This window comes from Flavobacterium daemonense (assembly GCF_007341385.1).
Lineage (GTDB): Bacteria > Bacteroidota > Bacteroidia > Flavobacteriales > Flavobacteriaceae > Flavobacterium > Flavobacterium daemonense.
The window spans coordinates 230,687-288,357 of the sequence record NZ_VJYD01000003.1 but is presented as its reverse complement, the minus strand read 5'-3'; the positions used below and the strand labels follow the sequence as shown (position 1 = coordinate 288,357).

The 57,671-nt window shown below is 33.3% G+C and carries 56 protein-coding genes and 1 tRNA gene (2 of these 57 running past the window's edge); 17 read left to right on the top strand and 40 right to left on the bottom strand.

The window, feature by feature from the left end; translation table 11 throughout:
• Positions 1-1,126 carry the 3' portion of a S9 family peptidase gene (locus FND99_RS05730; RefSeq protein ID WP_144337017.1) on the top strand. 776 nt of this gene lie to the left of the window's left edge, so the window shows 1,126 of its 1,902 coding nt (coding positions 777-1,902); its start codon lies off the left edge, out of view; its stop codon occupies positions 1,124-1,126.
• Between the two features lie 181 nt (positions 1,127-1,307).
• Positions 1,308-3,746, top strand: a complete 2,439-nt coding sequence (locus FND99_RS05725; protein ID WP_144337016.1) for a hybrid sensor histidine kinase/response regulator — start codon at positions 1,308-1,310, stop codon at positions 3,744-3,746.
• On the opposite strand, the gene FND99_RS05720 is transcribed toward FND99_RS05725, so the two are convergent.
• From FND99_RS05720 to pdxA, 13 genes are all read right to left on the bottom strand, one after another.
• Positions 3,743-5,092, bottom strand: coding sequence for a sigma-54-dependent transcriptional regulator (locus tag FND99_RS05720; RefSeq protein WP_144337015.1), 1,350 nt, complete (start codon positions 5,090-5,092; stop codon positions 3,743-3,745). The genes FND99_RS05725 and FND99_RS05720 overlap by 4 nt on opposite strands.
• 147 nt (positions 5,093-5,239) lie before the next feature.
• Positions 5,240-5,536 (bottom strand): hypothetical protein, encoded by a 297-nt coding sequence (locus tag FND99_RS05715; RefSeq protein WP_144337014.1) that lies wholly within the window; start codon positions 5,534-5,536, stop codon positions 5,240-5,242.
• 6 nt (positions 5,537-5,542) lie between these two features.
• The gene (locus FND99_RS05710; protein WP_144337013.1) at positions 5,543-5,839 is read right to left on the bottom strand and encodes a hypothetical protein; all 297 of its coding nucleotides are present in this window, start codon (positions 5,837-5,839) and stop codon (positions 5,543-5,545) included.
• 24 nt (positions 5,840-5,863) lie between these two features.
• Positions 5,864-6,154: a hypothetical protein gene (locus tag FND99_RS05705; protein WP_144337012.1), complete on the bottom strand. Its 291-nt coding sequence runs from the start codon at positions 6,152-6,154 to the stop codon at positions 5,864-5,866.
• A 26-nt stretch (positions 6,155-6,180) separates the two neighbouring features.
• Entirely contained in the window at positions 6,181-6,477 is a 297-nt protein-coding gene (locus FND99_RS05700; protein WP_144337011.1) for a hypothetical protein, read from the bottom strand.
• A 50-nt stretch (positions 6,478-6,527) separates the two neighbouring features.
• Entirely contained in the window at positions 6,528-6,824 is a 297-nt protein-coding gene (locus FND99_RS05695; RefSeq protein ID WP_144337010.1) for a hypothetical protein, read from the bottom strand.
• Between the two features lie 44 nt (positions 6,825-6,868).
• A complete protein-coding gene (locus FND99_RS05690; RefSeq protein ID WP_144337009.1) occupies positions 6,869-7,165 on the bottom strand; it encodes a hypothetical protein in 297 nt (98 codons plus the stop codon).
• 291 nt (positions 7,166-7,456) lie between these two features.
• Entirely contained in the window at positions 7,457-8,803 is a 1,347-nt protein-coding gene (gene accC, locus FND99_RS05685; protein ID WP_144337008.1) for an acetyl-CoA carboxylase biotin carboxylase subunit, read from the bottom strand.
• A gap of 106 nt (positions 8,804-8,909) precedes the next feature.
• A complete protein-coding gene (gene accB, locus FND99_RS05680; protein ID WP_144337007.1) occupies positions 8,910-9,395 on the bottom strand; it encodes an acetyl-CoA carboxylase biotin carboxyl carrier protein in 486 nt (161 codons plus the stop codon).
• Between the two features lie 23 nt (positions 9,396-9,418).
• On the bottom strand, positions 9,419-10,417 hold the full coding sequence (locus tag FND99_RS05675) for a beta-ketoacyl-ACP synthase III (RefSeq protein ID WP_144337006.1): 999 nt from the start codon (positions 10,415-10,417) through the stop codon (positions 9,419-9,421).
• A 173-nt stretch (positions 10,418-10,590) separates the two neighbouring features.
• Positions 10,591-10,785 carry a 50S ribosomal protein L32 gene (gene rpmF / locus FND99_RS05670; RefSeq protein ID WP_008465217.1) on the bottom strand — a complete coding sequence of 65 codons (195 nt, stop codon included), beginning with the start codon at positions 10,783-10,785 and terminating at the stop codon, positions 10,591-10,593.
• A 9-nt stretch (positions 10,786-10,794) separates the two neighbouring features.
• Positions 10,795-11,346, bottom strand: coding sequence for a YceD family protein (locus tag FND99_RS05665; protein WP_144337005.1), 552 nt, complete (start codon positions 11,344-11,346; stop codon positions 10,795-10,797).
• A 105-nt stretch (positions 11,347-11,451) separates the two neighbouring features.
• Entirely contained in the window at positions 11,452-12,501 is a 1,050-nt protein-coding gene (gene pdxA / locus FND99_RS05660) for a 4-hydroxythreonine-4-phosphate dehydrogenase PdxA (RefSeq protein ID WP_144337004.1), read from the bottom strand.
• A gap of 57 nt (positions 12,502-12,558) precedes the next feature.
• Between pdxA and FND99_RS05655 the strand changes: the two genes are divergently transcribed.
• A complete protein-coding gene (locus FND99_RS05655; protein ID WP_144337003.1) occupies positions 12,559-13,149 on the top strand; it encodes a riboflavin synthase in 591 nt (196 codons plus the stop codon).
• Positions 13,150-13,181: 32 nt separating this feature from the next.
• Here FND99_RS05655 and FND99_RS05650 read toward each other — a convergent pair whose 3' ends face one another.
• Positions 13,182-13,433, bottom strand: a complete 252-nt coding sequence (locus FND99_RS05650) for a hypothetical protein (RefSeq protein WP_144337002.1) — start codon at positions 13,431-13,433, stop codon at positions 13,182-13,184.
• A gap of 359 nt (positions 13,434-13,792) precedes the next feature.
• Between FND99_RS05650 and FND99_RS05645 the strand changes: the two genes are divergently transcribed.
• The 7 genes from FND99_RS05645 to FND99_RS05615 all read left to right on the top strand — a co-directional run bounded on the left by FND99_RS05645 (position 13,793) and on the right by FND99_RS05615 (position 18,105).
• Positions 13,793-15,025, top strand: a complete 1,233-nt coding sequence (locus tag FND99_RS05645; RefSeq protein WP_144337001.1) for a site-specific integrase — start codon at positions 13,793-13,795, stop codon at positions 15,023-15,025.
• A complete protein-coding gene (locus tag FND99_RS05640) occupies positions 15,025-15,693 on the top strand; it encodes a hypothetical protein (protein ID WP_144337000.1) in 669 nt (222 codons plus the stop codon). The genes FND99_RS05645 and FND99_RS05640 overlap by 1 nt, the downstream gene beginning before the upstream one ends.
• A 59-nt stretch (positions 15,694-15,752) precedes the next feature.
• Complete coding sequence (locus FND99_RS05635; protein ID WP_211356620.1) at positions 15,753-16,163, top strand: hypothetical protein; 411 nt, start codon at positions 15,753-15,755, stop codon at positions 16,161-16,163.
• A 171-nt stretch (positions 16,164-16,334) separates the two neighbouring features.
• Positions 16,335-16,631 (top strand): helix-turn-helix domain-containing protein, encoded by a 297-nt coding sequence (locus FND99_RS05630; RefSeq protein ID WP_162615539.1) that lies wholly within the window; start codon positions 16,335-16,337, stop codon positions 16,629-16,631.
• A complete protein-coding gene (locus FND99_RS05625) occupies positions 16,621-16,833 on the top strand; it encodes a hypothetical protein (protein ID WP_144336998.1) in 213 nt (70 codons plus the stop codon). Before FND99_RS05630 ends, FND99_RS05625 begins: the two co-directional genes overlap by 11 nt.
• A gap of 101 nt (positions 16,834-16,934) precedes the next feature.
• The gene (locus FND99_RS05620; protein ID WP_144336997.1) at positions 16,935-17,789 is read left to right on the top strand and encodes a rolling circle replication-associated protein; all 855 of its coding nucleotides are present in this window, start codon (positions 16,935-16,937) and stop codon (positions 17,787-17,789) included.
• Positions 17,790-17,805: 16 nt separating this feature from the next.
• Entirely contained in the window at positions 17,806-18,105 is a 300-nt protein-coding gene (locus tag FND99_RS05615; RefSeq protein WP_144336996.1) for a hypothetical protein, read from the top strand.
• Positions 18,106-18,177: 72 nt separating this feature from the next.
• Here FND99_RS05615 and FND99_RS05610 read toward each other — a convergent pair whose 3' ends face one another.
• The 5 genes from FND99_RS05610 to FND99_RS05590 form a co-directional block, all read right to left on the bottom strand.
• Entirely contained in the window at positions 18,178-19,104 is a 927-nt protein-coding gene (locus FND99_RS05610; RefSeq protein WP_144336995.1) for a hypothetical protein, read from the bottom strand.
• Between the two features lie 504 nt (positions 19,105-19,608).
• Positions 19,609-19,682 (bottom strand) — tRNA-Ile (locus tag FND99_RS05605).
• A 146-nt stretch (positions 19,683-19,828) separates the two neighbouring features.
• Positions 19,829-20,233, bottom strand: coding sequence for a methylmalonyl-CoA epimerase (mce, locus tag FND99_RS05600; RefSeq protein ID WP_144336994.1), 405 nt, complete (start codon positions 20,231-20,233; stop codon positions 19,829-19,831).
• A gap of 10 nt (positions 20,234-20,243) precedes the next feature.
• Positions 20,244-22,601, bottom strand: a complete 2,358-nt coding sequence (locus FND99_RS05595; RefSeq protein ID WP_144336993.1) for a hypothetical protein — start codon at positions 22,599-22,601, stop codon at positions 20,244-20,246.
• Positions 22,561-23,466, bottom strand: a complete 906-nt coding sequence (locus FND99_RS05590) for a hypothetical protein (protein ID WP_246074178.1) — start codon at positions 23,464-23,466, stop codon at positions 22,561-22,563. The genes FND99_RS05595 and FND99_RS05590 overlap by 41 nt, the downstream gene beginning before the upstream one ends.
• Positions 23,467-23,915: 449 nt before the next feature.
• Between FND99_RS05590 and FND99_RS05585 the strand changes: the two genes are divergently transcribed.
• Together FND99_RS05585 and FND99_RS05580 are read left to right on the top strand one after the other, a co-directional pair.
• On the top strand, positions 23,916-25,604 hold the full coding sequence (locus tag FND99_RS05585; RefSeq protein ID WP_144337107.1) for an Ig-like domain-containing protein: 1,689 nt from the start codon (positions 23,916-23,918) through the stop codon (positions 25,602-25,604).
• 16 nt (positions 25,605-25,620) lie between these two features.
• Complete coding sequence (locus FND99_RS05580; protein ID WP_144336991.1) at positions 25,621-26,058, top strand: cytochrome c oxidase assembly factor Coa1 family protein; 438 nt, start codon at positions 25,621-25,623, stop codon at positions 26,056-26,058.
• 10 nt (positions 26,059-26,068) lie between these two features.
• Here FND99_RS05580 and FND99_RS05575 read toward each other — a convergent pair whose 3' ends face one another.
• From FND99_RS05575 to FND99_RS05555, 5 genes are all read right to left on the bottom strand, one after another.
• Positions 26,069-26,836 (bottom strand): nitrilase family protein, encoded by a 768-nt coding sequence (locus tag FND99_RS05575; RefSeq protein WP_144336990.1) that lies wholly within the window; start codon positions 26,834-26,836, stop codon positions 26,069-26,071.
• Positions 26,837-26,879: 43 nt separating this feature from the next.
• On the bottom strand, positions 26,880-27,656 hold the full coding sequence (locus FND99_RS05570; protein WP_144336989.1) for a DeoR/GlpR family DNA-binding transcription regulator: 777 nt from the start codon (positions 27,654-27,656) through the stop codon (positions 26,880-26,882).
• A gap of 284 nt (positions 27,657-27,940) precedes the next feature.
• Complete coding sequence (locus FND99_RS05565) at positions 27,941-28,687, bottom strand: succinate dehydrogenase/fumarate reductase iron-sulfur subunit (RefSeq protein WP_115887506.1); 747 nt, start codon at positions 28,685-28,687, stop codon at positions 27,941-27,943.
• 94 nt (positions 28,688-28,781) lie between these two features.
• Entirely contained in the window at positions 28,782-30,782 is a 2,001-nt protein-coding gene (locus tag FND99_RS05560; protein WP_144336988.1) for a fumarate reductase/succinate dehydrogenase flavoprotein subunit, read from the bottom strand.
• Between the two features lie 11 nt (positions 30,783-30,793).
• A complete protein-coding gene (locus tag FND99_RS05555; protein ID WP_144336987.1) occupies positions 30,794-31,459 on the bottom strand; it encodes a succinate dehydrogenase cytochrome b subunit in 666 nt (221 codons plus the stop codon).
• Positions 31,460-31,794: 335 nt separating this feature from the next.
• On the opposite strand from FND99_RS05555, the gene FND99_RS05550 reads away from it, so the two are divergent.
• Positions 31,795-33,156 carry a hydroxymethylglutaryl-CoA synthase family protein gene (locus FND99_RS05550; RefSeq protein WP_144336986.1) on the top strand — a complete coding sequence of 454 codons (1,362 nt, stop codon included), beginning with the start codon at positions 31,795-31,797 and terminating at the stop codon, positions 33,154-33,156.
• A gap of 293 nt (positions 33,157-33,449) precedes the next feature.
• Here FND99_RS05550 and FND99_RS05545 read toward each other — a convergent pair whose 3' ends face one another.
• The 5 genes from FND99_RS05545 to FND99_RS05525 all read right to left on the bottom strand — a co-directional run bounded on the left by FND99_RS05545 (position 33,450) and on the right by FND99_RS05525 (position 35,432).
• Positions 33,450-33,632 carry a hypothetical protein gene (locus FND99_RS05545; protein ID WP_144336985.1) on the bottom strand — a complete coding sequence of 61 codons (183 nt, stop codon included), beginning with the start codon at positions 33,630-33,632 and terminating at the stop codon, positions 33,450-33,452.
• A 79-nt stretch (positions 33,633-33,711) separates the two neighbouring features.
• Positions 33,712-34,083, bottom strand: a complete 372-nt coding sequence (locus FND99_RS05540; RefSeq protein ID WP_144336984.1) for a hypothetical protein — start codon at positions 34,081-34,083, stop codon at positions 33,712-33,714.
• 11 nt (positions 34,084-34,094) lie between these two features.
• Complete coding sequence (locus FND99_RS05535) at positions 34,095-34,544, bottom strand: GNAT family N-acetyltransferase (protein WP_144336983.1); 450 nt, start codon at positions 34,542-34,544, stop codon at positions 34,095-34,097.
• A gap of 125 nt (positions 34,545-34,669) precedes the next feature.
• On the bottom strand, positions 34,670-35,107 hold the full coding sequence (locus FND99_RS05530; protein WP_144336982.1) for a GNAT family N-acetyltransferase: 438 nt from the start codon (positions 35,105-35,107) through the stop codon (positions 34,670-34,672).
• Positions 35,108-35,132: 25 nt separating this feature from the next.
• Positions 35,133-35,432, bottom strand: a complete 300-nt coding sequence (locus tag FND99_RS05525) for a hypothetical protein (RefSeq protein WP_144336981.1) — start codon at positions 35,430-35,432, stop codon at positions 35,133-35,135.
• Positions 35,433-35,921: 489 nt separating this feature from the next.
• Between FND99_RS05525 and FND99_RS05520 the strand changes: the two genes are divergently transcribed.
• Together FND99_RS05520 and FND99_RS05515 are read left to right on the top strand one after the other, a co-directional pair.
• Positions 35,922-37,214, top strand: a complete 1,293-nt coding sequence (locus tag FND99_RS05520; protein ID WP_144336980.1) for an aminopeptidase P family protein — start codon at positions 35,922-35,924, stop codon at positions 37,212-37,214.
• A gap of 7 nt (positions 37,215-37,221) precedes the next feature.
• Entirely contained in the window at positions 37,222-38,121 is a 900-nt protein-coding gene (locus tag FND99_RS05515; protein WP_246074177.1) for an alpha/beta fold hydrolase, read from the top strand.
• 56 nt (positions 38,122-38,177) lie between these two features.
• On the opposite strand, the gene FND99_RS05510 is transcribed toward FND99_RS05515, so the two are convergent.
• A complete protein-coding gene (locus tag FND99_RS05510) occupies positions 38,178-38,696 on the bottom strand; it encodes a ferritin (RefSeq protein ID WP_144336978.1) in 519 nt (172 codons plus the stop codon).
• Positions 38,697-38,785: 89 nt separating this feature from the next.
• Positions 38,786-39,142 (bottom strand): hypothetical protein, encoded by a 357-nt coding sequence (locus FND99_RS05505; protein WP_042565526.1) that lies wholly within the window; start codon positions 39,140-39,142, stop codon positions 38,786-38,788.
• A 374-nt stretch (positions 39,143-39,516) separates the two neighbouring features.
• Between FND99_RS05505 and FND99_RS05500 the strand changes: the two genes are divergently transcribed.
• Together FND99_RS05500 and FND99_RS05495 are read left to right on the top strand one after the other, a co-directional pair.
• A complete protein-coding gene (locus tag FND99_RS05500; RefSeq protein ID WP_144336977.1) occupies positions 39,517-40,320 on the top strand; it encodes a TIGR00266 family protein in 804 nt (267 codons plus the stop codon).
• Between the two features lie 163 nt (positions 40,321-40,483).
• A complete protein-coding gene (locus FND99_RS05495; RefSeq protein ID WP_144336976.1) occupies positions 40,484-41,260 on the top strand; it encodes an alpha/beta fold hydrolase in 777 nt (258 codons plus the stop codon).
• A 971-nt stretch (positions 41,261-42,231) separates the two neighbouring features.
• Here the strand turns inward: FND99_RS05495 and FND99_RS05490 are convergent.
• The 9 genes from FND99_RS05490 to FND99_RS05450 form a co-directional block, all read right to left on the bottom strand.
• The gene (locus FND99_RS05490) at positions 42,232-44,997 is read right to left on the bottom strand and encodes a PD-(D/E)XK nuclease family protein (RefSeq protein WP_144336975.1); all 2,766 of its coding nucleotides are present in this window, start codon (positions 44,995-44,997) and stop codon (positions 42,232-42,234) included.
• A gap of 63 nt (positions 44,998-45,060) precedes the next feature.
• Positions 45,061-46,512 (bottom strand): OmpA family protein, encoded by a 1,452-nt coding sequence (locus FND99_RS05485; RefSeq protein ID WP_144336974.1) that lies wholly within the window; start codon positions 46,510-46,512, stop codon positions 45,061-45,063.
• A 113-nt stretch (positions 46,513-46,625) separates the two neighbouring features.
• Positions 46,626-47,819, bottom strand: coding sequence for a glycine C-acetyltransferase (gene kbl / locus FND99_RS05480; RefSeq protein WP_144336973.1), 1,194 nt, complete (start codon positions 47,817-47,819; stop codon positions 46,626-46,628).
• Between the two features lie 80 nt (positions 47,820-47,899).
• A complete protein-coding gene (locus tag FND99_RS05475; RefSeq protein ID WP_144336972.1) occupies positions 47,900-51,058 on the bottom strand; it encodes a UvrD-helicase domain-containing protein in 3,159 nt (1,052 codons plus the stop codon).
• 142 nt (positions 51,059-51,200) lie between these two features.
• Positions 51,201-51,800, bottom strand: coding sequence for a lipoprotein signal peptidase (locus tag FND99_RS05470; protein ID WP_144336971.1), 600 nt, complete (start codon positions 51,798-51,800; stop codon positions 51,201-51,203).
• A 229-nt stretch (positions 51,801-52,029) separates the two neighbouring features.
• Positions 52,030-52,410: a TraR/DksA family transcriptional regulator gene (locus tag FND99_RS05465; RefSeq protein ID WP_012022792.1), complete on the bottom strand. Its 381-nt coding sequence runs from the start codon at positions 52,408-52,410 to the stop codon at positions 52,030-52,032.
• Positions 52,411-52,416: 6 nt separating this feature from the next.
• Positions 52,417-55,818 carry an isoleucine--tRNA ligase gene (ileS, locus tag FND99_RS05460; RefSeq protein WP_144336970.1) on the bottom strand — a complete coding sequence of 1,134 codons (3,402 nt, stop codon included), beginning with the start codon at positions 55,816-55,818 and terminating at the stop codon, positions 52,417-52,419.
• A 130-nt stretch (positions 55,819-55,948) separates the two neighbouring features.
• Positions 55,949-56,662 carry a DNA repair protein RecO gene (gene recO, locus FND99_RS05455; RefSeq protein ID WP_144336969.1) on the bottom strand — a complete coding sequence of 238 codons (714 nt, stop codon included), beginning with the start codon at positions 56,660-56,662 and terminating at the stop codon, positions 55,949-55,951.
• 46 nt (positions 56,663-56,708) lie between these two features.
• Positions 56,709-57,671 carry the 3' portion of a hypothetical protein gene (locus tag FND99_RS05450; protein WP_144336968.1) on the bottom strand. Its footprint extends 3 nt past the window's final position, so only the last 963 of its 966 coding nucleotides appear in the window; its start codon lies off the right edge, out of view; the stop codon is at positions 56,709-56,711.

The window sequence follows — 57,671 nt, the reverse complement described above, 5'->3', positions numbered from 1 at the left end:
AATCAAAACCAACTTAACTGCAAATTGGGACGGAACTGTAGATCATTTTATCTGGAGCAAAGACGGTAAAAATGTCTTTTTTGTAGCTGCTGTTGATGGTACAAAACAACTTTTTACAGTTAATTTTCCAGGCTTGACAAAAATGGCAATAAACGTTCGCCAAATTACAAATGGTGATTTTGATGTGAATGATTTAGTTGGTTTTGTTGGTGATGACATCATCGTTACAAGAACAGATATGAATCATGCGGCTGAAATTTTTTCTTATAATTTGAAGAAAAACACTTGGAAACAAATTTCAAATGTAAATACAGATACGTATAAAACTTTAGCATTAAGCAAAACAGAGAGACGTTATGTTACTACAACAGACGGTAAAAAAATGTTGGTTTGGGTAATTTTGCCTCCAAATTTTGATGCTTCAAAAAAATACCCAACGTTATTGTATTGCCAAGGCGGACCACAAAGTGCCTTGACACAATCGTATTCTTACCGTTGGAATTTCTCTTTAATGGCTGCTAAAGGCTATGTAGTAGTAGCGCCAAATCGTCGTGGAATGCCTGGACATGGTGTTGAATGGAATGAAAAAATCAGTAAAGATTGGGGTGGGCAAGTTATGGACGATTATCTTTCTGCAATCGATGATGTTGCAAAAGAAAGCTATGTTGACAAAAGCCGTTTAGGATGCGTTGGAGCAAGCTACGGCGGATATTCAGTATTTTATTTAGCTGGAATTCACAACAACCGATTCAAAACTTTTATTGCTCATGATGGTGTTTTCAATACTGTTAGTATGTTGGGAACAACTGAAGAAGTTTTCTTCAACAACTGGGATTTTGGTGGAGCATATTGGGAAAAAGACAATGCTGTTGCACAAAAATCGTACACGACTTTCAATCCTGCAACTTTGGTGCAAAACTGGAACCGTCCAATTTTGATTTTCCAAGGAGGAAAAGATTTCCGTGTGCCAATTGGACAAGGACAAGAAGCTTTCCAAGCTGCGCAATTAAGAGGAATCAAAAGCCGATTTGTTTATTTCCCTGATGAAAATCACTGGGTTTTAAAACCGCAAAATGCACAAGTTTGGCAAGGTGAATTTTTTAAATGGTTGAGCGAAACATTATAAAATTCGTTTTTTAAAGCATTTAATAGCCACAGATTTTTATATAATCTGTGGCTATTTTGTTTTTGAAACCTTTGAATTATGTAACACTTTAAGCTCGATTTCTCTTTTTAAAACAGATTTTTTTAAATAAATTGCAGTGAATTCGAATTTAAAAACTTCTCAATCCCAACAAAAACAATCTATGGAGAGCAAAAAAAGTTACACCGCCATCAAAGTGCTCTTTAGTTATGTTGCGCTATTGGCGCTTGTGGTGACTGTAGGTTGGTTTTTATATTCTGAAAATGTTGTTTATAATAAATTAGAAGATAAAATTGCACTCGAAAAAAACAAGATTTTAAGAGTCAGCAAATTATTTTCGAATGTTTATAAAACCGAAAGTTTAGCCCGAAAAACAATTCAGACCAACTCCGAAAAAGATTTTAAAAGTTATGTGATTGAAAGTGATTCGCTGCGCGCCAGAATCGACACTTTAAAGCAAATTGTTACTACAGATTATCAAAAAGTGCTTTTGGACAGCGTCACTTATTTACTTTCAGAAAAAACAAAAAACATACAACAGCTCAAAACGATAAAAAACAAAGCCGATGATGAAGTTTCGGTCAATTCGGCTATTGATGAAATTACAAAAATGGAGTTCAAACTCCGAAAATTAGAACTTCAGGATTTTACTAAAAACCCGAATCAGCTTGGCGCTTACCAAAAAAATGTCCTTCAAAAATACGTTGATTACCTCAACCAAAACATTCCTGACGACAGCACGAATACTTTGAGCAAAAAAGCATCGGATTCGATTTTGGCCAATTCCAAAAAACTCTTAAGCACCGTAAAACTAAAAGCCGAAAAGAAAAGAGAATCTTTAAATTTTGAAGAAAACAAACTGCTGAAAAATGAAATCGCCATTTCAGAACAACTTCGAAAAGTGCTCCGAATTATTGAACGCGAAATCATCATCAACTCCATAAAAAACAATTCACTAAAAGAAAAATCACTTAAAAAAGTCAACGAAATTGTAACGGCATCGGCAATTGCCGGATTAATTTTGACCCTATTTTTCTCAGTTTTAATTGTGAGCGATTATTCAAAATCACAGTTGTACAAAAAACAACTTGAGATTGCGAATTTCAAGACAAAAAACCTGCTGAAAAGCCGTGAACAATTGATTTCGACGGTTAGTCATGATTTAAAAACGCCTTTAAGCACTATTGTGGGCTATTCAGAACTTTTAAGCAATTCTGATGTCAACACGAAACAGTCTTATTTCATTGACAATATCAAAAACTCATCTGAATATATTACGCAGTTAGTTCAGGATTTGCTGGATTTTTCGCAAATAGAAGCAGGAAAAATTACAATTGAAAAAGTACCTTTTTCGTTGCCACAAATAATTGATGAAGTCGCTAAAAGCATTCAGACCGTGTACAAACAAAAAAATATTGATTTAATCATTAATGTTGATGAAAAGCTAAAATCGAAAATTGTTGGCGATCCTTTCCGACTAAAACAGATTTTAAGCAACATTATCGGAAATGCTTATAAATTCACTGAAGAAGGTTATATAAAAATCAGCGCTTACTTGGCAGAAAACAATGATTTCTTTGTCATAACGATAGAAGATACCGGAATTGGTATTGAAAAAGGAAATCAGAAATTTGTTTTTGAAGAATTTGCGCAAGCAAACGAAGGCATCGAAAAGAAATATGGCGGAACAGGTTTAGGATTATCAATATGCCAAAAAATAATTTCGATTTTAGGCGGAACATTGCAATTAGAAAGTGTTTTTGGACAAGGAAGCACTTTCGAAATTCAGCTTCCACTTTTATTTGACACGAGTACAAACACGGTCGATGAGATTAAAAAAACCATTTCGACGAAAAGCCAATCACAAACATTTATTGTTATTGATGACGACATTAATCTTCTGAATTTAACAAGTGGTGTTTTAAGACAGGAAAAACATCAGGTTTTATCATTCAACAGTGCTGGAAAAGCGCTCGAAGCGATTCAGAAAACCAATTTTGATTTCGTCATTACCGATATTCAAATGCCAGAAATGGATGGATTTGAGTTTTTGAAAAAACTTAAAAACACATCGGTTTATAAAAATCAACCCGTAATTGCCTTAACCGGTCGAACTGATCTTGATACAAATGTTTATGCGGATGCCGGTTTCACGACTGTCATAAAAAAACCATATTCGCCAAGAATACTGCTGGAAACTATCCAGTTGATTTTAGAAAATGATCATCTGCCAAAAGTTGACGCAACCGAAACAGCAAAAAGTGCATCTGAAAAACTTTATTCACTTGAAACCTTAAAAGAATTTTTGGCAAATGATAAAAATGCTTTAAACGAGGTTTTAAAATCATTTATCGAAAGCACTAATGAAAACTTGGTTCATCTTGAAGTTGCTGTTGCACAAAAAAATGCAGCAGAAATAAATTCAATTGCGCATCGCATCGCACCCATGTTCAAGCAAATCGACGCTAGCGAAATTGCCCGAATTCTAACCGTTTTAGAAAAAAATGAATTTGAGATTGCTGAAGTAAAAACCATATTCAAAAACTTAAAAGCAAAAATCGCTTCGCTTTTTGAAATCTTGAATAACGAAATTACAACTTAATCGATGTTGTAATGCTTCAATTTATTGTAAAGCGTCTTTCTGGTAATTTTAAGCAATTTTGCCGCTTCAGACTTATTATTCTGTGTTTTTGAAAGCGCATGCATAATAGTTTCTTTTTCATTCTCTGATAATGAAAAATTCATCGAATTATCGGAAGGATTTTGTTTTTGAATCTGAAAAAATTCAGCAGGCAAAACTTCGCTTTCAATATAACTGCCACGCGTTAAAAGTGTCGCACGCTTTACGCAGTTTTGAAGTTCGCGTAAATTCCCTGGCCAATTGTATTTTTGAAAAATAGCAACAACTTCTGGAGAGAATCCGACTATATCTTTATTTAATTGCTGATTGGCTTTTTCGAGGAAATAATCGGCAAAAACCATCAAATCCTCTTCCCTATCTTTTAATGAAGGTGACAAAATAGAGAATTCATTGATTCTATGGTATAAATCTTCTCTAAAATCGCCGTTTTTTACTGCTTCGCGCAAATCTTCATTTGTAGCCGTTATAATTCGGATATCAACGTTTATTTCTTTATTGCTTCCAACAGGTTTTATCTTTCGCTCTTGAAGCGCTCTTAACAACTGAATTTGATTTTCATACGAAAGATTACCAATTTCATCCAGAAAAAGAGTTCCGCCATTCGCAGCTTCAAAATAACCCATTTTATCACTGATTGCGCCTGTGAAAGAACCTTTTAAATGTCCAAAAAATTCACTTGCCGCCAATTCTTTCGGAATTGCTCCGCAGTCAACCGCAATAAAATTATTGTTTTTTCGAGTGCTTTGCTGATGAATGCTTTTTGCAATAATTTCTTTTCCTGTGCCGCTTTCGCCAATGATCAAAACCGACATATCAGTTGGACTTACTAGCTGAATATGATCCAATAATTTTCTTGAAGCAACAGAAATTCCTTTTACAAATTCGTTTTCACCTGAAACCTGTTTTTTTGCAGGCTTTTTTTCTTTCGAAGCCACTTCTTCAACATCCTTATTTTGAAGCGCATTTGTGATAACTAATAAAACCTCATCAGGATTAAAAGGTTTCGAAATATAATCTGCTGCGCCGTTTTTTATCGCTTTTACGGCCGTATTCACATCAGAGTACCCCGTCATCAAAACAACTGGAATGTTAGGATACGCATTTTTAATTTCAGTCATAAGTCCGATACCATCAGAATCTGGCAAACGAAGATCTGTCAAAATCAAATCAAATGATTCGTTTTTGATTGCTGATCTGGCTTCGGCTGCAGAGAAGGCTACGGTAACTTCGTATGCTTTTTTTATTAGAAACTTTTCTAATAATTTACAAAACGAAATATCATCTTCTATCAATAATATTTTTGACATCTGTTTTTAGGGTCTTTTTTGCTAAAATAATACTATTAAACTTGTATTTTCACAAAATTATGCAAAAAAAAAGAGATTGCTACAAGCAATCTCTTTTTCACCAAAAACATAAATCTAATTCACCTAATTATATTTATAATATATTTATTATATTTTCAGCCAATTGCCATTGACATCTGAGTAAACAGTAGCCTTCTGATCTTTAACTGATATTTCTAATTTGTATTCTTTTTTATCGTTTACAAATGCTTTTTCCAATTTTGCATTTGGATAAGCAGTTTGCAGAGCAGTTTTTACAGCCGCCGGAACAGCATCTGCAGTAATTTCTGTGTATTCTGTTTGAACAAAAACGGACGTGTTAAGTTTGGTTGGAATAGTCTCCGCATTTGCAGGAATAGACAAACTTGCCAGAATAACAGCTCCTGTGATGGCTAACTTTTTCATAATGCTCTATTTTTTAATGATGTTCCCAGAAGCATCCGTAAAAAAAGTATACTTTTTCTCTCCGCTCGCTATGACGAGTTTATATTCGTTCTTAGCGTTTTTGTACGCTTTTTCAAGTTTTGTACCAGCAAAAGATTTCTCGATAGTCGATTTAACTGCCGCCGGAACAGCATCTGTAGAAATCTCCGTATATTCATCTTGAATAGTTACTGATTTAACCATTTCGGTTTTTGCAACACTAGTTGCAGCATTGATTGACAAACTTCCAAAAACGACAGCTGCCGATAAGATTAACTTTTTCATAGTGGGGATAGTTTTAAGTTATTTTTATTTTTTAAGAATATTTCCTTGCGCGTCAGTGTAAACTACTGACTTTACATCTCTAACGATAATTTCGATTTTATATTCTTTTTTATCGTTAACGTATGCTTTTTCAAGTTTTACACCAGGATAAGCATTGTCTAAAGCTGTTTTGATAGCTGCCGGAACAGCATCAACTTCTTTATACTCATCTTGAAATTTTACAGATTCTTTCGCTGGATTAATTGCAGCGGTCGGTGTGGCTTGTAGTGACAGCCCTCCTAATAGGATTGCTGCCGATAAGATTATCTTTTTCATAATGATAGTTTTTTTTAGTTAGCGAATTATTTTTTAACCCAAGATCCATCGGCGTTCGCATATAGAGAACCTACTTTGTCACCAACTGTAACTTCTAATTTATATTGAGACGTTGCATTTTTGTATGCTTTGGACAAGATTGCATCTGGATATGCTTTTTTAAGCGCGTTTGTAACTGCAGAAGGAACTTCTTCTACTTTGATCTCAGTATATTCGTCTTGAATTGAAATTGTTTTTACGATTGTATTCTTGATTGGAGAAGTTGAAGCAAATGTTGTTAAACTTCCCAAAACGATTGCGGCTGATAAAAATAAATTTTTCATAATAGTGTATTTTAATAGTAAATAGTTAATTTGATTGGAACAAAAAAGGTTTATTTTTTAACCCAAGTCCCGTCTGCATTTGCATAAACAGAGCCTACTTTATCACCTACAGTAACGTCAAGTTTATATTGCGAAGCAGCATTTTTGTATGCTTTTGAAAGCACTGCATCTGGATAAGCTTTTTTAAGTGCGGCTGTAACTGCAGCAGGAACTTCTTCTAATTTGATTTCTGTATATTCATCTTGAACAGAAATAGTTTTTACGATTGTACTTTTAATTGGAGAAGTTGAAGCAAATGATGTTAAACTTCCCAAAACGATTGCGGCTGATAAGAATAAATTTTTCATAGTGTGTATATATAGAGTTAATTAATTTTATTTAAGCACTTGGCTTATTTTTGAATCCAAGTTCCATCGGCGTTAGCAAAAAGATTTCCCACTTTTTCACCAACTGTAACATCTAGTTTGTATTCTGATTTTGCGTTTTTATATGCTTTACTAAGTACTGCATTTGGAAACGATTTTTTCAAAGCGTCAGTAACTGCAGTTGGCAATTCTTCTAATTTGATTTCAGTATATTCATCCTGAATTGAATTTGTTTTTATAATAGAATCTCCAACTGAAGAATTTGCTGCGAATGAAGTCAAACTTCCCAAAACAATAGCGGCTGATAATAATATCTTTTTCATAATGTAAATTTTAGTTTTGTTCGTAGTTGTTTACGCTTTAGATAATGAAATTATTATGCCGTAATGCAAAAACATAGTTCAATCGTCCATAACCCCCTATTTTTAAAGAGATTTAGAACATTGTGCCAAAATTTATCAATTGCAAAAAGTGTGTAATTCTTTAATCGAATGTGTAATTTTTACACACTTTAAGTGTTTCCTTTTGTATAAAAACAAAAAACCCGATGCGTTTTTACGCATCGGGTTTCTATTAAAATTAAAAAAGGCTGCCGAAATCGGCAGCCTTAAAAATTATTCTTGACTATTCATTTTGAAAGTATCCATAAACGCAGTTGTATAATCTCCTGCAATATATTTTGGATCATCCATTAATTGTCTGTGGAAAGGTATTGTAGTTTTCACACCTTCGATAACGAATTCATCCAAAGCTCTACGCATTTTGCTGATAGCTTCTTCACGAGATTGTGCAGTCGTAATCAACTTAGCAATCATTGAATCGTAATTTGGTGGAATGCTGTAACCAGAATAAACGTGAGTGTCTAAACGAACTCCGTGTCCTCCTGGCATATGAAGCGTAGTAATTTTTCCTGGTGAAGGACGAAAATCATTATAAGGATCTTCAGCATTAATACGAACTTCAATAGCGTGTAATTGTGGAAGGTAGTTTTTTCCTGAAATTGGAATTCCGGCAGCAACCATAATTTGTTCACGGATCAAATCATAATCAATAACTTGCTCTGTGATTGGGTGCTCCACCTGAATACGAGTATTCATCTCCATGAAGTAGAAGTTTCTGTGTTTATCAACCAAGAATTCTACAGTTCCAGCTCCTTCGTATTTAATGAATTCGGCAGCTTTTACAGCAGCTTCACCCATTCTTGCACGAAGATCATCTGTCATGAAAGGAGAAGGTGTTTCTTCAGTCAATTTTTGGTGACGACGCTGTACAGAACAGTCTCTTTCAGAAAGGTGACATGCTTTTCCGTAAGAATCTCCAACAACTTGAATTTCGATATGACGTGGTTCTTCAATAAGTTTCTCCATGTACATTCCGTCATTTCCAAAAGCCGCAGCAGCTTCTTGACGTGCGCTTTCCCAAGCTTTCAAAAGCTCATCTTCTTTCCAGATGGCACGCATTCCTTTTCCACCACCACCAGCAGTAGCTTTCATCATCACTGGGTAGCCAATTTCTTTAGCTACTTTTTGTGCATGCTCATAAGATTCTAATAATCCATCTGAACCTGGCACACAAGGAACTCCTGCTGCTTTCATTGTAGCTTTTGCAGAAGCTTTATCTCCCATTCTGTCGATCATTTCTGGAGCCGCACCAATAAATTTGATTCCGTGCTCTTGGCAAATTTTTGAGAATTTAGCATTTTCAGAAAGGAAACCGTATCCTGGGTGTATTGCATCTGCATTTGTAATTTCTGCAGCAGCAATAATATTTGACATTTTTAAGTACGATAAGTTACTTGGAGGGGGACCAATACAAACCGCTTCATCAGCAAACTTAACATGTAAGCTTTCCGCATCGGCTGTAGAGTAAACTGCAACAGTTTTAATTCCCATTTCCTTACATGTACGAATTACACGAAGTGCAATTTCTCCTCTATTCGCAATTAATATTTTTTTAAACATCTTATTTTAATTAGATAATTAGACAATTTGATAATTAGATAATTTTAGATGTCTGATATTAATTCTGCAGATCATCTAAAATCTAAAATCTAAAATCTAAATTTATTTATGATGGATCAACTAAGAATAAAGGTTGGTCAAATTCTACAGGAGACATATCGTCAACAAGAATTTTTACAATTTTACCTGAAACTTCTGATTCGATTTCGTTGAATAATTTCATTGCTTCAATTACACAAAGAACATCTCCTTTTGCGATAGTGCTTCCTACTTCAGTAAAAACTGGTTTGTCTGGAGATGGTTTTCTATAGAATGTTCCAATGATTGGAGATTTTATAGTAACATATTTAGAATCGTTAGCAGCTGGTGCTTCTGGAGTTACATTTACAACAACTGGAGCAGCAACTTGTGGAGCAGCAGCTTGAGGCAATGCCGCTTGAGCTGGCAATTGCTGTACATAAGTAGCCTCAGTTACATTTGTTTCCAAAGTTGTTCTAATAGTGATTTTTACATCATCCATTTCTAACTTTACTTCAGCAACTCCCGAATTTGCTACAAATTTGATTAGGTTTTGAATTTCTTTTAAATCCATAATGATTCGTTTTTAGTTTTGATTTATTTTGTGTCGTAAGCCCATTTTAGGTAAATAGATCCCCAAGTGAATCCACCGCCAAAAGCGGCAAAAATAATATTATCTCCCTTTTTGAATAGGTGTTCAAAGTCATTTATTACTAACGGCAATGTTGCTGAAGTCGTATTACCATATTTTTCAATATTCATTAATACTTTTGAATCTTCAAGGTTCATTCTGCCTGCAGTAGCATCAATAATACGTTTGTTTGCTTGATGTGGCACTAGCCAATCTACATCTTCATTAGTCAAATTGTTTCTTTTTACGATCAATTCGCTAGCGTCTGCCATGTTAGTTACGGCATATTTAAAAACGGTTTTTCCGTCCTGAATAATATTATGTTGTCTGTTTGCAACAGTTTCTGCTGTAGTTGGAATTAAAGAACCTCCGGCAGAAATTTTTAGAAAATCGCGTCCTACACCATCACTTCTCAAGTATTCATCCTGCAAACCTAAGCCTTCATAATTTGGTTCAAACAAAACTGCTCCTGCTCCATCTCCAAAAATAATACAAGTAGATCTGTCTGTGTAATCTACAATTGAAGACATTTTATCAGCTCCAATCAATAAAACTTTTTTGTAACGTCCTGACTGAACATAAGCTGCCGCAGTTGACATTCCGTACAAGAAACTTGAACATGCTGCCTGCAAATCGTAAGCAAATGCATTAGTAGCTCCAATTTCTGTTGCAACATAAACTCCTGTAGAGGCTACTGGCATATCTGCTGTAGCTGTTGCCATTATAATCATATCAATCTCTAAAGGATCGATTTTTGCTTTCGCTATTAAATCTTGTGCTGCTTTTATTGCAAGAAACGAGGTTCCTTTATCAGCATCTTTTAGAATTCTTCTTTCTTTAATTCCGGTACGAGTGGTAATCCATTCGTCATTGGTATCGACCATAGTTTCCAGTACTTTGTTCGAAAGAACAAAATCTGGAACATAAGCTCCAACAGCGGTAATTGCGGCTGTGATTGTACTCATTATATTCTATTATTTCCTTCCAAATACGGTGTATTTGAAAAATTTTTAAAAGACTTGAAAATTACAAAAAAAAACGAAATTAATTTGTAGATAATTTCTTTAAAAAAGAAAGTTATAACCAACAAAAAAAACTCTCACTATGTGAGAGTTCTAGTATAATTTACAAAAACGTATTAAGCAACCGCTTCAGATTTATCGATAACAACTTGTCCTCTGTAATACATTTTACCTTCATGCCAGTAAGCTCTGTGGTATAAATGTGCTTCTCCAGTAATTGGACATGTAGCGATTTGAGCTACAGTAGCTTTATAATGTGTTCTTCTCTTATCTCTTCTTGTTTTCGAGGTTTTTCTCTTAGGATGTGCCATTTTACTATATTATTTATCCGTTAATAGTTTCTTTAATTTTTCCCAACGCGGGTCAATATCTTCTTCTTGTTTACTCTCTTCCTTTTTGTCTTTGACTGTTTTTACTTTTAATTCATCTAATTTTTTCAAAGCTTCGCTTTCTAAGCTTCCGTCTTTTACTCCTGGATGAACTCGTTTTAGCGGCACCGAAAGAGCAATCATTTCATAAATGTATTGTGCAACATTTACTTCAAACTCTCCATGTGGCAAAATCAGCAGCTCTTCGTTGTCGTCATTAAACTCCTCACCGAAACGAACAATCAGTTTCATTTTCCCTTTTATAGGAAGATCAAACTCTTCGCCAGTTAGATCACAAGGTACATTTACGGTCCCTTTGTGTTTAAAATCCAACTCAAGCATTGTGCTTTTTTTATCTAAAACCAAATTTACTTTGATATCCGAACTTTGAAATTCGTTATACTCAAAGTCCTCAAAGAACTTATTATTTACCTGATACTCAAAATGGTGTTTTCCTAGTTTTAATCCTACGAAAGGAATTAAAAATTCTTTTGTTTTGCTCATTTCAACATCAATTTGAACAATCCGCATCTGTAAACAGATATCTGAATTGGGGTGCAAAGATATAAAATTATTATAAAACTAATAATCTTATTGACCTTTTTTTGTTTATAACTGTTTTTCTTTTATTTTTAGAGGTTTTTGGCTAATCTCCTCATACTGATTACGCGAGCGAAAAATATCGATCGCAAGATAAACTGCCTCCTTAAACGAATTGAAATCTGCCATATCTTTTCCCGCAATGTCATATGCAGTGCCATGATCTGGCGAAGTTCTTACTTTATTTAAACCGGCTGTATAATTTACCCCTTTGCCAAAAGACAATGTTTTAAAAGGAATTAATCCCTGATCATGATACGTTGCTACAATAGCATCATATTTCTCATATTGACCGCTTCCAAAAAAACCATCAGCTGGAAATGGCCCAAAAACCATTGTGCCGGCATCAAAAATTTTCTTCAAAGTTGGTTTTAAAATCAAATCATCTTCTTTTCCAATAACACCGCCATCACCTGCATGTGGATTTAACCCCAATACAGCAATTTTTGGCTTTACAATACTAAAATCCTGAATTAGTGATTTTCTGATTGTTTCAATTTTTCTTGTAATTAATTCTTCCGTCAAATGTGAAGACACTTCATTTATCGGAACATGATCTGTCAAAAGTCCTACTCTCAAATTATCCTGCACCATCATCATCAAGGCATCACCTTCTAATTCTTTATCCAAATAATCAGTGTGCCCCGGAAATTTAAAATCCTCTGACTGAATATTATATTTATTAATTGGAGCCGTAACCAAAACATCAATCAAACCTTCTTTCAATGCTTTAGTGGCCGCTACAAAAGATTTAATAGCATACTCTCCAATTTTCTCATCATTTTTTCCAAAGTTAATATCAACTCCTTCTTTCCAAAGATTGAAAACATTAACTTTTCCAGGCAAAACCTGTTCTAATTTATCTACACCATGAAACTGAACCGAAGATGTAAAGCTTTTTTTTACAAAAGACAATATTTTAGCATTTGCAAAAATAACCGGCGTACACATCTCCAGCATACGAGAATCCTCGAATGTTTTCAGTATAACTTCGCTTCCAATACCGTTTAAATCTCCTACTGAAATTCCAACAATTATATTTTCTGCTTTTTTGTTCATGAGCTCAGCTTATTTATTACTAATTTTGATGTGCAAATTTAGTAAAATAAAACAACAATGTTCACAGGAATTATAGAAACCCTAGGAAGGGTTCATAAAATAGAGAAAGATCAAAACAATCTTCACATCACAATTGATTCGTCTATTACTAATGAATTAAAAATTGACCAAAGCGTGTCGCACAACGGAATTTGCTTGACCGTTGTTGCCATCAAAGATTCATTTTATACCGTAACTGCAATTGACGAAACGATTTTAAAAACCAATATCGGAGAATGGAAAGAAGGCGATATCGTCAATTTAGAACGCGGCATGAAACTTGGCGACCGTCTTGACGGTCATATTGTACAAGGTCATGTAGACCAAACCGGAACCTGTGTAAAAATTGAAGAAGCAAACGGAAGCTGGAATTACACTTTTGAATACGACAAAAACCTTAGCAACATTACTATAGAAAAAGGTTCTATTACCGTAAACGGAGTTAGCCTTACGGTTGTGAATTCAAAAACTGATCAATTCAGCGTTTCAATTATACCGTATACATTTGACAACACCAATTTTAAAAATTTCAAAGTAGGAACAAAAATAAACCTTGAATTTGATGTTGTCGGAAAATACATCTCTCGATTATACGCTATCAACAAATAAGAAAACATTCTTAAAACAAAAAAAGATTCAATTTATATTGAATCTTTTTTTATGAAATCATATTTGCGAATTGCGTATAGACCAAATAATAAGGCACAAGTCCCTAAAAGAAATAAATTTTGATCAATAGCTCCTGGCGGCGGCGGCGGCGGCGCACTAGCTGTTTGCGCAGTACCTCGAGCTGCTTGCGCAGGCGGTTCAGGAAGATCAGGATTTGCTAAAAGAACTGAAGTACTCATTAGGGTAAAACAAAACGCAAAAAAAATAGTTTTTTTAATCTTCATAAGTTTAAACTTGCCACTGACAAGCGATATTAAATTAGACTTGGGGTCTTTATGAAATTTCGTACAAACCCTTGAATTTAAAGAGTTTCACCCGACAAATGTAGAAGAATTTTGGAAAAATGCAACTGTTAAAACAAAAAAAAAAGCTTCATAAAAAATTATGAAGCTTTTTTCTTATTGTGGTCCCACCTGCACCACTGATAACTTTATCGTTTTTTATCCTATTTTACCGTATTTACTGGTCTTAAAGCTTATAATTACTGATATTTCGATAAAATAAAATTTGAGCAAAAAAGACTAAAATAAAAAAATTCGTCCCCTCATTCGTCCCCTATCAATTTTTGTATATATTTGTTTATATGGCAAAAGCAAAATTTATACTCAAAGAACCTAGCTCCAAAAATAACACTTTGGTCTATTTAATTTATAACTATCAGTACTCAAGATTTAAATACTCTACTGGTGAAAGCATAAATCCTAAATTTTGGAATCCAACAAGCCAGCGAGCCAAAGAAACAAAGCAGTTTAAAGAATATCCTGAATTCAATACTAGGCTTGATAAAATTGAAAGCGCAATTAAAAACGTTTTTCGTAGACTATTGAATGATGGCATTCAGCCAACAAATATTTTACTAAAAAAGGAAATTGAAAACGAATTAAGCGACCACCGTTTAAAACCTAAAAAGAAAAGCTTCCTAACTTTTGTCGAAAATTATATCGAAGAAAGCAAATTGAACAAAAGAGAGGGCACAATAAAAGTTTACAATACTACTTTCAAATATCTAAAAGAGTATTCATCTAAGTACAAAACTATTGATTTCGAAAATGTCACTTTAGAATTTTATAATCATTATACGGCATTTCTTGCGCAAGAACACAAATTGTCTGCTAATACTGTTGGTAAGCATATAAAGACTATAAAATCTTTTATGAATGAAGCTACGGAGAGAGGAATAAACGAAAATCTAGAATTTAGAAAAAAGAAATTTAAAACTATTCGTGAAGAAGCTGACACGGTATATTTAAGCATCAAAGAACTTCAACAATTTGAAAAACTAAATCTATCAGCAACACCAAAATTAGATAAAGTAAGGGATTTGTTTTTGATTGGCTGTTATACTGGTTTAAGGTTTTCTGACTTTACGCAGATACAACCCGAAAATATAAATAGTGATAACACAATGCTTTTCATTAGAACTTTAAAAACTAGTGAACGTGTCGCAATTCCGTTACACAAAACAGTTAGAAAGATTTTAAAAAAGTATAAAAATAAACTTCCTGTAGCTTACACGAATCAAGTAATGAACAGCTATTTAAAAGATGTTGCAAGCTTAGCAAAAATAAAAGAACTAGTAGAAACTACTATCACTCGTGGCGGAAAAGTAGAAAAATCTGTATTGCCAAAATTCAAACTTATCTCAACACATACCGCTAGAAGAAGTTTTGCAACTAATTTATATATTGCAGACATTCCAGCGATTTCAATAATGAAAATTACAGGACATAAAACAGAGCGTTCTTTTATGCAATACATAAGAATCACCCAGGAACAAAATGCAGACAAATTACTAACTCATCCATTTTTTAACTAATGACTATAATTACATATTTAGAACTTCAACAAAAGTTCGATTCAGCAACAGAAAAAAGTTTAAATAAAAAAAAGTCAATTGAATTTGAGATTAAAGCAATTGAGGATTATGTAGATAACATCCCTTATATTTCATTTAGAGGGAAGTCGCAGGCTTCTGGAATAAATAAATCTCCTAAAATTTTCAGTTTTGAGAACGTTTATTTTGATAGAATAATTTTTAACGAAGCTTTTTATGAATACTTAAATAATGGCAAAGTAATCTCTATTATTCAGAAACAAAATGACAATAATGAATCAATTAAAATCAAACAAAAATCTGTAGAACAATCAATTGAACTTTTCAAATACTATGAATGGCTCAATGAGCTTTTAACAGCCACAAACAAAATTGTAAAAAATAACGACCTCACACTTAATCAAAAATTAATCACTCTCCATTATTTAGGATTGGATACTAGAGGAAATGACAATGACAAATGTGCAGAAATCCTCGGTGAATTTTTAGGGTATGGTGCTGAAAACATTAGAAAATCTTTTTCACATCTATACGCCGGAAAAAATAAAGTAAGAACTAAAACCAATTTCGAAAAAGTGATACAATTATTTGAAAACAAAGGATTAGAACAAATTTCCAATAGAATCAAAAAAGATCTAAAAGAATTATAGAACAAGGTTATGACAGGACAACAATCTTAACTATAACAATAACCAAAACATACCAAGCCATGAAAAAGATTATAGTAGTTTTAATTTGTACACTAGCCACAACGAATTTACTTGCGCAAGTTCAAGCAAAAAAAGGTACGCTCAATGATGATAAAACAGAAAAACAAGATTATACAAATACTGTTTACAAACTTTTTCCAACACAGAATATATGGACATTCATCAAATTGAACACAAAAAATGGACAAATGTGGCAAGTTCAATTTGACACAAAGGCTCAAAATCGCTTTGAAACAAACTTAAATTCAATTTCTCTAGTGACAATCGAAAATGAAATAAGTGGCAGATTTACCCTTTATCCAACCCAAAACACTTGGACTTTCATTTTGCTTGACCAAATTAACGGGAAAACATGGCAAGTTCAATGGTCTATTGAAGCGAAAGATAGACTTATTATCCCAATAGAATAAAAAGGCAAAACTCCCTAATACATAAAAGCTACTATAAAAGATTTAAGCAATTAGCTCAATAAAAAATTGCTTTAAACTAAACGTTGTGGTTACCCCACGACTTACCCCTCGCTACACTTCATAACATCTTTGCGTCATTAAAAACTTAAATACAGTAAAATAATGACAAAAATGATGTTTACCACAATCGAGCTTCCTGAGCTTAAAAAAATTGTAGAAGAAGCAATTTTAAATCAGTTAAAACATTTTGTTCCTGTTGTTGAACAAAAGAACCCACAACTACTTACAAGAAAACAAACTGCTGATTTTCTTTGTATCTCATTACCCACACTTCACGACTGGACTAAAACAGGAATTATTCAAGCACATCGAATAGGAAATCGTGTGCTTTACAAATTTGAAGAAATCAATAATTCTTTAAGTCAAATCAACACTTCAACAATGAAAGGAGGTCGTTATGGAAACTAAGAAAAACGACTACTCTGTTATTGTCTTTTTTGAAAACGAGCCTAAACCTAAAAAATGGAATTACGTTCATAAACTGAATGGCTTTTCGATGTTTCTAAATAAAGAGCATTCAAACTGGGTGTATATGAATATTTACGAACGTAGAACAGGCAAATATTTAAAACGCTTTCATAAAGGCAATTTTATACCGCCATTTATTTAAACCCTACTTTTTTTTTAACCTTTAAAAATAAGAACCTTTAATTAACAACTTTTAATAAATAACCTTTTAATGGTTTTAATTAATGTACAACGATTCAGATTATGATAGTCAAAAATACATACGGAACAAGTGTTGCTTTTTCAGTTCGGGAATTTGGTATAATTCCAAAAGAAGAGTTTACAGGCTCGGCATTACAACGCAAAAAGCAACCGCCAAAAGAAAAAACTGAGAAAGAAGCAACAGCAAGCAAACCAAAAGCCGAAAAGACCAAAGAAATAAAACTTCGTTTTTTATCAAAACGCTCAAAGCAAAAAATTAGAAAGAAGCTCATTTGCTTTGCAAGATGTCACAAAAAACTAAGTTTCGTAACGCTTACATTTTTAAACAAAGTTACAGACGAACAAGCAGTAAACATTTTACGCAAGTTTATTGACAACGTAAAAAAGCGAAGCGTGAATTTTCAATATCTGTGGGTTGCGGAACGACAAACAAAAAATGACATGTTCAATGGAAATATTCACTTTCACATGATTACCAACAAATATTGGAAAATTGAAAAATGGTGGAATTACTGGCTTGGCTTGCAAAAGAAAAATGGAGTAATTCCGAGAGACGAGAATTACAAACCATCTTCTGCTTTTGATGTTCGAGAATTAAATTCAAATAATATCAGGTCAATCGCTTCTTATGTGACAAAATACGTTACAAAGAACAATGATAAATTCAAATGCCAAGTTTGGAATTGTTCAAGACAAGTTTCAGAACTATACACTGATTTTTACACAGATTCTAGTTATGTAGAAGAATTTAAAAAATTAGATGCTGTCTTAAAAGAATTTGAAGTAAAAGACCACAGCAATAGACTTATTATAAATGTAAAAATGATAAATCTAAACAGACAAACATTACCACTATACAAAAGATTGGATGATAAAAACAAAGCGATAACTAACTAAACTAAAAAAAAAAAATATGATTTCAAATAATACAAAACTAAAAGAACTACCAAAAGACATAAAATTCGCAACATATAATTCAGGCAACGAAGACATAATTGTTGGAGAGTATTTATTAGCATTATTAATTTATAACGGACAATCACTTAGCGATATTCTAGAAAAAACTAATGAAATTGAAAATAAAAAAGAAAGAAAAAATGTCAAGCAAATTATTAAAGATATCGTTTTTAATTTCATCAATCTTAATCCCGCATTTGCTGAAATCTTAAAGCAAAACAGAAAACAACAGATTAATGATCAAATTGAACTATAATCCTTCAGTAAATAGCAGACAAAATAAAAGCAGGCTTTGCCTGCTTTTAAATTTAAATCTTAATAAAAGAAATTAACTAACCTGCGAAATATCATCGTCTGCTTTGTAAACGATATTCATTATTTCTAAATCAGTTAACGGTCTTAAGCGATTATTCAAATGGTCAGTTTTATAATCAACCAAAAGCTTTCCGTACTTAATACCCCAATTAGTCAAAGACTCTTTAGAAAGCGGATATTCTGCTTTCACATCTTTCAACAGAATCTCCCCATCTTTCCCACTCGGACTAACATCCTCCATCATTGAAGCATCATGTTTTATAAAATGTCTTACTGCATATCTATAAAAACAAGCAACATTACTTCCAGCACCACTTTCCAAACGAACTATTTCCTTTGGAACAAAAATAATTGGTTTACCATGGAAAATTGGCAATTCACAGTCCTTTCGAATCCATTTTAATTTTTCTTTATCAAAAATATCATCTTGTTTAACCGTAGTCATCAATATACCATTTAACCTACATTGCTCTTGTGTATATTCTATAAGCACCGATTTAACAATTTTTGTAGTGATATCTGAAATCCTATCCGAACTAATGTCCTCAATAAACAATTCAACATCTGAAAAATGGCTTAGAACTCCACTTTGAACGGCTTTGTTCCTTGTAATAGCATCAATTATTTTTGCTTTTAATTTACTTGCAACAGAGTTACCTGAGCTTTTACTAAAAGAATAGCCTAAACGAGTTTCACGAGGCTCTTTCAAACCAGATAAAATAGAATAAATCTTCTTAACATCCTTTGAACGAATTCTTTTTACAAGTTCTCCCCAAAAAGCTTCAATATAGAGTTGCATTTTTTTCATCTCTAAATCCTCAGAAGCCTCAATAAGCCTCGGATCTATAAAAAGCAAATTATCTCTATCTAAAACAATGTCAACAAAATTTAGATTAGGCTGTTGACTGCCTAAGTTGTAATAATCCGATATGTTATTCATCGTACTTTTAATTTATAATTTAAAATTTTCAAAAAAAAACCAATGCCAATAATAACCACTCATGCAGTTATTTATAAGGCGTTACGAAAGTTTTAAATTTTATTTACGACGGATATTTTTAAATTATTACACTTTTTAACATTGTTATTAACAAATAACGTATATATTTGCGCCAGATATCGGGAAAATATCGCACTTAATCGATGACTAACAATCTAGTTTTGGTCTGAAGTAAGATTGTAAGCCTCAAAACAAATAAAAAAACTAAAATTCGACAAATCATTAGTTTTTTTCCCACAAATATTATGCCAAAATGTCAAAAGTGACATTTTGGCTTTTTTTATTCCTTTTTTAATTATTTAGACTGCCTTCATTATGTCATTTTATAAGTAAGATGACATAAAATCTCTTAGTGACAAAAAATTATTCGTCCCCTCATTCGTCCCCTAGAAATAAAAAAGCCTTACAAACGCAATGTTTATAAGGCTTTTTAAGTGTTCTCTGTGGTCCCACCTGGGCTCGAACCAGGGACCACCTGATTATGAGTCAGGTGCTCTAACCAGCTGAGCTATAGGACCGGTTTGAGGATGCAATATTACTACTATTTTTCGTTCACTCCAAATATTTTAAGACATCATTTGTATTTAATTCTGTTTTGAAGTATCGCATTTAAAAAACGAGATTGATTTTCAATGCCTTATTTGAAAATAAAAATTTCATTTTTTTATTGGATTTCCTGACAAAGCTCTACTAAAACTCCATTCGTATTCTTTGGATGCAGGAAAATCACCAGTTTATTGTCTGCTCCTTTCTTCGGAACTTCATTTATCAGCACAAAACCTTCACTTTTTAAGCGTTCAATTTCGGCGTAAATATCTGCAACATCAAAAGCAATATGATGAATTCCTTCCCCCTTTTTTTCTAAAAATTTCGCAATCGGACTTTCTGGATTTGTTGCCACCAAAAGTTCAATTTTGTTGTTTCCTGTCTGAAAAAAAGAAGTCAAAACGCCTTCACTTTCCACCGCTTCCATCTTATAGGACGAAACTCCGAGCATTTTTTCGAACAATACATTAGCATCATCCATATTTTTTACCGCAATTCCGATATGTTCAATTTTATTTACCATTTTTTTAATTTTATTGATTCACGTAGGTCTTAAAATAGCCACATTCGGCAATCACATCCTGATAATATTTTGTATCCGAATAGTCTTTTCGTAAGGCTTTAAAAGAATTCCAAGCTATAAAATTAATTTTATCATCTTGAATTTCCCAATAATTATTAATGTCGTTGTATTTTTTATTGTAGTACTCATTTCGCTCGCATTTTGAAATCAGATACAAACATTTGGCTTTTTGCTCTTTAGTCGAAGCCGCTTCAAATGCTTTTTGGTAATACATTTTTGAAACCGAATTATTCGTAATCATTTCTTTCATTGAATTTCTAAATGAATACGGACTCGAACCATAACCCACAATATCTATTTCATAAAAAGTTCTTCCGTTTCCAAAATGAGAAATGTTATAAAATGCATTCCCCAACAACAAACTATTGGTATAAACATCTTCTTTTTGAGCTAATTTATCTTGCATTTCTTTAATTGTAACCAAGAAATCCATTTGCGTATATTTCTTTTTTTGATACGCCGCATGTTCGCAGTCGTGACAGTCTTTTATGTTTCCGTTAAACGGATTCCCTGCAAACTTATAATATTGAACCGAATCAGTCTTTTTCATGAACTCAATAGCTTCCGGAATCTTATTTTTGAAAGTTGACTGAACCGCCTGAAAATTATTAATGTCTTTTAATTTCAAACTGTAAATTCCTGCTCCAATTTTCTCGATTTCGGTTTTGTTTGATTTCTCCAAAAAAGCTTTCATTTCCAACAAAACTTTTTCGTTATCGTAAAATGAATTTCCGTCGTTCCAATAACTGTAACGTGATTCGCCAAAAATCTCAGACATTACTAAATCCCCTTTTTCACGATAAAGAGTCGACAAATAACTTCTGCTCCATGAAGAGGCATTTTGATAACGAAACTCCTGCCCTTTGTAATTTTTCGGAAGTTCATAATACAGCCAATTCAAATCAGCTAGAATTGTCTTTTCGTTTTTGTCCGTCAGTTTATCAATTTTGCTCAAATTATTTACAAATCGCAATAAACGAAGTTGCATCCCTGCCAATTCGGTTTTAGGAAGTGTTTTTGCAGCTTTGTCAAAATTCTTATCCGCATTGGCATAATCGCCTTTTAGCGTTTGCAAGTAACCAAGTGACAAATCCCAAAGATAAGGCCTGTCAGTATTCCCTGCTGCTGCAATTTTCGCAATTAAATCCAATGCTTTTTGATCAACCTTGGCTTGATTTTCCGTTTTGTTTTCTGCTATTGTTAGTTTCTTTTGAGGCTGATTTTCCCCTCCATCTTTCTGAAAAGAATTATTAATAGATTGCTCCAATTTATTTACCAGCCTCGTTGCGAGATAATTCAAATGTTCGCTCTTTGGATTTAATTCATAAATTTTTTCAATTGCTTGTTTTTCATCTTTATAATATCCGTGAATTGCCCAAAGCGCCGCTTTTTCATCATTGTTTTTTGCCATTAAAAGTGCCTTATTCCAATCGGAATCATTCTTTGGACTAAAACTGTACGCCGTAACCACTCTCAATTCCGGACATTTATCAAAAACTTTCGCGTATAAATAATTCGAAACAGCGTATTTTTTTTGTTTGCAATTAATTCCCGCAACGTAGGAAAGCGCTCTGTAATACAATATGTTTTTAGGAACTGAAGCCTCCGTTTTATTAAAAAAATCAATTGCTTTTTGTTTGTCATTACTATAAAAACGAGCTTTCATGGTAAGAAACCAATAGCGGTTTTTCAAAAACGGATCAGATAAAGTATTGTACACATTTTCGATTGACTGAATCATTTTGGCGTCTTTGAACGTTTTAGCCACAACAGGATCATATCCCCAATAATCATCGGCAATTGAAACGGTTTCTATTTTTTGTGCCAAATACAAAAACTCAACAAAACTCTTTACTTTTTCATCTTTCAAATTAAGTTTTTTGCCCCATTTTTGACACGTTTTATTTTCTTTTTTGTTCTTATAAAAAAGATGAAGGTCGGCAATTTCTTCTTTGTTTTTAATCACCTTTTTATCATCTGAATAATATCTGGGCTTTTCGTCTCCAATTAAAAAATAATTGACAGAAGTCGTATCAGCTTTTCCTTTTAGGTAAGAAGCCCAATCTTCTTTGATGTTTTTATTGAATCGGGAATTATGTTCCGTATCAAAACCAATTCCGTAAAAAATCGAATTAGACAAAAACAACGGCGAGTATGATTTGTCCGCAAAAGTTTCGGGCGTAAAATTCGAATTATACCCAAAAAAATCCCAGTCGTCTCCGCCCGCACACGCATAAATCACTCCGTAAACAGAAAGGAGGCCAATACTAAAAACAAGAAACAGTTTGCTTGAAAATATTCTTTTCATAATTTTTTAAATTGAATTCGTCTAAATCGTAAAATATAATTTCTTTTGGTGGCTGCTTGGAATTTTCACTTAAATCTTCAGCCATTTCTCTTGAATTTTCTGCTGAAACCTTTTCCATTTTCAGCAGATCATTTTCTTCATAATAAACACCGTTTTTATAATTTGAATGTTTTACTCTGAAAAATATTGGACTAATCTGTTCGAAGTTTTTATCCTTTTTTAATTCTTCAAAATTCATTTTCGATCGCAGTCCCAAAACGTTTTGATTTCGGATATGAATCGCCCAAGAATAAATAGGAAATGCATAATTGAGCCGAAGCGGATACTTTTTCAAACTTTCAAGATAGCGTTGCGAAATGTCTCGGCTATAAATCGAATTGAGAGAATCTGGCGCAATACTTCCCATATTATAAAACATCAAAACACCCGAATCAACATTTGGAATTTTAGTTTTCTTAAAATACTTGACTTGATGAAGTCGTATTGTTGCCGAAAGTTTTTTATGCGAAAGCTTTTTAACCTGTTCAATAAATTTAAGATAATTGTCTTTGCTTTTTAGCGACCAGTCGCAGTCAATTTGGATTTCGGTGCAATTGATTTTATTTTTTTGATTGATTTCTGTAATCAAGTGAATTGTTTTTTCAGCCAAATCCTTAACGTCTAGTTTTGTCTCGAGCATTACTTTATTCTGAATAAAAACGACCGGAACAATTTCAAAACCTTGCATGTTTTCCTGAAAATGAACTGGACTTACAGGAAACGGATTTTGTGTTTTTGGATGCAAACCGATATCAAAATATCTAACATAAAGTTTGCCGACATTGTTGTCTTTCAAAACTTCTTTTTCTGTTTCTGAAAATTTCAAATTAGTTTTCCAATAATAAAAGGAAATTATAGGCTTGTCATTTTTACTGCACGCCGTCAGCAAAAGGAAGAATGAAATCCAAAAAAATCTTTTCAACAAAACTAAGTGATATTACATTTTGAACCAAAAGTAAGAAAATATTACTATTAAAAATTCGTTAGCTTCAGTTAATTTAAACACATAGAAACATAGATTTACGAGCCGCAAAAAAGGCGTTTCACTTGTTTTAAACAAACATAGTTGGCTATGTGTTAGAAACTGGTTTCTATTTAAGCTCTTTTCTACAAATAAAATCTATGTTTCTATGTGTTTAAAAAAAACATGAATTACGCTCAACACGTTATTAAACGTAAAGAAAACCAAAAATTGCAATTGCCAATAAATAGCTAAAAAATTTCGCTTAAAGCAAATATAATCGTTATTTTGTGCAATCAAATTCAAAAACGATTATGCTGAAAAACACTTTGAGATATATTTCACTGTTACTAGTATTTTTAATGATGAGCTGTGCTAAAAGAGGCAGTATTACAGGCGGATTAAAAGACACGCTTGCTCCTGTTTTACGATCTAGCTATCCAGAAAATTTCAGCACTAATTTTAAGGCTAAAGAAATTGTTTTGACATTTGATGAATATGTAAAGTTGAAAAACCTAAACAAACAGCTGATCGTTTCGCCGCCAATGAAGCACGAACCGCTTGTTTTGCCATCAAATGCAAGCAAAGTTATTACTATAAAAATTAAAGACACTTTACAGCCAAACACGACCTACAGCATGAATTTTGGCGAAAGTATTGCCGATAATAACGAAGGAAACTCTATTCATCAGTTTAAGTACGTTTTTTCGACCGGGCCTTATATTGACTCGCTTTCTTTAAAAGGAATCATCAAAGACTCTTATGAAAAATATGTCGATAACTTTGTCTCCGTAATGCTTTACGAAATAAATGACAAGTTTAAAGATTCTGCGGTTTATAAAGAATCTCCAAGATATATTACCAATACGCTAGATAGTTTGCGAACTTTTACTTTAGAAAATTTGAAAGCCGGAAAATATCTTTTAGTTGCGATGAAAGACAAATCAAGCAATAATAGATTTAATCCAAAAGACGATAAAATTGGTTTTATAAAACACCCAATTACAGTTCCTAATGACACTATTTTTGAATTGGAATTATTCAAAGAAACGTTGCCTTTAAAAACTTTCAAACCAATTCAGGCATCTGGAAACAGATTATACCTTCCGTATGAAGGAAAAATGAATTATAAAGTTACAAAGCCTAAAATCACTCTTAGAAATCATAAAGATGTTTTAGAAACTATTGTGACAGAATTCCCTAAAAAAGATTCCCTACAAATTTGGTACAAACCAATAAAAACCGATTCTTTGTCTTTAGAAGTTAATTCTGAGAAATACAACAAGAAATTTTCTTTTAAAATTAAAGACCAGAAAAAAGATTCATTGAATTTTACTCCGGCTCAAAACGGAACTATTAATTTTAGAGACCGATTTACACTTGAATCGTCAACACCACTTGTGAAATTTGACAATTCAAAAATGTCAATTGTAAATAAAGATTCTGTTGCGGTAAAATTCACTACTGAATATGATGATTTTGAACAGAAATTTTATTTAGATTTCAAAAAAGAACCAACTGAAAAATACCAAATTACTTTGATGCCAGGCGCTTTGACTGATTTTTATGATAAGTCGAATGATACTTTATCTTATAAATTAACCACAAAGGAATTAGAAGATTACGGAAATTTAGTTTTGAATCTGCAAAATGTAAAACGCTTCCCTATTATTGTTCAAATCATTAATAAAAGAGGAGACAAAGTGCTTGCAAGCGAATATTCAGAAGGTCAGACAAAAATCGAATTCAATTTAGTTGAGCCCGAAGCTTTTTCTGTACGCGTAATCTATGACGACAATAAAAATAAGGTTTATGATACTGGAAGTTTCTTAAACAAAACATACTCCGAAGAAGTTTTTTATTTCCAAAAAGAAGTCGATGTCCGAGCAAATTGGGATGTTGATCAAGCTATTGATTTAAGTATTCCTTTTAGCCCAGAAGTCGAGAAAAAAACAGACGCAAAGAAAAAGAAAGAAGACGAAAAGAAACGGAAAGCTTTCTAGATTTTAAAGCATAACAATGGATAACGAATTAATAATTGAAAAAAGCTGGTTAAAAAAGAACTGGATTTGGATAGCTATTATTGGTTTTTTGGCAATATTCATTTCCATTGTTTTTATAAGCTCAAATTCAAAAAACGGTTTATCTGATACTGTAACCGCGCTCAATGAAAATTCTCTTTACGAAAACGCAATTAAAATTGCCAATTCAAATTCGGAAGTCCTAAAAACCATGGGGAAAATTGAAGCAGTGGACAAATTAGCAATTTTAGAAGGCAATACTTCTTATACAGATAATAAGAATGCCATCTCTCTTTCAGTACGAATAAATGGAAGCAAAAAGCGAGGAAAATTAGAAATTCATGCCATTAAAAAAGGTACAGCATGGGATTATCAAAAAATTTTCATTCGAACTAAAAACCCTAAAGAAGAAATTATTGTTTTAGAGAAACCGTAAGGCAAGATATTTAAAGTTTGATTTCAAAAGCATCTTGATCACTTAAAAAATCAAGTTTTGCTCTAGTTTCCAACATTTTATTTTTATCTAGATCAACAACGAAAACACCTTCAATTTCTTGCGGTTCCAGGATATAATTACCTAAAAAATCAACTGCCTGCGAATGGCCGATGTGCTCATAATTGTTTGCATCAAGACCAATTCTGTTTACACCAATTGCATAACTTAAGTTTTCAATGGCGCGGGCTTTCAATAAAGCATCCCATGCATTAGTACGGACTTTTGGCCAATTGGCAACATATAAAATCAAATCGTAATTTTCAGTATTTCGCGCAAAAACCGGAAATCTTAAATCGTAACAAACCTGCAGGCAGATTTTCCAATCTAAATATTCAACAATAACTTTTTCAGTTCCTGCAGTATAAAATTGATCTTCTCCGGCTAGCGTAAACAAATGGCGTTTATTATAAAACTGAATTTCTCCAGAAGGAAAAACAAACAACATTCGATTATATAATTTTCCGCTTTCCGTAATTACTAAACTTCCTGTAATTGCAGTATTTTTTTGTTTTGCGACAGCTTTCATCCAAAGAATAGTTTCACCGTCCATCGTCTCAGCAACAGCCGAAGCATTCATCGTAAATCCTGTCGAAAACATTTCTGGAAGCACAATAAGTTTTACTTCCGAATCAATTTTGCTGATTTTTGAATCAAAATTTTCTCGGTTTTTAGACGGATTCTCCCAAAAGAGATCAGATTGGATTAAAGCTATTTTCATTTTAGATTGCTTATTTAAAAAAAATGGAAAACAATTCTCAAGACTAAATAATAATCAAACTCGGAACATTATTTTTATACGGCCGCAGTTTTTTGTGCTCAGGTTCTTCTTCAGTAATTACATAATTGATTTCAGACAAACTGGCTATCTTCATTTTAAGAACCGTATTCAGTTTTTCTGTAATAGTTAAAACCGCCGTTTTTTTTGAAGCCTGAATCATCGCTTTTTTTACCTGAACCGTTTCCCAATCAGAATCCGAATAGCCACCTTCAACATCTAAAGCATTAGTCCCTAAAACCAAAAGATCAGCTTTAATGTTGGCCAATTGATGAAAAGCTTCTCCGCTCACGCACATTTGGCTGTAAGAAGAAATACTGCCGCCAATCATGATCGTTTTGATATTTGGCTTATCTAAAAGCTGTACAGCTGTTAAAGCAGTAATGGTAAAAACGGTCAAATTAAGATCATTTGGAATTAAACGAATGAATTCGCGAATCGTAGTTCCTCCGTCAACAATTAAAACCATTCCGTCATGAAGAAGATTAACCGCCTTTTGCGCGATCACTTGTTTTGCCTCAACTGCATATGTTTGATTAGACGAAGAATAATGATATCCTTTAGTCATTGCCCCACCCTTTACCTTAATCAAAAGAGAATCGGCGTCTAATTCGTTTATATCACGTCGAACAGTATCTTCAGAAACACCAAGTTTAGCCGAAAGCGTTTCAAAACTTACACGAGTGTGCAGATTGATCTCTTTTAGAATATGATTTTTACGTTCTTCTTTGCTGTAATTTAAAACTTCATTTTCAGTACTCATGCCAATTCATTTTGTATTTACAAAAATACGCATTTCGTCAAACAATTCATTGAAACCAAAAAAGGTATCACAATAAAAATTTTGGAACTTATTCCCCTTTAGAAAGCAAAGTGGCAATTAGCGTATAAAAACCCTTAAGAACAATTAAATTCTCAAACTGGCACTTGTATTGCTTTTGATTGTAAAATATGCAGAAACAGAAGAAAAACCAAGAAATAGCAAAAACAAAAAAGCATCCCGTCCAGGACGAGATGCATTTAGTTTATTTAAAAGATGTTTTTTTATTATCCTTTCAAACTTGCTGCTAAATACTCACGGTTCATACGTGCAATATTTTCAAGAGAAATTCCTTTAGGACATTCTACTTCACAAGCCCCTGTATTTGTACAGTTTCCGAAACCTTCTAAATCCATTTGGTGAACCATGTTTAAAACACGGTCAACTGCTTCAACTTTACCTTGAGGCAATAATGCATATTGAGAAACTTTTGCAGAAACGAATAACATTGCTGAAGAGTTTTTACAAGTTGCAACACAAGCTCCACAACCAATACAAGCTGCAGCATCAAATGATTTGTCAGCATCGTCTTTGTTGATTGGGATAGTATTCGCATCAATTGTATTTCCTGAAGTATTTACAGAGATAAATCCTCCTGCATGTTGAATTCTGTCAAAAGAACTTCTGTCAACAACTAAATCTTTAATTACAGGGAAAGCTTTTGCTCTAAATGGCTCAATAAAAATTGTATCGCCATCTTTAAACATACGCATGTGCAGCTGACAAGTTGTAACACCTCTGTCTGGTCCGTGCGCTTCACCGTTGATGAATAAAGAACACATTCCGCAGATTCCCTCACGACAATCGTGGTCAAATGCTACTGGCTCTTCTCCTTTGTTGATTAAACCTTCGTTAAGAACGTCTAACATTTCAAGGAAAGACATATCTGGTTCGATTCCATCGATAGGATATTCTACAATCCCTCCTTTATCTTGAGCGTTTTTTTGACGCCATATTTTTAATGTAAGTTTCATACCTTTTTCGTTTGAAAGTCATAAAGTCGAAAGTCGAAAGTCGCTTGGCACATTTTGCCTTTTGACTTTAAGACTTTGGCTTTCGACCAAATTCTTATTTATAACTTCTTTGAACTAATTTAATGTTTTCGTAATTAAGAGGTTCTTTGTGCAATACTGCATCACTTGGTTTCCCTTTATATTCCCAAGCTGCAACATATGCAAAGTTTTCATCGTCACGAAGTGCTTCCCCTTCTTCTGTTTGGTATTCTTCACGGAAGTGACCACCACAAGATTCGTTACGGTGTAAAGCATCTTTTGCGAACAATTCTCCTAATTCTAAGAAATCGGCAACACGAGTTGCTTTTTCTAATTCCTGATTAAATTCGTAAGGACTTCCAGGAACTTTTACATCTTTATAGAACTCTTCACGTAAGGCAGCAATTTCTTCGATAGCTTCAGTTAAACCTTTAGCATTACGAGCCATACCTACTTTATCCCACATGATTTTTCCAAGTTTTTTGTGGAAATAATCTACAGAATGTTTACCGTTGTTGTTGATGAATTTATTGATTTGATCCACAACCGCTTTTTCAGCTTCAACGAATTCTGGCAAATCTGTAGAAATTGGTCCCATTTTAATATCTGGAGCTAAATAATCTCCGATAGTATAAGGAAGTACAAAATATCCATCAGCTAAACCTTGCATTAAAGCAGAAGCTCCAAGTCTGTTTGCTCCGTGATCAGAGAAGTTAGATTCTCCAATTGAGAAACATCCAGGAATTGTAGTCATTAAGTTATAATCAACCCAAGTTCCACCCATTGTGTAGTGAACCGCTGGGTAAATCATCATTGGCGTTACATAAGGATCTTCGTCAACGATTTTCAAGTACATTTGGAATAAGTTTCCGTATTTACTTTTCACGATATCAGTTCCTAATTTAGTAACTAAAGCTTTGTCATTTTCATTTAATCCTTTTACGTGAGCTGCTTCTTTTCCATAACGTTCGATAGCAGCCGCAAAATCAAGATAAACTGCTTCTCCCGTTTTGTTAACACCAAAACCTGCATCACATCTTTCTTTAGCCGCACGAGACGCAACGTCACGAGGAACCAAGTTACCAAAAGCAGGATATCTTCTTTCTAAGAAATAATCTCTTTGGTCTTCAGATAAATCAATTGCTTTTTTCTTTCCTTCACGGATAGCTTTTGCATCTTCCAAGTTTTTTGGAACCCAAATACGACCGTCATTACGTAAAGATTCAGACATCAAAGTCAATTTAGACTGATGATCTCCTGAAACCGGAATACATGTTGGGTGAATTTGTGTGTAACAAGGATTTGCAAAAAACGCTCCTTTTTTATGAATTTTCCAAGCTGCTGTTGCGTTGCTTCCCATAGCATTTGTTGAAAGGAAAAATACGTTTCCGTATCCTCCAGAACCAATTACTACCGCATGAGCAGAATGTCTTTCTATTTCTCCAGTAATTAAGTTACGAGCGATAATACCTCTCGCTTTTCCGTTCACGATTACAATGTCAAGCATTTCGTGACGGTTGTACATTTTGATTTTTCCACGACCAATCTGACGGTTCATTGCAGAATAAGCTCCTAACAATAACTGTTGTCCAGTTTGCCCTTGTGCGTAGAATGTACGAGAAACCAAAGTTCCTCCAAAAGAACGGTTATCTAAAAGTCCGCCATATTCACGAGCCAATGGCACACCTTGAGCCACACATTGGTCAATAATATTTGCAGAAACTTCAGCCAAACGGTGAACGTTTGCCTCACGAGCACGGTAATCACCACCTTTTACAGTATCGTAGAACAATCTGTAAACTGAGTCACCATCTCCTTTATAGTTTTTTGCCGCGTTGATACCTCCTTGTGCCGCAATTGAGTGCGCACGACGTGGAGAATCTTGGAAACAAAATGCTTTTACGTTATATCCTAACTCAGCTAAAGTAGCTGCCGCAGAACCTCCAGCCAAACCTGTACCAACAACGATAATATCTAAATTACGTTTGTTAGCTGGGTTTACTAAATTAATATGATCTTTATAATTTGTCCATTTGTCCGCTATAGGACCATTTGGAATTTTTGAATCTAATGCCATTATAATTGATATTAATTATTGAAATGATGAAATAATGCGATAATTATGAAAAGCCCTGGTACAACAATTGCAAACCAGTAACCAACTTTACTTAAAAATCTTGAGTATTTGTTGTGCATTCCCATTGATTGAAGAGAAGATGCAAACCCGTGCCAAAGGTGGAAACCTAAAAGCACAAAAGCAACACAATACAATCCTGTACGGATTGGATCATGGAATTTATGAACTAATTCTCCATAATACCTTGTAGCATCTGGCGCTGTACCTGCAATATATTTATAGGTAACTTCAGGAAACCAAAAATCGTAAAAGTGCAATCCTAAGAAAGCCAAAATAACCAATCCAGAAATAATCATATTTCTAGAACTCCAAGAAGCGTTTGCAGCTCCGTTGTATTTTGCATAAGCAATTGGTCTTGCTGCGCTATTTTGAGCCGTAAGTACAAATCCCATTACAAAGTGGAAAATTACTCCGAACGCCAAAACTGGCTGCATTACATACTGGATCAGCGGATTGTATCCCATAAAGTGAGAAGCTTCATTGAAAACATCTTCACTAATAATAGAAATAAAATTTAAGGAAACATGCAGCGCTAAAAACGTGATTAAGAATATTCCCGAAAGAGCCATAGCCACTTTCTTTAAGATGGAAGCATTCAACTGTGCAGATTGTGCCATAAGTGTTAAGTAGTTTGTTTTAAAAAATTACACAAAAATAACTCAAATACAAAAGAACTACAACCATTTCGTTGTTATTTATAATCATTTTAAAATAGACTGCTTATACGTATTTTTACGTAGAATTTTAGTATAGAAAATCTAAAAAATTGCTTTACAGTCTATTTCGGCTAATTTTAATACGTATTCAGATTACTAAAATTTTATGATATTGTTATTTTATTCAAACTTTTGATTTATTTTCTTTAAAAGTGTCGGCTCTACTTAATTTTATCCAACCAAAAAATTGTCATTCCATTACATAGTTTTACCTTTAGTGGCTCAAAAAAATAAGAATGAAAACAGGAATTGATGCTATTTCTTTTGATGTAGCAAACATACATTTACCCATAAAAACTTTGGCTGTTGCCAGAAATATTGAACCAGAAAAATTAGAAAAAGGTCTTGGATTACTAAAAATGACTTTTCCAGACGTCCATCAAGATGCTGTTGTTTTTGGGGCAAATGCTTTAACCAAACTTATAATTGATAATAAAATCAACTTAAACGAAATTAGCCGAATTTATGTTGGTACCGAAAGCGGCATCGACAGTTCAAAACCAATTGCTTCTTATTTAATTAGTTTAATGGAGCAGAAATTTGGCGAAGATTCTTTAGCAGAATGTGATGTTGTTGACTTTACTTTTGCTTGTATTGGCGGTGTTGATGCCATGCAAAACTGTCTTGATTTTATAAAATTAAATCCGAATAAAAAAGCTATTGTTGTTACAAGCGATTTTGCTAAGTACGATTTAAATTCAGGCGGAGAATACACACAAGGTGCAGGAGCTGTTGCAATGTTAATTACGGCAGATCCAAAAATCATTGCTTTTGATGATAATTGGGCAACTTCCACAAAAGGCGTTTTCGATTTCTTTAAACCCTACAGAACTATCTCTAAAGAAGAAATCACAAAAAAACCTAACAACGATTCTTGGTTCGACAATTTAGAAGCAGAAATCGAAATCCACAAAGACCAGCCTGTTTTTGATGGACAATATTCAAACCAATGCTATATGGATCGTACGCGCAATGCTTACTTTTCATTCAAAAAACTAAAAAACACTACTGAAACTTTATACAACTCTTGGCACAGTATTGTAATGCACTTGCCATATTCGTTCCAAGGAAGAAGAATGCTATCTGAAATTTACGCTTTAGACAGTGCCGAAAAAATTATTGCTGATGATATTGCGCCAGCCGATTATCAGACAAAAATTAAAGAAGTTGCAAAATCGGAAGATTACAGAAGTTTTGTAACCGAGAAATTACAACCTGCAGAATTGGCTTCATCGCTAATTGGGAATCTTTATACAGGTTCTATTTTCATGGGATTGTTGTCGACTTTGGCTCATTTTTATGATACTAATAAAGAAGTTGCGGGAACAAATTTTGGTTTCTTAGCTTACGGAAGCGGATCGAAATCGAAAGTTTTCGAAGGAACAATTCAGCCAGAATGGAAATCAGCTTTGGAAAACCTAAAACTTTTTGAAAATTTGGCCGAAAGCGTAGAAATTGATTTCAACACTTACGAAAGTCTTCATAAAAAAGAACAAAAACAAAGCGTAAGAACTCCGAAAAACGAATGGGTTCTTGACCGAATCGAAAAAGAAATTCCTGTTTTGATTGGCGCGAGATATTATAAATGGGTCGATTAAATTTCAATAAAGAAATTCCAAATTCCAATAAAAAAAACCGAAGCAAAATGCTTCGGTTTTTTGCTTTATATCCACACAGTTTGTCATTTCGACTGAAAGGAGAAATCACACGAGAAACTCGACAAAGATTGGCGATTTTACAGGTCGAATTACTTGTGCGATTTCTCCTTTCAGTCGAAATGACAAGATTGTGCTAAAAAACCTTTGTCAAAGTTTTAAACTTTGACAAAGGTCGAAAGACAAAAAAAGAATTCTCTAATTATCTCATTGACTAATTCTCTAATTAAAAAAAATCAATCCTTTTTATCCTGTTGTTCCGTCTGAACAAAACTGCCATTAACAGAACGATCTTCAGCATTCATTCCGTTTGACATTCCAAGCATAAAAGCCGTTATTATTAAAAATGTTTTTCTTTTTATCCAATGAAGAAGTGGTCGCTTAGACTTTTCTAAAGGAGTATTATTTTGTTTATACATTTTGAAAATGATAAATGATTAGACATTATTGTATCATCCTTATGCCTAAAAAAGACATAAAGCTTAGAAATAAAATTTCTTAAGCAGTGTATAAACTTTTCCCGAAGTATTTTGAAGTGATTATTTCATTTATAAAAACAGAATGATTTATAAATGACGTTAATTTTTGATGAATTATATTTTGAAGTTTCAGCAGTTTCTTGATTTGAAAAGTAAAAACATTTTCAGTTTTTAGAAAATTCAAAACAATTGAAAATCTTATTTCGTCCCAAGAAACAACTTGCCCGAATTTGTATAAACGAAAACTTTTATGATCTGTTTCTTTTCTTGAAACAACAAATGAAGATTGGTAATATTCCGCAGATTTTGATTGAGAATACAAAGCACCATCACCCGCAATCACGACAAAAGCCAGAAAGAGTGCGATTAGGTATTTTATTTGTTTTTTCAAATCTGCTATTATTAAAGTTTCATTTCCATAATGGGCATGAAACGGTTTTTTATGGAAGTTTCAAATTCACCAATTTTTACAAATCCCATTTTGGAGTAAAAACTTTCTGCATTTGGTTCTGAATCAAGAATTATCTTTTCTATTTTTTGTTCGTTCATTCGATTTAAGAAATCGAGAAGTAAATATTTCCCAAATCCTTTTCCGATATATTTTGGCAAGATAAATAAATTATCAAGTTTTACAGTGTTTTCATTTTCAAAAATATACGAATAATAACCTATAATCAAATCGTTGTCTATTAATTTGAATGTGTTATTATTTCTAATATAATCCTGTGAAATGGTTAGATTTTTATCCCATTTTTGGATTTGTTCTACAGAATATCCCCAATAAGCTTTTGATTTTTTGGTAATTGCTGTTAGGATTTCGTTGTCGGTTATGTTGGCTTTTTGAATTATCATTAGTTTTAAAAATAAGTTTTTTGTCAGCTTTAAAATTTAACCGCAAAGTACGCAAAGCTTTGAACACAAAACTTTGCGTACTTTACGTAAACCTTGGCGAGCTTTGCGGTTAAAAAACATCTTCATTATTTATAAATCGTAAACTTATTATGACTCAAAGTAAAACCAAGATTCTCATAAATTGCAACATTTTCTACTCGCTTTTTATTCGTCGTTACTTCAATACTTTTTAGATTATTTTGATCAGCAAAATCTAAAATCTCATTTACTAATAATCTTCCAACACCTTGACCACGGTGATTTTGATGAATAAAAAATTCCTGAATTTCACCAACTAGTCCGCAGTGATGCAAAAGGTTTTGTGTGTGAAAACTAATAAACCCTACACCTTCATTTTCATTTTCTGCAATTAGATAACGATTTTTTGGGTTTGAAATGTTTTCATTGAATATTGTTTTGAAAACTTCAAAATCTAAAATTTCGTTTTCAAGTTCGCAGATTGCTTTATAGATGAAATCTAGGTCTTGGTTTTGAATTTTTCTGATTTTGATGTTTGAGCTCATAAAAAGTATTGTTACAAAATTTGCGCTATCTGTATTTTAAAAACAAAACTCCGGTTGCTACTAATAAATGAATAATAGCAACTACCGATAAAGTTTTTACTTTATTAAAAGCTTTATCATACAAAAGCCCATAAACAGGAAATTGTACTATAGCGAAAAAGTAAAAAAGAAATTCAACTTCAAGTGATAAAAATGCAGAAGCCCAAGGAAACAAAACAATAAGCTGATCTGTAAATCCATGTCCTCCTCCCGAAATAATTATCGATGCAACTAATATCATTGGTGTTGCAATACTCAAATTAATCGTCCATTTGTAATTTGGCATTGATTTTAGTTTTATTTTTCTAAACCGAAAATAAGAATTAAAACAACACTATACTGAATAATCAATATTTCTTATGAAATGTATTTTCTTATGAAACCGTACGCGTGAGGGATAGAGGCGGTATCTCCTGATTTAGAAAAACAAGGCTTTTTAGCCGTAGTTTTTGTTAATCGGGAATTTAGCCGAAAGCCCGACCCGGAGCGACACGCCCAAGTTAAGATTCTGAGATGCTAAGGTTCTAAGCTGCTAAGATTTTTCCAATCTTTGTAGAGCTACTTGCGGAGATCTCTCTCCCGAGGCCTCGGGATCAAAATGACAATATTACCTAAAAGCTTTGCGTGCTTTGCGTAAACCATAGCGTCCTTTGCGGTTAAAAAAACACTCAAAAATTAGAACCGAAACAAATAATAAAACTTTAAGAAATCAATCATACGCCACTAAATCAAAAATCATTAATTTTGAAATTCGAAGTTCAAAAATTAAGTTATTATGAAATATCATCAAATAAACAGCGCTCTTTTTGTAAAAAACCGCAAAAAATTCATGGCAGAAATGAAACCTAATTCGGTTGCCGTGTTCAATTCAAATGACATTTACCCAATTAGTGCCGACAGTACTTTGCCGTTTGCGCAACACCGCGATATTTTTTATCTGAGTGGTGTAGATCAGGAAGAAAGCGTTTTGCTTTTGTTTCCGGATGCGCCTTATGAAAACCAAAGAGAAATTCTTTTCTTGAGAGAAACCAACGATCATATCGCAGTTTGGGAAGGTGAAAAACTGACTAAAGAACGTGCTTTTCAGGTTTCCGGAATTAGAACGGTTTATTGGTTGCAGGATTTTCATAAAGTTTTGAACGAAATGATGACGTATGCTGATACGATGTACATCAACACCAACGAACATTACCGCGCAACAGTTGAAACTGAAACCCGTGAAGCTCGTTTTGTAAAATGGTGGAAAGAGCGTTATCCAGCGCACAATGTTGCGAAAAGCAACCCAATTTTACAAAGACTTCGTTCAGTAAAAGAAAGCGAAGAAATCGATTTGATTCAGCATGCTTGCGATATTACAGAAAAAGGTTTCCGCAGATTATTAGGATTCGTAAAACCAAATGTTACCGAATATGAAGTTGAAGCCGAATTAGCGCACGAATTCATTCGTAACCGCTCTAAAGGTTTTGCTTATACACCAATTATCGCTTCTGGAAACAATGCGAATGTTTTGCATTATATCGAAAACAATCAGCAATGTAAAGAAGGTGATTTGTTATTATTGGACGTTGCTGCAGAATATGCAAACTATTCAAGCGATATGACGAGAACAATTCCGGTTTCAGGACGTTTTACAGATCGTCAAAAAGCAGTTTACAATGCGGTTTTGAGAGTTAAAAACGAAGCGACTAAAATGCTTACGCCAGGAACACTTTGGAAACAATATCACGTTGAAGTGGGTAAAATCATGACTTCTGAATTACTTGGTTTAGGTTTATTAGACAAAGCCGATGTTCAGAACGAAAATCCAGAATGGCCTGCTTACAAAAAATACTTTATGCACGGAACTTCTCACCACATGGGATTGGACACGCATGATTACGGATTGCTTCACGAACCAATGAAACCTAATATGGTTTTCACTGTTGAACCTGGAATTTATATTCCGGCAGAAAAATTCGGAATTCGTTTAGAGGATAATGTTGTGGTTCAGGAAAAAGGAGAACCTTTTAACTTAATGCGTAATATTCCGGTTGAAGCTGACGAAATCGAAACTTTGATGAATGAATAATTTCGAAATGAGAAAGATTTTTCTTCTTGGTTTTTTATTGGTTGCGGCAAATATTTTTGCCCAAACCGAAGGTTATGCCGTAAATAACGACGGAAGCAAAACCTACTACAAAACATTCGGAAAAGGTGAACCGCTTTTAATTATAAATGGCGGCCCGGGAATGAACAGCAATGGTTTTGAAGATATGGCGAAAGTTCTCGGCGAAAGCCAACAAACAATTATTTACGACCAAAGAGGAACCGGAAAATCGAAGCTTTCAAAATTAGACGCCGCGACAATTTCGATGAAAATAATGGCCGACGATATTGAATCATTAAGAAAACATCTTAAAATTAAGAAATGGAATATTCTCGGGCATTCTTTTGGTGGCATGTTAGGTTCCTATTACGCAACAATTTATCCGAATAGTATCAATAAATTGGTTTTATCTTCTTCGGGAGGTGTCGATTTATCTTTATTAAAAGGTCCGAATTTGATTGAATCGAATCTTTCGAAAACAGAAAAAGACTCTCTTGATTATTGGAACGATAAAATTGAAAAAGGCAACACATCGCATAATGCAAGTTTAGGTCGCGGTCGCGCTATGGCTCCGGCTTATGTTTATGACCGAAAATATATTCCTATAATTGCTGAAAGATTAACACAAGGAAATTCAACAATCAATGGTTTGTTATGGTCGGATATGCAGAAAATGAATTTTGACTGTAAATCAAAACTGAAAAACTTTAAAAATCCTGTTCTGATTATTCAAGGAAAGGAAGATATTATCAGCAATGAAATTGGAGAATTGGCTCACCAGACTTTTCCAAATTCTAGACTGATTCTTCTAGAGCATTCTAAACATTATGGATGGCTTGATGCGAGAGAAAAATATTTCTCGGATATTAATTCATTCCTAAAATCATAAAAACAAAAAAGCCCTTAAAATATTTTAAGGGCTTTTTAAATTATATAAATCGTTTATTATCCGATTTTTGAAATCTGAATATCCAATTGAAATTTGCCGTCAGCTTCGTTTCCGTTGATTAGTTCAAAAAGCTCTAAAGCTCTTCTTGCATTTTTCTCTTCTTCTCTTTGCTCAGCTACATACCACATCATAAAATCTTCTGTAGCATAATCATTTTCCGCTCTACATTTTGCAATTACTTTATTGATTGCTTGAGTAACTGCGATTTCGTTTTGCAAAGCAATTTCGAATACTTCTCTAAAAGAAGCAAATTCTTGTTGCACTTCTGGAACAGATGGCGTAATGGCAATCCCTCCCATGTCTGTAATATATTTGAAAACTTTTAGAAAATGCTCTCTTTCTTCTTCGGCTTGCTTGTACAAGTAAGATGCTGTGTGTGCATAACCGTTTCTATCTAACCATGCTGCCATAGCTAAATACTTGTTAGAAGCATCACTTTCTAATTTTGCCTGTAAATTCAATATATTTTCTACACCTTCAGTTAATGAAGTACGTGTTCTTAGTAAATCTTTCATAACCTTTAATTTTTATACGTGTAAATTTACAAAAATTAAAGACGGCAACTCTAACCGCCTGAAAATTTGGATTTAATCTAAGTAAAAATCTAAATAAGCTCTACGTTAACCGTATTGCAAAGCAAAGAATGTAGCGTAAGAGTAAATTTTGTTCCGTTTAATAAATCTCTCAACTGCACTATTTCGCAGATGGTAAGATTTCTGGAAAAATTTCTTTTGGTAGTTTCAATCAGCTGTGCATCTGATTGATCAGATAAGTCATAAAGCATATTTAGAATGTCAACGCTATTAACCTTTCTTTGAAAAATCAAAAAATCGTGAATTTTATAACTTGACACCGTATCAACAAAATTGATAATGATGCTATTGGTCAAATCACATTGATAACTGTATCCTTTTTCTGTTTCAAATAAAACTTTGGTGGTCAAATCACTAACTAATGCCATTCTGATAAAATATAATAACGGTGCAAAAATATATAATTTAAGGGAATAAAAAACATAATTAAGACTAATTTAAAATAATAAAAACTGTTAATGTTCTTAAAAACAGTCAAACTACACGAAAAACTGTAACATTTTAGAGTAAGATGAGTCTAATTTTAAACCGTTAGTGTAATTATCTTAACACATAGAAACAAAGTATTTGGAAGATTTTAAAAAAGGCGTTTCACTAATTTAAATGCACATAGTTTATCTATGTGTTGAAACTAGTTTCTTTTACTCTCTTTTATTTGATACCTAATCCTATGTTTCTATGTGTTAAAGATCTTTTTTAATTACTTAATGGATTATTTTAAAAACAAAAAAATTCAGAAATTATGCAAGCGCACGAAATAGATTATCAGATTTTTGGTGAAGAAATGCAATACGTTGAAATAGAACTGGATCCACAGGAAATTGTAATTGCCGAAGCCGGCAGTTTTATGATGATGGAAAACAACATCCAGATGGAAACGATATTTGGTGATGGTTCCCAGCAACAAGGATCAGGTTTGTTTGGCAAACTTTTAAATGCAGGTAAAAGAGTTCTTACCGGCGAAAGTTTGTTTATGACAGCATTTTTAAACCAGGGAAATACTAAAAGCAAGGTTTCATTTGCGTCACCCTATCCCGGAAAAATTCTTCCAATCGATTTAACAGAGTTTCAAGGCAAATTTATCTGCCAGAAAAGTTCGTTTTTATGTGCGGCCAAAGGCGTTTCTGTCGGAATAGAATTCTCTCAGAAATTAGGACGCGGCCTGTTTGGCGGGGAAGGTTTTATCATGCAGAAAATTGAAGGAGACGGAATGGCATTTGTACATTCTGGCGGGACAATGGCTAAAAAAGTTTTGGGTCACGGCGAAATTCTAAAAGTAGACACGGGATGCATTATTGGTTTTACCAAAGATGTAGATTATGACATTGAATTTATTGGCGGCGTCAAGAATTCTATTTTTGGTGGCGAAGGATTATTTTATGCCACATTAAAAGGTCCGGGAACTGTTTACATTCAGTCGCTTCCATTCTCTAGACTGGCTGACCGCATCATTGCTTCGGCACCAAGATCTGGCGGAAATAGTCGTGAAGAAGGGAGTCTCCTTGGCGGATTAGGAAATCTCCTGGATGGTGATAATAGATTTTAATTTACAATGGCCTTCAGTCTTGAAAGCCATTTTTTTTATTCCATAGATGTCATGTTATAAATAAATTTATAGCAGTTTTAAAGATTTCCCAATTAAATCAAGACATCGCGACATTTTATTTCTGCTTTGTTAACTTTGCAGTTCAAAACAAAAATCTTTCATTTTGAAAACGCTTTTATACAAGAACACAAAGATATCATACTCAGATTCAGGAACTGGAAATGCAATTGTTTTACTTCATGGCTTTTTGGAAAACAAAAAAATGTGGAAAGATTACGTTGCATTTTTCTCCCAAAAATATCGCGTAATTGCCATCGATTTATTAGGTCATGGAGAATCGGACTGTTTAGGATACGTTCATGAAATGGAAGAAAATGCGAATGCAGTCAATGAAGTTTTAGAAAATCTAAAAATTGAGAAAGCAATATTTTTAGGTCATTCAATGGGTGGATATGTTGGTTTGGCTTTCGCCGAATTATATCCACAGAAAATCCAAAAATTAGTTTTACTGAATTCCACTTCTAAAGAAGATAGTGCCGAAAAAAAATTAAACAGAACGCGTGCTATAAAAGCAGTAAAACAAAATTATGTGAACTTTGTGAGTTTGGCAATCGCAAACTTATTCAGCGAAAATAATAGAATTCGATTGGCCGATGAAATCGAAAAAGTAAAAGAACAGGCATTGAAAACCCCGCTACAAGGAATTATCGCTTCTCTAGAAGGAATGAAGATCAGAAAAGACAGGGAATGGCTTTTACGTGAGAATCGTTTTCCTGTTTTATTAATTCTTGGAAAAAAGGATCCTGTTTTGAACTATGAAGACAGTCTTTCTCAAATTGAAGACACAACCGTAGAATTGATTTCTTTCTATGATGGACATATGAGTCATATTGAAAACAAAGACGAATTGATAACCGTTTTAACCGATTTTTTCAATTAGCACAAAATACTTTAAAATCAGAAAAGGCCGTTTCGAATAAACATCGAAAACAGCCTTTTCTTCCTTTTGTGGGGGCAAAAAATTATAATTTGGCAACATTGTCTTTCTTAAGTTTAGACAAAATCACTCTTGTTAATCTAAAATTTGCTTATTAATATTTCCACCATCCACATCTCCAGACACATTACAGATTCAGTTTTCCTTTTCACAAATTGGTCTAGATCTTATGGATTTATTTATTCTTTTAAGAAGCGTCAAAGATATTTTAATTAACATAATTGTTCCATAAACACTTGTTAAAAAAAGCGACAAACATAACCATTTGAATCACTTTTATTTATCACGCACATATTCGCTTTTTTTAAAAGAAGATGCTCAAAAAAAAACAACAGAAAAAAGAGATTTATTTAAAAATGTAACTTTTGCTTACAGAAAAACCATTTATAAATGCAGTATTTTTCTGAAATTCCAACAAACAGAAGTTGTTTTATCTCATTTTCTAAAGAAATCTAAAAATATTTTCGCCTAAAGAAGTTTGTTTTTAAATTAAAATAAAAAATATATTCGTTTAAAAATTTAAACTTTTAAAATGAGCAATAACTAATAAAATCACTTACTAAACTCAAAACAAGTGAATTTCATGAAAAAATCTCATCAAAATGTTCGTATCCGAAAATAGAATTTATTTAATAATTCTTTTCTATGAATTCTCTTTTCAATTTCCATCAAACCGAGTCAATTTGTGATTTTTTTTACATTCTGATCGTTGTAGCTCGTGATAATATTTCATTTTTTGTTTAAGCTTGCTTTTTGTAATTCGTCATTAATTTCAATCATTAGCTCAGAATTTGATTGTAAGACAATACCAAATAAAAAACAAACGAAAACTTAAAAGTACTTTTTTCATTTTCGAAATAATTCAAGTTTGAACTGTTTGCGAATTGCACAATTTTAAAAAATACTGAACGTTTTTAATTTGTTTTTTCCTCAAAAGGAATGGCAACATCAAAAATTTCATTTAAAAGCAAAACAATTTCCTGCAAATAAGAATCAAGGATTTGTGTAGAAACGACCATATCTAATTCTTTTTCTTCTTTAAAAGCAAAAGGCAAGAATCCCGATTTTAAATTCTTAAACGAAATAATCCCCACTTCAATTGGCATCGTCCCAGCTTCTTTCTCAAACATAAACGCATAAGCCAGAACCTGAATAATTTTATCGTTTTTAAGCTCTCGCGTCAATCCATTCCAAGTTTTGAGTACAACACTCGCTTTTTCAACTTTTCCAGTCTTATAATCAATAATTCTAATTCTTCCGTTTCGCTGTTCAATACGATCGACATTTCCTTTTATCAAAACAGGAAATGGCAAACTTGAATTTATCAACTCACGCTCATAAGTTTGTTCTAAAGCTATTATTTTAACTGCGTCGCCGTTTTTAATTGCTTCCAATTCCATTTTCAGGAAATTAAAAACATTTCGCTTAGCCACTTCAAAAGCCAAAAGATTTCGGCCTTTTTTAATTTCCCCCTCTTTGTAAACCACTTTAAATTGTTTCAAAACTTCTTCGTCAAGAAGTCTAAAACAATTTTGGATATCATCCTCTGAAATAAATTTGCCAATAAATGGCTCGTAAAGTCCTTTTAAAGTTTCGTGTATAATCGTTCCAAGCGTATTTAACGCAATATTCTCTTCAACTTCTTCAACCTCACGAATTCGAAGTATTTTCTGAAAATAAAAATCGATTGGATTTCGAATATAACTCGTCAATGCCGAAGGAGAAAAACCAGTTTGAGCAATTTCTTTCAAACGCTCCATAACAGCCTCTGATTTTGGAATAATCATTGGCTGATTGGCAGTCGCAGGCAAAACTGGGTTATAAATATCAAAAGTCAAATTATGCTTCGGTTTTTTTTCAACTTCTAATTGTGTAATAAATCGGCTGCGTTCGCCAGCATCCAATCCATCATTTTCAGTATTATAAATTAGATAAATATTTTTTGCGCGTTGCAGCAAATGATAAAAATGATAGGTATAAATCGCGTCCTTTTCTTTGAAAGTAGGCAATCCTAATTCTCGTTTTACGTCATAGGGAATAAATGAATTCTGAGATTTTCCGGCCGGAAATTTCCCTTCATTCATTGAAGTTATTATGACAGTTTCAAAATCCAGAACACGGCTTTCCAAAACACCCATTATTTGAAGTCCACGCAATGGTTCGCCTTCAAATGAAACTTCAGCAACATCAATAATTTGCTTATAAATTGCGTGAAGTGTATCAATATTATCAATATGATGATGGTTGCTGTAATAATTAATTAACTTATTTATTACTTTAAAAACGGCATAAACAAAGGATTTTGCAATTTTTTCTTCTTCATTATCTTTGTCAAAATTCTCTTTGATTAAAAGCAAAAGCGAAGAAATAATTTCAAGAACAGCTAATGAATTATTATCCCATTTTTTGAACAATAAATCAAATAACTGCGAAGTATTGGCATTTAGTTCAATAATTCTGCTATGCGAAATAAAAGTGTAATTGTTCTCTTTGATTATTTTGACCAGATTGCCAGCATTTGCGTAAGGAGCAACCAGAGGATGTGTTAATATATCTAAAACATCTTTATAATAAAACACATAACTTTCGCCCTTTCGAGAAAGCGCATTTGTATGCATTTTAAACAATTTGGCAACTAATATTTGTGAAGGATTATTTTTTCCAGAATATCCCATGGTAATATTCAAAGCACCAACAGAAGAAGGCAACGAATACAAAACAGGAATAAGCAGGTTTTCTTCACCCAAAACAACCGCAACTTTATCTAATGCTCCTGTCGGGTTTTCAGCAATTATTTTTTCGATAATACTTCCAGCTAATTTTGCTTGGCCAATAGTTTTAGGGGAGCCAATAACTTGAATATTTTTTGATTGCGAAAAATCATCAACAATCCATTCAAATGGATGTGATTTATAATGTTTCCAGCTTTCTTTAAATCGTCTAACAAAAAGGCCAGCGTCATGATAAGGATCATTTAAAAAAGTCTGATCAGCATCCCAATAGATTTTGGCTTGATCCAAAGCCAACAAATGTTGTACTATTTTCTCCTCAGCAGCGTTTAAAGCATTAAATCCCGCAAAAATGAAAGATCGCTTTGAAACCGTATTTGAAAAATGATTAAGATTATTTATAGCTTCACGGTAAATCAAACCTTGATACCCAATTCCCTTATTCAACAAATGATTGTATAATGAATCATAATACAACGGCAAAAGTTTCCAAAAATCAATGTACTTCTCTAAAAGTTTGGTTTTATTCTCGACTTCGATACCCCATTTTTTAATATCCTCAATATCCTTTAAATAAGAAAGAACATGCTGTGGATCTAGAAGATAACGGTCAATTTCATTAAAATCCTGTAGAAGTGTTTTTGCCCAATTAGCAAATAATTCAAATGATTGTTGATGCTGTTTCTCTGTAATTGACAAATAAACTTCATAAAATTCAAATAAAAGCTCAATTGAATCAACAGAACGAATTGAAGCTACATCTTGTACAAAGTCTTCAATACTAATTATTTCTGGAGAAAGAATTGTCTTTTCAGTTGCTTTTTTTAAAGCTTCAATTAAAAATACTTTCGCTCTTTTATTAGGGAGAATAATAGTCGTTTCAGCAAGTTTTGCTCCATATTTTTGAATAACTTCTGCAGCAATTTTATCTAAAAAAGAATCATTTATCATTTTATAAAAATAAAAAAAGCCATTCAATTAAGAATGGCTTTTCAGTATTATTTACAAAGTAAATTATAGTTTACCTTGGTATTTAGAACCAATGTGTCTAATTTCAGTTCTTCTGTTTTGAGCTTTACCTGCAGCAGTTTTGTTACTTGCAACTGGTTGAGAAGATCCAAATCCTTTAGACTCTAAGTTTTCTGGGTTAACACCTCTAGCAACTAAAGCATCCAACACAGCTTTTGCTCTATCTTCAGAAAGTTTTTGGTTAACTTTAGCAGAACCTGTACTATCTGTGTGTCCTTCAATAGAGAATTTCGCGTTTGGATAATTTTTAAGGATTTCTTTAATAGCATCTAATCTAGCTGGAGTTTCTTTATCACCAGTTTTGAAAGTAGCTTTACCTGAGTTAAAGTAAACCGCTCTAGCTTGAACTTTAAGATCTTCTAAAGCCTCAGAAGTTACTTCTGGACAACCTCTGTTACTAGCAGGACCGTAAACTGTAGGACAATCGTCATCTTTATCAGCAACACCATCTTTATCAGCGTCTAAGAAAGGACAACCACCGTTTTCTTTTGGACCAGCAACTGTAGGACATTTATCGTCTTTATCAGCGATTCCGTCACCGTCAGTATCAGGACAACCTTTTAAAGCAGCTAAACCAGCAACATCTGGACAAGCATCATCTTTATCAGCGATTCCGTCACCGTCAGTATCAGGACATCCGTTTAATGCAGCTAAACCAAATACATCTGGACAAGCATCAGAAGCATCAACGATTCCGTCTCCGTCAGTATCAGGACATCCATTGAATTGTTTCAAACCAGCAACATCTGGACAAGCATCATCTTTATCGTAGATTCCGTCTCCGTCAGTATCTTTACCTCCGAATTTGAAGATAAGACCTGCAGTGTGTTGGAAAACTGATCTATCAAGAGGCTTATCATCGTTAGCAGCAACAGCCCATTTGTACTTTGTCGCTAATTCTAAACCAATAGCATCTGTAAACCAGAAAGTAACTCCAGCACCTGGATTAACAGTTCCAAAACTGTTATCTCCTAAGAAAGTATAACCTCCACCAACAGATAACGAAGGATCAATCACTTTAGATTTGATTAATTCTTGGAAGCTGTATTTGATAGTAGCATCAATCCCGTAGTACATCAAATCACCAGGATTAGTCACAACGTTTCCTCTTCCATCATGCCCTGTAGCATTTGGAGCAAACGTAACTAATTTATCAATTTTGTTCACAGAACCTTGTAAACCAACAGAGAAACCATGTCCTACATATCTGTTTACACCAATGTAAGATAAAGAAGGAAGGATGTTCCAGTTGTCTTTTACAGCAAATGGCTGTGAAAAGTGTTGATCAAAGAAACCATGTCCTGATCCAGAACTTGTTCTAGTATCAACGGCATTAACTCCAAATGAGATAGCCCATGGATTGTTACTGTCTTGTGCGTGAGAACTTAAACCCATCACCATCATCACAGCAACTAAAAGTTTGTTAAGATGTTTCATACTTAATTTTTTTAATTACAATTTAGTTAATTACAGACAAAAGTAACACCAAATTTTTTAAATACAAAATGAAATGTTAAAAAAAACCTACAAAAATTCACAGAATGTGGTAATTATATAACTTTTAACATTTTACCTGTTAATGTGAAGGCAGCTATAGCCTTGTCTAAGTGTTCTTTAGTGTGAGCCGCAGAAAGCTGAACACGTATTCTTGCCTTATCTTTTGGAACTACTGGAAAAAAGAAGCCAATAACGTAAATACCTACTTTTAATAATTCATTTGCCATAGTTTGTGATAATTTTGCATCATATAACATAACAGGAACTATCGCAGAATCTCCATCAATGATGTCAAAGCCGGCTTTTTTCATTCCTTCTTTGAAATAATTGGTATTCCATTCTAGCCTATCTCTTAGCGAAGTATCCTTTTCCAACAATTCAAAAACCTTGATCGAAGCACCAACTATAGCAGGAGCTAATGAATTCGAAAACAAATAAGGTCTTGAACGCTGACGTAGAATCTCAATAATTTCTTTTTTTGCTGTCGTGTAACCACCCATCGCACCTCCTAAAGCCTTACCTAAAGTACCTGTTATTATATCAACACGTCCCATAACGCCCTTTGCTTCCAAAGTTCCTTTTCCGGTTGCGCCAATAAATCCTGCAGCGTGACATTCATCAACCATTACCATTGCATCATATTTATCAGCTAAATCACAAATTTTATCTAATGGAGCAACTAAACCATCCATAGAAAAAACACCATCGGTTACAATTAATTTGAAACGAGCTCCAGCTTCATTGGCTTTTATTAATTGCTGTTCCAAATCTTCCATATTGCTATTTTCATAACGATAACGCGCTGCTTTACACAAACGAACTCCATCAATAATAGAAGCATGATTCAAACTATCTGAAATAATCGCATCATTTTCACCCAACAAAGGCTCAAAAACACCGCCATTAGCATCAAATGCAGCCGCATATAATATGGTATCTTCTGTACCGTAAAAATCAGCGATCTTTTTTTCAAGAGTTTTATGAATATCCTGTGTTCCGCAAATAAAACGAACAGACGACATTCCGAAACCATGAGTATCCATAGCATCTTTCGCCGCTTGCACGACTTCTTGATGCGACGATAGTCCTAAATAATTGTTTGCACAAAAATTTAAAACAGTCTCTCCTGTTGAAATTGTAATTTCAGCCCCTTGCGCCGAAGTTATGATACGCTCTTTCTTAAAAATTCCGTTTTCTTCAATAGTCTGCAATTCGTTTTGCAGGTGTTCTTTAATTTTACCGTACATTTCCTTATATTTAAAACGTTAAAAATTAACAGCTTACCAATAAAACAAGCCTGTTTTTCCTTAACATCTGATTAATTTTTTCACAAATTTACTACATCGATTTCGGTTCCTATATACACCAAAGCTTTTTTTAACACTTTGTATCCTAAATCTTCGATAGCATCTTGATATTCCTGAATTTGCTGCTTATATTTCGGATTTATCGCTCCTGTCTTATAATCCAATAAATAAGCATTTTTATCGTCAGTCAGCACAATTCTGTCGGGTTTCAAAATTCTTCCTTCTTTTTGAACAATTGTCTGTTCATTCAAAATCTTATTTTTCCCTTCAAAACAAATACTTATTTCGGGATGATTTACTATTTCTTGCAATGATTTCAAGACCTGATCTGCTTGATCAAACTTAATCAAACCATCTTCAATTGCTTTTGTAACCGCCAAATCAACATCAGATTTATCTTTTATAAAAGCCAAAATTTCATGAACAACATTTCCATAAGAAATTGCCTCTTGCTGATGCGTTCCCCACATCAACGCTTCTCGTTGTGCTATTTTTATATTTTTAGCACTCAGAACTTCTTTTACAACCGGAATTTCTTTTACCGAATCCACGATTTCATAAGTCGGAGACAATTTTACTCGGTTTCCAAATTCATATTCTAATTTTTCCGAATCATAAATTCCTTGATGAATCAAATATTTAATAAAAAAAGACGCCATATTATTAGGAAGTTCTCCGTCTTTTCTTTCTTTTAAAGATTGAGAAATAACATACAATTGTTCCTCTGCGCGGGTTAAAGCCACATACAAAACATTAATATTATCAAGCAATTCTTCTTGTTTTTTCAAATTAAAAACCGCTGAAGCATTTTCACCAAAACCTTCAACAGCACTACTGTTATCAATTAATGCTTTTGGAATATCCAAATCTGAATCTGTTGTATCCAGCCACAACTTATCTTTCGGTTTTCGATTATAATCTTCTTCTGCAAAAGGCATAATTACAACAGGAAATTCCAAACCTTTTGACTTATGAATCGTCATAACGCGAACGGCATTATTTCCTTCCGGCGATGGAATGCTGAACTTCTCTGCATTTTTATCCCAATAATTCAAAAAGTCAGCTATCCCAGCTTGATTCCTAACATCTCTTTCAAGAACAATATCCAAGAAAAACTGAACATAAGCATTCCCCTCAGAGGGTAAAATAAATTTGGCTATAATAATTTCTACCGCTTCATAGAGTGATTTTTTACGAACATCCTCAAAAGATAGTGAAACATCAAAAGTCAAAAGCCATTTTTCAAAATCGGCTTCTATTTTTTTTGACATTCCTGCGGCAATAAAATCATGAATTGGCAATTCTGAATTTATGTTTTCAGCTAAAAAATGAAGAAAATTCGCTTTCGATTCTAAATCGGCGCTATTATTCAAATATTTTAAAAGATGAATTATCAAACGAACTTCTGTCGCATTTTGTATCATCAAAGTTTCTGAAGATAAAAGCGGAATATTCTGCTCGGTCAAATAATTTGCAATCGCAATTCCTTGATCTCTTTTTCGAGTTAGAATTACAATATCCTTATACTGGAAACCATCTTTCAGCACTTTTAAAATAGTGTTCAAAGTCGCCAAAACATACAAGTCAGACTTTTCTACAACTTCTTCTTCATCAGCAAAATCAGTTTTTTCAATAATTGGAAGAAATGAAATATTTACATAACCTCCTTTTTTCGAATTTGAGTTTTGGAAGCTGTGATTTTCGTATAGATCTTTGTAATCTTCATTGGAAAACTCCGAAGAAATCAGTTTGAAAAAAGAATTATTAAAATCAATAACTTCACTATAACTTCTATAATTGGTATCTAAATGTTCTACATTTTTTTCATGATGAAAAAAAGGAACATCTTCTTTACTTAATTCAATAAATTGCTCTGCTTTTCCTCCGCGCCAGCGATAAATAGATTGCTTCGGATCACCAACAATCATCAAAGTTCCTTTATTGCCAAAATCATCCAAACCTGAAAGTGAATTATCAATCAACGGAATAAGATTTTGCCACTGCATCTCGGAAGTGTCCTGAAATTCATCAATAAAAAAATGACGGTAACGCTCGCCTAAACGCTCATATATAAAAGGCGCAGGTTGATTTTGTATTTCTCTGTGAATAATTGCGTTAAATTCTGAGATTGAAAGAATATTTTGTTCCGATTGAATTTTCGCCAATTCATTACTAACCGTATTCAACAAAGAAAGCGGCGTTATATTCTTTAAAAAGGCTTTATAAAAATCTCTTTTTTCAAAATTTTTATAAATCTTATCTAAAATTTGAAGCAGTTCTGGAATAATATTTTCAATTAAAGCTCGGTCTTTGGCCGTTTTATTAATTGCAATATCATCAAATTCATGAAAAGTTTTGTTTTTAGGATTGAATTTTCCATCACGAATACTTTCTAAATGATTCGGAAAAGTACCACGTGAAAATGATTTCAAATCAATTCCGTTTTTATCAATCAACGAAAGTGCTTCATTTGCCCAGGTTTCATTTTCAAATTCCAAATCTTTACAAAGCTTAAGCATCTTCTTCTTGATCTCAATAAATTCTTCAATTGATTTATCGTGAAAATGCTGAATCTCATTTCGATTATTTTCATTCAGAACCAATCGTCCTGTTTCTAAAATCTCACGAGAAACATCCCAACTTTTATCATCATCGGTTTTTTCCATCGTAAAATCAATCAACAAATTCGTCAGCGTTTCGTCTTGCCCCGCTTGTGCAATTATCGCATCGACAGCTTCGATCAATAAATTTTCAGTATCCAACGTAACTTCAAAAGTCATTGGCAGATTTAAATCATGCGCAAAAGCCCTGATTACTTTATGAGTAAATTTATCAATTGTTGAAATATCAAAAGCCGCATAATTATGAATTAAATGCTTTATGATATTTTGAGATTTGGTTTTGATTTTAATAATCGAAAGTCCGGTTTCCCGAGACAAATCTTCCATTAACGCTATTGCTTTTGCTGAAGGTTCTTCTTTTGCAAATTCAGAAAGACTACCAACAATACGGCTCTTCATTTCGTGAACCGCTTTGTTTGTAAAAGTTATGGCTAAAATATTTCGGTAAGCATCATTTTTAGGAGAAGAAAGAATAATTTTTAGATATTCTTTAACCAATGTATACGTCTTTCCTGAGCCTGCAGAAGCATCATAAATTGAGAAAGACGGACTTTGCATAATTTGATTTTTTGGATCTGTAAAAATAACACAATAAATATTTAAATCCCAATAATGAAAAATTCCAAATTCCAATATCTGCGCACAATGAACACTTTCAAATATTGGAATTTGGAATTTATTTTTTGAATTTTAAGATAATTTATGCGTGTTTTGGAAAAGCTCTTTTATTGAAAACCAACAAAATACCAACACCAGTAGAAATTGCTATATCGGCAACATTGAAAATTGCATTGAAAAAAGCAAAATGTTTTCCTCCAAAAATTGGAAGCCATGTTGGCAGATTTCCCTCCCAAATAGGGAAATAAAACATATCGACCACTAAACCATGAAACCAAGTTCCGTATGGACGAGGTGAAAAAAGTGTTGCAATATTGTGTTCACTGCCGTCAAAAATAACTCCGTAAAAAACTGAATCGATAATATTACCCGCAGCTCCAGCAAAAATCAAAGCAATAGCCACGATCAAATAAGTAGAATGACGTTTCTTGATAGCATCTGAAAGCCACCAACCAATTCCGAACACAGCAAAAATTCTAAAAACTGTCAAAATAAGCTTCCCATATTCTCCCGGAATTTTTGTTCCCCAAGCCATCCCTTCGTTTTCAATAAAATGAATTTTAAACCATTCAAAAACAGGATACTCATCACCAAGCATAAAGTTTGTTTTTACATAAATTTTTGACAGTTGATCGACAATTAAAACTAAAAATATAAGGAAATACGCTTTTCGTAATGACATTTTATAAAATTTTGATGGGCAAAAATAACAATTAAATCAAAAAAAACGTCTTTAAAAGAACGTTTATTCGTTAGCTACAAAAGTAAATGCCATTATTTGTTTCTAATTCCTCTTCAAAAGTTATTTTTCATTCTATTTGAATTAGACTACAATCTTTTAGCAAAAAATATACGCAATAAAAAAACGCTCCTTAAACAAGAGCGTTTCTTTTTATATAACTTAACAAATATTATCGTTGCAAATTTTTAGCTTCGATGCTCATTGTTGCATGAGGAACGATTTTAAGCCTTTCTTTGCTAATTAATTTACCTGTTACTTTGCAAATACCATATGTTTTGTTTTCAACACGGAAAAGCGCATTTTTCAAATCGCGAATAAACTTTTCTTGTCTGATAGCCAACTGAGAGTTAGCTTCTTTTGACATAGTTTCGCTTCCTTCTTCAAAAGCTTTAAAAGTTGGAGAAGTATCGTCTGTTCCGTTATTCAAATCATTCATATAAGCACTTTTAATCAAGTCAAGATCTTCCTGTGCTTTTTTAATTTTTGCTTGGATTATTTCTTTGAACTCTGCTAAATCAGCGTCAGAGTATCTTGTAATTTCATCTATCATTTTATATTATTTTGAAATTAATATCATTGTTTTAATATCATCAAACTCAATTTCTGTGCCGTTTTCTAAAGCGTCAACAAAAACCAAATCATCTGTTAGTGTCTCAGACTTAATATAGTCTTCATTTTTTGAAACAGCATCTTCTAAAACACCGTCTCTTTTAATTTGTACCTTAATCTTATCCGTAACTTCAAATCCAGAATCTTTACGGATATTCTGAATTCTGTTCACCAATTCTCTCGCGATACCTTCATTTTTTAATTCCTCAGAAATTGTAATGTCAAGTGCAACTGTTATTCCGTTTGAATTTGCAACCAACCATCCTTCAATATCCTGAGATGTTATTTCGACGTCTTCTAATGATAAAGTTACATTATTTCCAGAAATAACAATATCTAACGTTCCCTGCTTGTCCAGCTGGTTGATCTGCTCTGCAGAAAAACCTTGTATTTCTTTGGAAATCAGACTCATATCTTTTCCAAAACGTGGTCCAAGAGCTTTAAAATTAGGCTTAATTTGTTTTACTAAAATTCCAGATGCATCATCTAAAAGCTCAATTTCTTTCACGTTTACTTCGGCTTTCACAAGGTCAGAAATCGCTTCAATTTCAGCTCTCTGATTCTCGTCAAGTACCGGAATCATTACCTTTTGCAAAGGTTGACGCACTTTGATCATTTCCTTTTTACGAAGTGATAAAACCAAAGAAGAGATTGTTTGCGCCTTCTGCATTTTGCTCTCTAACGTTTTATTAACAAAGTTTTCGACAAATTTTGGGAACTCAGCCAAGTGAACACTGCTAAATTGCTCGGTTTGCGTTGAACTCGTTAAATCTCGGTACAATTTATCCATGAAAAAAGGAGCGACTGGAGCGCTTAATTTGCTAATAGTTAACAAGCAAGTATAAAGCGTTTGGTAAGCTGCAATTTTATCATGAGCGTATTCGCCTTTCCAGAAACGGCGACGGCATAAACGAACATACCAGTTACTTAAGTTCTCTTGAACGAAGTCAGAAATTGCTCTTGTAGCTTTTGTAGGCTCATAATCTTCATAACATTCATCAACAAATTTGATTAATGAATGAAGTTCAGAAATAATCCATTGATCGATTTCTGGTCTTTCGTTTAACGGAATTTCCGCTTCTGCGTATTCAAACCCATCGATGTTAGCATATAACGAAAAGAAAGAGTAAGTGTTGTATAAAGTTCCGAAGAATTTACGGCGAACCTCAGCAATTCCTTCAATATCGAATTTTAAGTTATCCCAAGGATTTGCATTCGAAATCATATACCAGCGCGTAGCATCTGGGCCATATTCTGCAATTGTTTCAAAAGGATCTGTCGCATTTCCTAAACGTTTCGACATTTTTTGTCCGTTTTTATCCAAAACCAAACCGTTTGAAACTACGTTTTTATACGCTACTTTATCAAAAACCAAAGTTCCGATTGCGTGCAACGTATAAAACCATCCACGAGTTTGATCTACTCCTTCTGCAATGAAATTCGCAGGGAAATCTTTATTCTCGTCGATTTTATCTTTGTTTTCAAAAGGATAATGCCATTGTGCATAAGGCATTGCTCCAGAATCAAACCAAACGTCAATCAAATCGCTTTCGCGCTTCATTAGTTTCCCAGAAGGTGAAACTAACGTAATTTGATCCACTACATTTTTGTGCAAATCAATTAAATCATAATTTGATTCAGACATATTTCCGATTTCAAAACCTTTAAACGGATTCTCTTTTTGAAAACCTGCTTCGATAGATTTTTCGATCGCATTATATAATTCTTCAACAGAACCAATAAGAACTTCTTCTTTTTTGTCTTCAGTTCTCCAAATTGGCAATGGAATTCCCCAATATCTAGAACGAGATAAGTTCCAGTCGTTGGCATTTTTGAGCCAGTTTCCAAAACGTCCTTCACCAGTAGATTTAGGTTTCCAATTGATAGTTTCGTTCAGGTCGAACATTCTATCTTTTACATCGGTTACTTTAATGAACCAAGAATCTAGTGGATAGTATAATAACGGCTCATCAGTTCTCCAGCTGTGTGGGTAACTGTGCACGTATTTTTCAACTTTAAAAGCTTTATTTTCTTCTTTTAATCGAATAGCAATTTCAACATCTACAGATTTCTCTGGAGCCTGTCCTGCATCGTAATATTCATTTTTAACGTATTTGCCAGCCAAATCACCTAAATGTGAAGTGAATTTTCCTTGCAAATCAACTAACGGAACTGCATTTCCTTCTTCATCCAAAACCAACATTGGCGGAACTTCCGGTTTTGCTTCTTTCGCTACTTTCGCATCATCTGCACCAAAAGTCGGCGCTGTATGCACAACTCCCGTTCCGTCTTCCGTCGTAACGAAATCTCCGGCAATTACTCTAAAAGCATTTTCAGCATTTTGATATGGTAATACATATGGCAATAATTGCTCGTAACGAATTTCTACTAAATCGGCTCCTTTTGTTTCAGTTAAGATTTTGTATGGAAGTTTTTTGTCGCCGTTTTTAACATTATCAAAATCAGCATCGTCTTCACTTAAGAAAAATCCTTTTCCAAATTGTTTTCCAACTAGATTTTTAGCCAAAACAACATTGATTGGCTCAAAAGTATATTGATTGAACGTTTTTACTAAAACATAATCGATTTTTGGCCCAACTGTCAAAGCCGTATTTGATGGAAGTGTCCAAGGCGTTGTCGTCCAAGCCAAAATGTGGATATCTCCAAAACCTTTTAAAAAGCTTGGAAGTGTTTCTGGCAAAGTTTTGAATTGCGCAACAATCGTAGTATCTGTAACGTCTCTGTAAGCTCCAGGCTGGTTTACTTCGTGAGAAGACAATCCTGTCCCTGCTTTTGGAGAGTAAGGCTGAATCGTGTATCCTTTGTACAACAAACCTTTATCATAGATTTGCTTCAAAAGCCACCAAACCGATTCCATGTATTTTGGTTTATACGTCACATATGGATCTTCCATATCAACCCAATACCCCATTTTTTCGGTCAAGTCATTCCATACGTCGGTATAACGCATAACGGTCTTTTTACACGCTTCGTTATATTCTTCGATCGAAATTGTTTTGCCAATATCTTCTTTTGTAATTCCTAATTCTTTCTCAGTACCCAATTCTACAGGCAAACCGTGAGTATCCCATCCGGCTTTTCTTTTAACCTGAAAACCTTTTTGAGTTTTATATCTGCAAAAAATATCTTTAATCGCACGCGCCATTACGTGGTGAATTCCTGGTAATCCGTTTGCTGAAGGCGGACCTTCAAAAAATACGAAAGGCTCAGCACCTTCGCGAGTTGTGACACTCTTTTCAAATATATTTTCTTTCTTCCAAAAATCAAGAACTTCTGACGCTACTGTTGGCAAGTCAAGTCCTTTGTATTCAGTAAATTTTGTACTCATTTTATCCTTTTCTTAAACGAGGTGCGAAAGTAAGGAATTTTGAGGAAAATAGATAAAAGATGAGAGAAAAAAGACCGCTTGGAGACAATTTCAGGTAGATTCCGCAAAAAATATTGCTTTTTTTGTTGATTTAAGAGAAAACTTCTTTTAAAATCTCCAAAGATTTAGGTTTTTTGAATCCGTCCAAATGAAAACTGTAATAATCAATCAAGATTTTAAGCAGCATTTGCCTTTCCAAAACATGAAAAACTTTCTGATCGTTGTCGAATTTTAAATCGATTAGTTTTTTCAATAAGCTCGTTTCATGTTCGGTGAGTACATTTCCATTTTGAAAATGAGTAAAAACGCCATCGTTCACATCAAAAAAAGGCAAATCGATTTCAGAAATATCTGGATAAAAACCCAGATATTTTGTGATTTCTAAAAGCAAAATCAAATGAAAATTCGAAATTTCATCGTGATGATCCAGCCAAGTCAAAGCCGTTTCCAAAAACAAAAAAAGTGATTCGTTTTTTTCTTCTTCTTGAATGGAATAATGAAGCACTTCCGACAAAAACATCACCATTGTACTTTTAAAAATATCAGTATGAATAGTTTGAAAAGGAACAGCAGTTTTCAACTCTTTAAAATTTTCCAACGTGCCTTTATTCTTATGAACAGCTTCGATTTCTAAAATTGACAACGGCTGAAAATAAGCAATTTTCTGGCTCGTTTTCCGACTCGAAAAAGCATCGCGCACAAAGTACGATTTCAGTCCGTTTGAAAGTGTAAAACATTTTACAATCAAACTTTTTTCCTGAAATTTTAAGGATGAGATTACTATGGCTTTGGTTTTTACTTGCATTTTTCTAGCGTCTAATTTCCAAAAGTAGCATTATATTATATAAAAACTATAATCGAAGTTTCTCCCTATTCGACTTTAAAATACCTGCAAATTTCTTTGTAAATATCTCTGCTCCTTTGCTATTTAGGTGATTTACGTTATAAAATAACGTTTTTTCATAACACATATTATCATTGGAAAAATCATAAAAACATAAATTATAACGCTTAGAAAGTTCTTTATAAATACCAATTATTTCATTTCTATTCGACACAAAATGTTGCCCTTCTATAAATTCAGGAGTATATAACAAAATTAAATTTATTTTCATCCCTTTACATTCTTTAATAAAAACTTCAAGAAGATCTCTAATGTTTTTATTCACTTGGGCCTTATACGATTTTCGCTTACTCTTAAGCTTATCAAAATCTGCATTCCATTGCTTATCCATGCCCAAAAAACCATTATGCCTATAATGCTGTTTTGAAGTTCCATCCTTCAGATATTTCAAACTCTCTCTTAACACACTACTCTTACCAATATACCTTACTAATGGAATATAATAATCCCAAACATCATAGCTAATATATGAATCTGTATAGCTCCTAACATTTTCGTTCCAGAGCATATAGGGAAGATATTGATCAGCTGCATATAAACCAACTTCTTTTTTCAAAGAAAACATATCAACCGACAGGATTATTGTTTTTGGCTTCTTATTATATTTAAAAAATTCTAGATGGCGTAAATATTGCAAATCAAACGAATGCCCATCATTTCCAAAATTATACACAGACAAATTCAATGAATCCTTAACTATTTCCGGATCAACATGAACCCATGCTCTAGATGATCCATAAATGGCAATATCACAATTTGCTTTTGAATTATAAATATCATTCATCACTTCAAATTCACCTGGATATTCAATTGATTTCTTCAGAAAATATGAAATTCCAAAATCAAGGGGAAACGAAATAACAGCAATAGGCAGTATGAAATAACAGACCAATTTAAAAATAAATTTTTT

Coding starts and splice junctions, on each gene's coding strand:
- kbl (WP_144336973.1), bottom strand. CDS start 47,819: ATGTACGGTAAAATTAAAGAACACCTGCAAAACGAATTGCAGACTATT.
- FND99_RS05515 (WP_246074177.1), top strand. CDS start 37,222: ATGAGAAAGATTTTTCTTCTTGGTTTTTTATTGGTTGCGGCAAATATT.
- FND99_RS05625 (WP_144336998.1), top strand. CDS start 16,621: ATGGAAACTAAGAAAAACGACTACTCTGTTATTGTCTTTTTTGAAAAC.
- FND99_RS05635 (WP_211356620.1), top strand. CDS start 15,753: ATGAAAAAGATTATAGTAGTTTTAATTTGTACACTAGCCACAACGAAT.
- FND99_RS05585 (WP_144337107.1), top strand. CDS start 23,916: ATGCTGAAAAACACTTTGAGATATATTTCACTGTTACTAGTATTTTTA.
- FND99_RS05640 (WP_144337000.1), top strand. CDS start 15,025: ATGACTATAATTACATATTTAGAACTTCAACAAAAGTTCGATTCAGCA.
- rpmF (WP_008465217.1), bottom strand. CDS start 10,785: ATGGCACATCCTAAGAGAAAAACCTCGAAAACAAGAAGAGATAAGAGA.
- FND99_RS05525 (WP_144336981.1), bottom strand. CDS start 35,432: ATGCCAAATTACAAATGGACGATTAATTTGAGTATTGCAACACCAATG.
- FND99_RS05620 (WP_144336997.1), top strand. CDS start 16,935: ATGATAGTCAAAAATACATACGGAACAAGTGTTGCTTTTTCAGTTCGG.
- FND99_RS05470 (WP_144336971.1), bottom strand. CDS start 51,800: ATGTCATTACGAAAAGCGTATTTCCTTATATTTTTAGTTTTAATTGTC.
- FND99_RS05665 (WP_144337005.1), bottom strand. CDS start 11,346: ATGAGCAAAACAAAAGAATTTTTAATTCCTTTCGTAGGATTAAAACTA.
- FND99_RS05565 (WP_115887506.1), bottom strand. CDS start 28,687: ATGAAACTTACATTAAAAATATGGCGTCAAAAAAACGCTCAAGATAAA.
- pdxA (WP_144337004.1), bottom strand. CDS start 12,501: ATGAACAAAAAAGCAGAAAATATAATTGTTGGAATTTCAGTAGGAGAT.
- FND99_RS05645 (WP_144337001.1), top strand. CDS start 13,793: ATGGCAAAAGCAAAATTTATACTCAAAGAACCTAGCTCCAAAAATAAC.
- FND99_RS05490 (WP_144336975.1), bottom strand. CDS start 44,997: ATGATAAATGATTCTTTTTTAGATAAAATTGCTGCAGAAGTTATTCAA.
- FND99_RS05720 (WP_144337015.1), bottom strand. CDS start 5,092: ATGTCAAAAATATTATTGATAGAAGATGATATTTCGTTTTGTAAATTA.
- accB (WP_144337007.1), bottom strand. CDS start 9,395: ATGGATTTAAAAGAAATTCAAAACCTAATCAAATTTGTAGCAAATTCG.
- FND99_RS05555 (WP_144336987.1), bottom strand. CDS start 31,459: ATGGCACAATCTGCACAGTTGAATGCTTCCATCTTAAAGAAAGTGGCT.
- FND99_RS05705 (WP_144337012.1), bottom strand. CDS start 6,154: ATGAAAAAGATAATCTTATCGGCAGCAATCCTATTAGGAGGGCTGTCA.
- FND99_RS05630 (WP_162615539.1), top strand. CDS start 16,335: ATGATGTTTACCACAATCGAGCTTCCTGAGCTTAAAAAAATTGTAGAA.
- FND99_RS05570 (WP_144336989.1), bottom strand. CDS start 27,656: ATGAGTACTGAAAATGAAGTTTTAAATTACAGCAAAGAAGAACGTAAA.
- FND99_RS05465 (WP_012022792.1), bottom strand. CDS start 52,410: ATGATAGATGAAATTACAAGATACTCTGACGCTGATTTAGCAGAGTTC.
- FND99_RS05530 (WP_144336982.1), bottom strand. CDS start 35,107: ATGAGCTCAAACATCAAAATCAGAAAAATTCAAAACCAAGACCTAGAT.
- FND99_RS05475 (WP_144336972.1), bottom strand. CDS start 51,058: ATGCAAAGTCCGTCTTTCTCAATTTATGATGCTTCTGCAGGCTCAGGA.
- FND99_RS05615 (WP_144336996.1), top strand. CDS start 17,806: ATGATTTCAAATAATACAAAACTAAAAGAACTACCAAAAGACATAAAA.
- FND99_RS05595 (WP_144336993.1), bottom strand. CDS start 22,601: ATGAAAAGAATATTTTCAAGCAAACTGTTTCTTGTTTTTAGTATTGGC.
- FND99_RS05560 (WP_144336988.1), bottom strand. CDS start 30,782: ATGGCATTAGATTCAAAAATTCCAAATGGTCCTATAGCGGACAAATGG.
- accC (WP_144337008.1), bottom strand. CDS start 8,803: ATGTTTAAAAAAATATTAATTGCGAATAGAGGAGAAATTGCACTTCGT.
- FND99_RS05520 (WP_144336980.1), top strand. CDS start 35,922: ATGAAATATCATCAAATAAACAGCGCTCTTTTTGTAAAAAACCGCAAA.
- FND99_RS05690 (WP_144337009.1), bottom strand. CDS start 7,165: ATGAAAAAGATATTATTATCAGCCGCTATTGTTTTGGGAAGTTTGACT.
- FND99_RS05695 (WP_144337010.1), bottom strand. CDS start 6,824: ATGAAAAATTTATTCTTATCAGCCGCAATCGTTTTGGGAAGTTTAACA.
- FND99_RS05700 (WP_144337011.1), bottom strand. CDS start 6,477: ATGAAAAATTTATTTTTATCAGCCGCAATCGTTTTGGGAAGTTTAACA.
- FND99_RS05535 (WP_144336983.1), bottom strand. CDS start 34,544: ATGATAATTCAAAAAGCCAACATAACCGACAACGAAATCCTAACAGCA.
- FND99_RS05505 (WP_042565526.1), bottom strand. CDS start 39,142: ATGGCATTAGTTAGTGATTTGACCACCAAAGTTTTATTTGAAACAGAA.
- FND99_RS05510 (WP_144336978.1), bottom strand. CDS start 38,696: ATGAAAGATTTACTAAGAACACGTACTTCATTAACTGAAGGTGTAGAA.
- FND99_RS05655 (WP_144337003.1), top strand. CDS start 12,559: ATGTTCACAGGAATTATAGAAACCCTAGGAAGGGTTCATAAAATAGAG.
- FND99_RS05710 (WP_144337013.1), bottom strand. CDS start 5,839: ATGAAAAAGTTAATCTTATCGGCAGCTGTCGTTTTTGGAAGTTTGTCA.
- recO (WP_144336969.1), bottom strand. CDS start 56,662: ATGCAAGTAAAAACCAAAGCCATAGTAATCTCATCCTTAAAATTTCAG.
- FND99_RS05715 (WP_144337014.1), bottom strand. CDS start 5,536: ATGAAAAAGTTAGCCATCACAGGAGCTGTTATTCTGGCAAGTTTGTCT.
- FND99_RS05725 (WP_144337016.1), top strand. CDS start 1,308: ATGGAGAGCAAAAAAAGTTACACCGCCATCAAAGTGCTCTTTAGTTAT.
- FND99_RS05485 (WP_144336974.1), bottom strand. CDS start 46,512: ATGAAACATCTTAACAAACTTTTAGTTGCTGTGATGATGGTGATGGGT.
- FND99_RS05610 (WP_144336995.1), bottom strand. CDS start 19,104: ATGAATAACATATCGGATTATTACAACTTAGGCAGTCAACAGCCTAAT.
- FND99_RS05675 (WP_144337006.1), bottom strand. CDS start 10,417: ATGAGTACAATCACAGCCGCAATTACCGCTGTTGGAGCTTATGTTCCA.
- mce (WP_144336994.1), bottom strand. CDS start 20,233: ATGGTAAATAAAATTGAACATATCGGAATTGCGGTAAAAAATATGGAT.
- FND99_RS05580 (WP_144336991.1), top strand. CDS start 25,621: ATGGATAACGAATTAATAATTGAAAAAAGCTGGTTAAAAAAGAACTGG.
- FND99_RS05575 (WP_144336990.1), bottom strand. CDS start 26,836: ATGAAAATAGCTTTAATCCAATCTGATCTCTTTTGGGAGAATCCGTCT.
- FND99_RS05550 (WP_144336986.1), top strand. CDS start 31,795: ATGAAAACAGGAATTGATGCTATTTCTTTTGATGTAGCAAACATACAT.
- FND99_RS05650 (WP_144337002.1), bottom strand. CDS start 13,433: ATGAAGATTAAAAAAACTATTTTTTTTGCGTTTTGTTTTACCCTAATG.
- ileS (WP_144336970.1), bottom strand. CDS start 55,818: ATGAGTACAAAATTTACTGAATACAAAGGACTTGACTTGCCAACAGTA.
- FND99_RS05545 (WP_144336985.1), bottom strand. CDS start 33,632: ATGTATAAACAAAATAATACTCCTTTAGAAAAGTCTAAGCGACCACTT.
- FND99_RS05500 (WP_144336977.1), top strand. CDS start 39,517: ATGCAAGCGCACGAAATAGATTATCAGATTTTTGGTGAAGAAATGCAA.